A 56,079-nucleotide genomic window follows, 5' to 3' on the forward strand; every position below is an offset into this window, starting at 1 on the left:
CGCAGGCGCGGCCACCGCGGACGTTTCCGTCGCGGGGGTGCCGGCTTCGGCCGGGGCGGCGGTGTGTTCGGTCTCGGCCGCGCGCGGGGCGGTCGCGTCGCTATGATCGCTCAACGTGCTTGGTTCTCTGCATGCCTCGGACCTGCCCGCCACCTGCGCACATCCCATCAGGACGCGTACTCGGCGGGGGCGCCCCACAGGCGCGATGACAGGCGCTTGGCGGGGCCGGGCGGGATGCAGCGCATATGCGCCGCAATGGCCGGGAAATCAAGGCAAGACGCCGCCCCGGCCGCATTTGGCGGACCAGCCGGATACACGCCGCGTCGCGGCGGTGCCTCCGGCGTGACCCGCCAGGTGCCCGTCACACCACCTGGTTGACCAGCGTCTGCCCCGCCCGCAGCCGGGGCAGGTTGGCTTCCAGCAGGTCCAGCACATTGCCCTCATAGGCCCGCGTCTCGCCGCCGGTATGCGGCGTGATGAACACGTTCGGCATGGCCCAGAGCGGGCTGGCGCCGGCCAGCGGCTCCTCCGTCGTCACATCCAGCGCCGCCTGGCCGACCTGGCCGGAGGACAGCGCGGCGATCAGCGCGGCCTCGTCGCACACCGCGCCGCGCGCCACATTCACCAGGGTCGCGCCCGGCTTCATGGCGGCGAAGGAGGCCGCATTCATCAGGCCGCGGGTTTCCGGCGTCAGCGCGCAGGTCAGCGCCACGATATCCGCACGGCCGAGCTGCGCGTGCAGCGCATCCATGCCGTGGATTTCATCGGCGCCCTCGCTGCCCTTGGACGGGTCCTGCCGCAGCCCCACCACCTTCATGTCGAAGGCCTTGGCCAGCCGCGCCAGCCGGCCGCCGATGCGGCCGATGCCGACCACCAGCAGCGTCTTGCCGCCGAGTTCATCCTCGCGCTGGGTCAGGTCGCCGATCATGCCGCGCCAATGCTGCTTCACCTGGTTGTCGCGCGCCTGCGGCAGCAGCCGGGCCTGCGCCAGGATCAACGACATGGCGTGTTCGGACACCGCATTGGCATTGGCACCCTGCGCCGAGGCGAGCCGGATGCCGGCCCCCGCCAGCACCGCCTTGTCGTACTGGTCGACGCCGGCGCTGATGGATTGGATGAATTTCAGGCGCGGCGCCTTGGCCGCCAGATGGTTGCGCCACATGCCGGAGACCAGCAGCACATCGGCCTCCGGCAGCCGCGCCTCCAGCTCCTCCAGGCTGCGCACCTCGAAGTGCTTCAGCTTGCCGCCGCGCTGGGCGTAGCGTTCGCCGAAGCGGTAGGCGACATGGGCGAAGCAGAGGGTGAGCTGGTCATCCGGTGGCAGCATGGCGCGTTTCTCCTGGCGATTCAGGCGCACCAAACCCGCTGCCAGCTTGTCAGGCAACCCCGGTGGGCGCCTCGCGGGCCAGCAATGCGCGGGCGAGGCGGTCGAATTCCGCGATGGTCAGCGTCTCCGCCCGCCTTTGCCCGTCGATCCCGGCGGTCTCCAGCAGCGCCTCCGCCTGGCCGAGCTGCTTCAGCGACCCGCGCAGCATCTTGCGGCGCTGGCCGAAGGCGGCGGCGGTGGTGCGTTCCATGGCGGCGAACAGCGCCGGGCCGGGGTCTTCCGCATGCGGGGTCAGCCCGACCACGGCGGAGAACACCTTGGGCGGCGGCGTGAAGGCGCCGGGCGGCAGGCTGAGCAGGAACTGCGCGCGGCAGCGCCACTGCGCCAGCACGCCGAGCCGCCCATAGGCATCGGTGTCCGGCGCGGCGCAGATGCGCTCCGCCACTTCCTGCTGGAACATCAGCGTCATGCCCTCGATGTCCGAGGCATGCCGCAGCCAGCCGACCAGCAGGGGGGTGGCGACATTGTAGGGCAGGTTGGCGATGATCCGGCGCGGCGCGGGCAGTTCGGCCAGCGGGTCGGTATCCAGCGCATCCGCCTCCTGCACCGTGAGGCGGCCGGGGTAATGCGCGGCGAGCGTGGTCAGCGCCGCGATGGCGCGCCGATCCAGCTCCACCGCCAGCACATGCGCGGCCGGCGTCGCCAGCAGCGCCCGCGTCAGCCCGCCCGGGCCGGGGCCAACCTCCAGCACATGCCGCCCGGTCAGGTCGCCTGCCAGCGCGGCGATACGGGCGCAGATCGCCGGGTCCAGCAGGAAGTGCTGCCCGAGCGATTTGCGCGCATCCAGCCCGTATTCGCGGACCGTGTCGCGCAGGCTCGGAAGTTCGGAAAGCTCAGACATTCTGGACCGCGCCCGTTACCCGTACTTGCAGGATCATGATCGCACGGCACGCCATGCGGCGCCCGGCGCCGCCAATGCGGCGAGCCAAGCCGCCGGAGGCGGCGCCCGGCGCCTGAGGGCAAGACAACAGCAGTTGAGGCGATAGCCTCAACTGCGCATCTCGATCTGCGCGCGGCGGCGCAGGTCGCGTTGCACCTGGCGGGAGAGCAGTTCGGCGCGGTCGCGCAGCAGCTGGGCGCGGGCGGCATCCGGCGTCAGCTCCGCCTGGTTCCGCGTCTCCCGCGTGCAGACCATGATGACGGCGACCCCATCGGGTGCGATCACCGGCTGGCTGGCCCGGCCCGGCTGAAGCCCGCCGATCAACTGGCGCAGCGCCGGCGGCTGCACGGCTTCCAGACGCACCTCGCCCGGGTCCGGGTCCCGCCCGCCGCCCGCGGCGCGGGCGGCTGCGTCCACCGCCTCGCAGCTGCGCGCGGAGTTGGACAGGGCGCGGGCGCGTTCCACCGTCTGGATCTGCTGCTGCGTCGGGTTGTTGGGGTCGAGCGCGCCGGAGAACGGGAAGAAGGCCTGGCGCAGGGTCAGGATGGTGGCCATGTCGCGGCCCACTTCCCGCCGCTGGCGCAGCGCCACGATCTGGAAACCGCCGGGCACGCGGATCGGATTGGCGATGGCGCCGGGCGGCATCTGGCGCACCACCTCGGCCACCTCCTGGTCCAGCGCCTCCGCCCCCACCCAGCCGAGGTCGCCGCCCTGCAACGCCGTCTGCGCCTGGCTGAACTGCGTCGCCGCCACGGGGAAGGGCACGCCGCGGCGCAGCTGGCTCACCACCTCATCGACGAAGGCCCGCACTTCCGGCTCCTCGGCCGGATCGTCCACCGGGACGAAGATCTCGCTGACCAGGAATTCCGGCTGCCCGGTCCGGGCGCGCTGGGAGGCGATCAGCTCCGCCACCGCGGCCTCCGAGGGTTCCGCCTGCGGGCCGAGCAGCTGGCGCACCAGCCGCGCCCAGCCGATCTGCACGCGAAGCTGGTCGTACAGCACGCGGGGTTCCACCCCGGCGCGGCGCAGCTGTGCCACGAGGGCGCCGGCGGGCAGGCCGTTGCGGCGTTCCAGCTCGCCCACGGCGCCGGCGAGGTCGGCATCCGTCACCGGAATGCGGCGGCGCTGCACTTCCTGCACCCGCAGGCGTTCATCGACCAGCAGGCGGGTGACCTGCGGCGTCAGGCGTTCCAGCACCTGGGGCGTCATGTTCAGCCCGGCATTCAGCGCGAACAGCCGCCGCCGGCCCTCGACATCCGCCTGGGTGACAATGTCCCCATTGATGACGGCGACGATTCGATTGACCTGCTGCCCTGCCACCTGGGCCGGCTGGGCGGCTGGCCTTTGGGCCAGGGCTGTGGCGGGAAGGGTCAGGATGGGCGCGCTGGCCAGGGTGGACAGCAGCAGCAGGGCTCGGGCGGTGGGGCGCATGGCGCGTTCCTAAAGCATTTTCAGATCAGGCGTAATCGCCTTGCGGTCCGGGTTCGGCTGCCCGGCCAGATGCATCATCCGGCGCCGCATCCGGCGCATCACAGGGCCCGTAGCCCGAAGTCGCCAACCGTCTTCAGCCCGATCCGGAACAGCAGCAAGGTACCGCCGGCATAATCGGCCTGGGTCGTCGGGTCCTGCGCCCAGCTACGGACGAAGCGGGTCTCGAAGATGAAGCACTCATCCTCATAGGTGGCGGAGGCCTGGGCGGCAACGGGCCGGTCGAGCCCGATATCGTAGCGCCCGAACAGCCCGACCCGCCAATTCTCGTTCACCCGGATGGTGCCGCCGAGGGAAATCTCCTCCCGCTTGCGGGTGGTGACGTTGGGCGCGGGGTTGGTCAACAGATAGCCGCCCGAGACGCTGAAGGGTCCGCCGAAGACGGTGGCGGTGGCATCCCACAACCGGCCCTCGCCGGTCTCCTTGTCCAGCCGCCCGCGGCCGAGCAGTTCCAGCCAGGTCACCGGCGCCAGCCGCAGCCGCCCGACCCAGTCGGACGACCGGTTCTCCAGCCCCGATCCATCGGCGAAGGTCTCATCGGTGGCCAGCCGGACGGAGCGCCCGGCGAGGCCCTCCAGCTGCCCGCCATTGGGGAACAGCCAGGCGCCGCGCAGCGCCGCATCGGCCCGGGTGCCACCCTCGAAGCGGTCGCGGCCCTGGAAGCGGTTCAGGCTGAACAGGTTCGCGTCGGTGAATTCGAAATCGAGGCTGTCCTCATTCGGGAAGCGCAGCTGCGCGCCGGTCGCCGGGCCGGTCACCAGCTGCACCCGCGGCTCGATGATCTGGGACCCGTATTCCCCGGCGCTGCGCAGGAAGGGCATGCGCCAATCCACCGCCGTGCGGATATGGCCGCGGCCATAGAAGCCATCGCCCCCGGCATTGCCGAAGGTCGGCGCCAGCGCCAGCCCATCCACCCAGCCGCCGACCACATCGGCATGGGTGCGGAAGGTCCAGATATCGCCCATCTCGCCGACCAGCGGCAATTCGTAGCTGGTGCGGGTGGCGATGCGCTGGGTGTCGGTGCCGCCCGCCCGGAAGATGCTGTAGGCGGAGGCATCCACCGTGAAGCGCCCGCCGAGGTTGTCGGTCGGGAAGACATAGTCGGCATAGCCGCGCGGCAGCACGAAGGGCGTCAGATCCGTCGAATTGGCGGCGTCCAGCCCCTGGTACAGCATCGTGTCGATGCGGGCGTAGCCTTCCGGCCCCCAGAAACCCTCCGCATAGGCCGTCGTGGTCAGCACCCGCGGCGCGCCGTAGCGCCAGGCCTGGAGATACTCGCGGGAGGAGGCGCGGTTCACCGCGAAGCCGGTGCGCCAATTCTCATTCAGCGTGAAGCGCCCCTGGGCGAAGATGTGCCCGCCGAAGCCATCCGCATCCGTCCCCTCCAGCGTGCCGACCGAGCCTTCCAGCGTCACCTCGCCGTTGTTGAAGCGGCGGCGATAGGCACCCCCCACATTCGGGATCTGGTTGGTGGAGGTGGTGAGGCTGATGGTCGCGTCGGAATGGTCGTCGATCGCCCAGTAATAGGGCAGCTCGGCGAAGGCGCCGAGAAAGCGGGTCTGCCCGAAGGTCGGCGAAAGGAAGCCCGAGGCGCGCGGCGCATCCGGCGTCGCATGGCTGAAATAGGGCGTATAAAGCAGCGGCACGCCGCCGAACTGCACCGCGGCATCGCGGTAGCGCACCCGCTGGTCCACGCTGTCCACCGTCGCGATCCGGGCGCGCAACTGCCACAGCGGCGGCCGCGTCGGGTCTTCCGGGCACAGGTCGCAGGAGGAATAGACCACGCGTGCCAGGTCGGTGACGGTGCCGCCGGTGCGCCGCGCGCCGGCGGCGGCGATGCGGGCATTGGCGGCCAGCAGGCCGCGGATGCCCTCGATGGCGGCATCGCGCATGCCATCGGTCAGCTCCACCCGGTCGGCGAACAGGGTCTGCCCATCCGGCTCGATCAGCGCGACGTTGCCGGTGGCGGTCGCCAGGCCGGTGTCGCGGGCATAGGTGAATTCATCGGCGCGCAGCACGCGGTCGCCCTGCCAGGCTTCCACCTTGCCGCGGGCGGTGACGGTGTTGGTGGTCTGGTCGTATTCGACCTCATCCGCCGTGAAGGTGACGGGGCCTTCGCCGACGGCACGGTTGCCCAGCCCCATCATGCCCTGCTGGGCGCCCGGCCCGGTCGGATACAGGACCAGCCCGAGGGCGGTCAGCGCCGCCAGCCCGGCCAGGCGCCACCGCCCGCCACGGGCGGGGCCGCAACCGGTGAAAGGTTCGGGCGGTGCGGACCGGGGCGCGGGCTGGCCCGGCGGCCGGATCGGCGGCGGCAGCTTGCGGGATGGCCGGGTGGTCGGCGGCATCAGCCATCCTCCAGGTGCAGCAACAAAGCCAAGGCCAGCAGCAGCCCGGCGAGCGCCGGCGCCCAGGCCGCCAGGATCACGGGCAGGGAACCCGCTTCGCCCATTTCATTGCTCACCTTGTCCAGCACGAACAGGGCGAATCCCGCGGCGACGCCGCCGCCGATCATCTGCGCCACCCCGCCGCGCCGGGTCTGGCGCATCGAGAAGCCGGCCGCCAGCAGCGCCATGCCCAGCGCCAGCACCGGCAGGGCGAGCAGCGACTGGAACTGGATGCGGTGGCGCACGGCGGAGAAGCCGGCCTCCTCCAGCACCGCGATGAAGCCCGGCAGCGCCCAGAAATCCAGCGTTTCGGGGGAGGCGAAGCTGTCCTGGATGCGGTCGGGGGTCAGTTCGGTGGGCAGGCTGACCTGGGTCGGCGGGCTGGCGATGCGGTCCGCACCGAAGCTCACCGCCTGGTCGAACACCCAGGCGCCGTCGGTCAGCCGGGCGCGTGGCGCCTCCAGCCGTGCCAGCGGCCGGTCATCGGCGGAAAGCCGCCAGACCGTGACCTCCTGCAATTCGAAGCGTGGCCCGCGCGGCAGCGGGTCCCCGGCCTCCCGCAGCGGCGCATCGCGCATCGCAACCGGGCGGCCGGAGATGATGGCGACCCCCTGCGGGTCCAGCGCCCGGTCCGCCTGGCGCAGCCACAACCGCCCCCCGGCGAGCGAGGACAGGCCGCCCCCGGTGCGCAGGAAGGACATATCCATCCGCTCCGCCCGCGCCAGCAGGGCGGAGGAGACGGGGGAGATCCCGAAGGTCCCCAGCATGCCGAGCAGGAGCGCCACCACCAGCGGCCCGGTCAGGAACCCCCAGGCGGAAATGCCGGCCGCCCGCGCCACGATCAGCTCGGAAGACCGCGTGAGCCGCCAGAAGGCGATGATGCCACCCAGCAGGATGGCAAACGGCAGGATCTGCAGGGCGACGAAGGGCAGCCGCATCGCCGCGATCTGCAAGGGGATGGTGTAGCCCACATCCGGCCGCGTCGCCGCCCGGCGCAGCAATTCGATGAAGTCGAACAGCGCCACCAGGCCGATCAGCGCCGCCATCACCAGCAGCGTCGCGAACAGGAAGCCGCGCGCCACATAGCCGGTCAGGGTGGGGGTGAAGACCATGCGGGGCTCAGCCGGCCGATAGCGAGGCAGGGGGTATCGAAGCGGGGGGCATCGGGGTCGGGCGGAAGCGCGGCAGGCCGGGCGCGCCGAGCAGCCACCAGGTGGCGATCACCCCGGGCAGGGTGGCATGCGCCCAGATCAGCCAGACGAAGCTGTTGTCGCGCGTCGCCAGGTTGCCGATGGTCAGCCCCGCCGCCAGCAGCCCCACCACCAGCCCGACGCCGAGCGCCAGCCGCAGCCCACCACCATGCCGGCGGAACTGGCCGGTCAGCGCCACCGCCATGCCGACCAGGGCGAAGGTCAGTGCCGTCAGCGGCGCGGAAAGCCGCTGATGCGCCTCGCCCACGAAGCGGGCCAGGTCGCGTGGGCGAAGCTCCTCCGCCGGGTCGGGGTGCAGCAATTCCGCGATGCCGCGTTCGCGCGAATCGCGGAAGCGCACTTCCTCCTGCCGCGTGGCGCGGGCGAGATCGACGCTGTTTTCCTGGAAGCTGAGCACCGAGAGCCGCATGGTGGCGGGCGTGCCCGGCGGCGCATTGGCCGGCGGCGCCACCCGTTCCATCTGCTGCCGCACGCCGTTCTGCAAGGTCACGCGGGGGCCGAGCGGGCCGCTCGAGATGCGGCCCGATTCGGCCAGGATGGTCGCCGGCGCGCCCGCTTCCCGCGCATCATGCACCAGGATGCCGCGCAGCGTGCCGTCGCGGTCGCGCAGCCGGGCATAGACCGTGAGGTCGCCGCCGACGGAGGAGAACACGCCTTCCTGCACCAGGATCGCCGCCATCTCGTTGCGAATCTCGTATTGCCAGATGCGGAAGGCGGTGTGCGACATCGGCACCAGCCACAGGTTCAGCGCGTATCCCATGCCGACGGAGGCCAGCGCCAGCAGCATGGCCGGCCGGGCGAGGCGGAGCTGGGACAGGCCGGCTGCGCGCATCACCACCAGTTCGCGGTCGCTGTTCATCCGCACATAGATGAACAGCACCACGACGAAGGTGGTGATCGGCAGGATCACCGCGACGAAGCCCGGCAGCATGAGGCCCGTAAGCTGCACGAAGACCGACATCGAAAGCCCGCGGTCCAGCACCAGCTCCATGAAGCGCAGCGACTGGGTCAGCCAGACCAGCGCCGCCAACCCGCAGGTCACGGCGAGCAGGCCGCCGACAAGCTGGCGCAGGATATAGCGGTCGATCCGTGTCATCCGGCCCCTTCTACCAGCCGCAGGGGGCGGGCTGCAAAGGCGCCACGCGTGCCGTATCCACGCCCATCACGGTGCGGTGACCCGGGCTGCAACCGGGGCGGTAACCGGGGCAGTAGCCGGGGCCGTGACCGGGGCGATGCCGGCCAGGAAGCCGGCCACCACCGCCGCCGGCACCAACCGGGTTCGCGGCAGCGCCGGCTGGCCAGCCGCGGGCTCGTCCCGATGGCTGACCAGCCCGGCCAGGCAGCCCGATTCCGCCTCGAACACCGCGCCGCCGGATTCGCCCTGCGCCAGGGTCTCGGGGATTTCGAGATAGGCGCCGAAGCGCGGATCAGCCTCCGCCACCAGACCCAGCAGCCGGGTGCGCTGCGCCCGGCGCGGCGTCACCAGCAGGGCCGGCGTGCCCGCCACCGGCGGCGCGGCGCAGAGCGTGGCGGTGCCGAGACTGGGCAAGGGCCGCAGCGGCACCACCAGCGCCACATCCTGCCCGCCCAGATACCGCTGGCCGATGCCGGGCTCGATGCGGTCCTGCCCGGTGCCCAGCAGCCGCGCCGGGGCCGGGCTGCCGGCCACCGACAGCACCAGCGGCGCAGCGCCCGCCGGGCAGCCCCCGCGCAGACGCTGGGCGGAGCCATCCACCACATGCGCCGCCGTCACGAAGCGGCCCTGGCCGAGATGGATCGCCGCCCCCGTCGCCCGGCAGCGCGCCGGCTCGCCGGAGGAAAGCTGCACGACGGCGGTGGCCGCGCGCAGCGCCGGGTCCGGCGCGCGCGCCGGCGGCGCGGCGCAGCCGGCCAATGCCAGCGCCAGCAGCAGCCAGGGTTTCAGGGGAAGACCTTGCCCGGATTCATCAGGCCCCAGGGGTCGAGCGCGGCCTTGATGCGGCGCATCGTGTCGAGCTCAGCCCCGCCGCGCCAGGCGGGCATCATATCCGTCTTCAGCCGGCCGATGCCGTGTTCGGCGCTGAACGACCCGTCCATCTCGCGCACGATCTCGTTCACGCAATCCATGATGTCGTGGCTGCGCGCCAGGAAGGCGGCGGGGTCCATGCCTTCCGGCTGTTCCAGGTTCATGTGGATGTTGCCGTCGCCGATATGGCCGAAGGGCACCGGCCGGCTGCCGGGGATCAGCGCCTGAAGCGCCGCCGAGCAGCGCCGGATCATCTCCGGCACGCGGGAGACGGGGACGGAGACATCGGATTTCACCGAGGCGCCCTCGCGCTTCTGCGCCTCCGGATGTTCCTCACGGATCTTCCACAGCTTCTGGGCCTGGGCCTCCGATTCGGCCAGCACGGCGTCGAGCACCTCGCCCGCCTCCATCGCCTCGCCCAGCAGCGACTCGGCCATGTCGCGCAGCCCGGCATCGGGGCGGGGGGAGGCGAGGTCCACCAGCACGTAGTGGTCCGCGCGGGTCTCCACCGGCAGGGTCAGCCCCTCGATATGCTTCAGACAAAAATCGACGCCGGCGCCGGACATGTACTCGAAGGCGCGCACCGCGCTCTCGTCGCGGTCGCGGAAGCGGCGGAACAGGGCCAGCGCCGCATCCTCATCCGCCACCGCGCAGAAGGCGAGCGCGGTGTCGCGCGGGCGGGGATACATCCGCAGCACCGCGGCGGTGATGAAGCCCAGCGTGCCCTCCGCCCCCGTGAACAGATGCCGCAGCGCGTAGCCGGTATTGTCCTTGCGCAGCCGGCGGAGGCCATCCCAGATCTGCCCGTCGGGCAGCACCACCTCCAGCCCCAGCATCAATTCGCGGGCATTGCCGTAGCGCACCGTGGTGTTGCCGCCGGCATTGGTGGACAGCACGCCGCCGATTGTGGCCGTGCCCTCCGCCCCCAGGCTCAGCGGGAACAGGCAGCCGGCATTGGTCGCGGCATCCTGCGCCAGCTTCAGCACCACCCCGGCCTCCGCCGTCATGGTCATGTCCACCGGGTCGATGGCGCGGATGCGGTTCAGCCGGGCCAGGCTGACCACCACCTGCCGCCCCGACTCATCCGGCGTGGCGCCGCCGACCATGGAGGTATTGCCACCCTGCGGCACCATCGCCGCCCCGGCCGCGGCACACAGCTTCACCGCCGCGGCGAGTTCCGCCGTATCCGCCGGGCGCACCACGCAGGGCGTGGCGCCGCGATACAGCGCCCGCCAATCGGCCAGATGCGGCGCCAGATCCTCCGGCGCCGTCAGCAGCCCGCGCGGGCCGAGCAGCTCGGCCAGCGCATGGAGCAGGCCAGCCGGTGCAAAGGGGGGCGAGGGGGGGGAGGCGGTTGTGTCGGGCATGGTCGGGCCTCCCTACAGGATCGGCGACTAGAGGAAAACCGCGCCCAGCAGGGCGCCGGCGCCGAGCACCCAGAGCGGTGAGAATTCGGTGCGCCAGACGAACAAGGTGGAGCCGATCGTCATCACCAGCGCCGTCCAATGCACCGCCGCCGCCTGGGTCAGGATGATGCCGGAGGAGAAGATGAGGCCGACCGCGATCGGCACCAGCCCCATCTCCAGCGTCCGCAGCCAGCGCGCCCCGGCCAGGCGAGTCCGCACCCGCGCAAAGCCGAAGGCCAGCAGCCCGGCCGGGACGGTCATGGCCAGGGTGGCCACCAGCATCCCGGCGAGGCCGGCGACATGCCAGCCGATCAGCCCCACCACCAGCACATTCGGCCCCGGCGCGGCCTGCGCCAGGGCGAACAACTGGGCGAAGCGCGCATTGTCCATCCAGCCATGCACATCGACGGCGAGCCGGTTCATCTCCGGCACCACCGCGATGCCGCCGCCCACCGCGATCAGGGAGATCGCCAGGAAGCCGATGGCAAGCTGGCCGAGCACATCCTCGCCATCGCTCATGCCCGGCCTCGCATCGTCCACCAGGCGGCGAGGATGCCGAAGGGCGCGAGGCCCAGCACGATCCAGGGCAGCGGCAGCCGCAGCACCGAACCGGCCAGCAGCGCCGCGCAGCCCACCGCCAGGATCGGCCAGGCGGGCCGCAGGTTGGTGGTGATCTTGGCCGCGGTGCCGAGGATCATCCCGGCCGCCGCCGCCGCCGTGCCGGCCAGCACCGCGCGCACCATCGGCAGGTCGCCATAGGTGTCATGCAGCATCGCGAGCCCCAGCAGCACCAGCATCGGCCCGCCGAACAACCCGACGCTCGCCGCCAGCGCCCCCGGCCCGCCGCGAAACCGTTCGCCGAGATGGATCGCCACATTCAGCGCATTCGGGCCGGGCAGCACCTGGCCGAGGCCCAGGACCTCGGCATATTCCTGCTCGGTCACCCAGCGGCGTTCCTCCACCAGCACCCGGCGCGCCCAGGCATTGACGCCTCCGAAACCGACCAGGCCGATCTTCAGATAGGTCAGGAACAGGGCGGGGACGGTGGGCCGGGGACGGCCGGTGGTATCTGACATGCCGGCAAAGGACCGCGCGCGGCGTTCCGGATCAAGTCCCGTCCACGGCATTGCAGCGCTGCGGTGCGGTGGATGCCATGGCGTCGCTTCGGCATGGGCGGGTCCGGCCCGCCATGTTTCACTGCGGCCGCCGGCGCGTGCCGGTGATCGGGGAGAGAAACATGCACAAGACCATCCTCGCCATGGCGCTCGCCGCCGTGGTGGCCGGACCGTCGCTACCCGCCGGTGCGCAGCAGGCCACAAGCAACCAGCCGCCCGTCAGCCTGCAAAGCTGGGGCAGCTTCCATGTCGGGGGGCGGGAGGTGGTGATCTCCGGCCAGCCGGTGCGGGAGGTACTGTTCACCCCCGGCGGCGTGCCCGCCCGGGTCGATCCGAACGGCACCTACCTGATGGGCGGCATGTACGCGCAATACATGATCCCGCATGTCCCCTCTGGGCCCCGCGGCCAGGTTCCGCTGCTGCTGTGGCATGGCGGCGGGCTGACGGGCGTGACCTGGGAAACCACGCCGGATGGCCGCGAGGGCTGGCAGAATTTCTTCCTGCGCCGCGGCTGGCCCACCTATGTCTCGGATGCGGTGGAGCGTGGCCGCGCCGGCTGGTCCATGATCCCGGAGCAGACCGGCGGCCAGCCCGTGCTGCTGACCGTGGACAACCCCTTCGAGCGTTTCCGCATCGGCGCCGGCCAGGGCAGCTTCCAGCGGGGCGAGGTGCTTCCGGGCAACCAGTTCCCGGCCGACCGCGACAGCTACATGAACTTCATGCGCCAGATCGTCCCGCGCTTCACCACCACGGACGGGCTGACGCTGGAGGCCTACCTCGCCTTGCTCGACCGCGTCGGGCCCTCCGTCGTGGTCGCGCACAGCCAGGCCGGCCTGTTCGGCTGGCGCGCGGCGCAGGAACGGCCGGACAAGGTGCGCGCTTTGGTGCTGATCGAGCCCGCCGCGATCGGCGACATCGCCAAGGTGGCCGCGCTGCGCAACATCCCGGTGCTGATGGTCTATGGCGACTACATCGCCCAGGACAGCCGCTGGCCCACCATCCGCGGCAATGGCGTGCGCTTCGCCGAGGCCGTGCGCGCGGCCGGCGGCAGCGTCGATGTGGTGGACCTGCCGGAGCGTGGCATCCAGGGCAACAGCCACATGATCATGATGGACCGCAACAGCGACCAGGTGGCGCAGCTGGTGCAGGACTGGCTGGTCGCGAAGGGGCTGCATCGGTAACGGCACGCCGCTTGATCCGCCCTGCCGCCCCGCCGGCATCCCGCCGGCGGGTGCGAGGAGGCTCCATGATGGAGATTTCAGGCTCGGGCGGCGCTGGCAACGCCGCCCTGCTGCATCAATGGCGGGAAAGGCTGTTCGCCCGCACGGAAAAGGAGGCCAGCGACAATCTGACACGCGAGGCAGACTCTGCCGCGCCCCCGGCAGACACCGCCGTGGCGCCGGCAAATCCTGCCGAGGCGCCTGCGACAGGCCCAGGCGATCCCGAAGCCGGGCCCGAAGCCCCGCCAGGCCAGACCCGTTCACTGAGCGACCAGATGCTCGGCGTGCTGTTCGGCGCGCAGGGGGCGGGTGGCGGCGAGACGGAGGTGGCGGCCCGCCTGGCCGCCATGCTCGAACGCGCGCTGAAGGCCTACCAGCCGGACCAGGCCACATCGCGCCCCGGTAGCGCCTGACCTTCGTCCACCCGGCCTGCCGGGTTGGCGACAGCCCTTCGCCCCCAAAACGGGGGAGGGGCCATGCAGCGTGCTTCACCCCCGCGGTGCGGCGGCCCGCGCCAGACGGTCGGCAATCGCCTCCCCCAGCCCCTCCGCAGGCACGGCCATGGCGGCGATGCCGCGCAGCCCCAGCCGCTGCCCCTCCGCATCCAGCCAGCGCAGCCCGGCGAACAGCCGCGCAGCCGCCTCTGCCACATCGCCACCGGGCGAGAGATTCCACAGCGCCCCGGCGCCGGGCAGCGGGCGCGGCCCGAAGGCCAGCAGCGCCTCGCTTGCCTCCACTGCCGTCGCATCCAGTCGCAGCGGCAAGGCGGGCGCGTAGTGGGACAGCAGCATCCCCGGGCTGCGCAGGCTGCGCGTGGCATCCGCCGCCGCCAGGGGCAGGGGCCGCCCGATCCGGCCGATCACCGCCTCGATCGCCGCCGCCGGCACGCCGCCAGGCCGCAGCATCACCGCACCCGGCCCGGTCAAATCGAGCACCGTGCTCTCCACCCCCACCGCGCAGTCACCGCCCTCCAGTACCGCGGCGATGCGCCCGGCAAGCCCGGCCAGCACATGTGCGGAGGTGGTCGGGCTGACCTGGCCGGAGCGGTTGGCCGATGGGCCCGCGATCGGCCGCCCGGCGGCGCGCAGCATCGCTAGGGTCGTGGGATGCGCCGGCACCCGCACCGCCAGCGTATCCAGCCCGGCGCCGGCCAGCAGATCCACCCGGCAACTGGGCCGGCGCGGCAGCACCAGGGTCAGCGGGCCGGGCCAGAAGGCGGCGGCCAGCGCCCGGGCGCGGTCATCCGCCACCACCTCGGCGAAGGCGGATTCGGCATCGGCGAAATGGCAGATCAACGGGTTGAAATGCGGCCGGCCCTTGGCCTCGAACACCGCAGCGACGGCGCGGCCATTCCAGGCATCGGCGCCCAGGCCGTAGACCGTCTCGCTCGGGAAGGCGACCAGCGCGCCGTCGCGCAGCAGCGCCGCGGCCTCGGCCGGGTCGGCCAGCAGGCGGGTCATGCGCGCCCCTCGGCGAGGAAGCCCGGATTGCGCCAGCCCGGCTTGCCGTAGCGCAGCACCGCGCCGTCCCATCCGGCCATGCGGCCCCCGGCGGCCAGCAGCACCGCCTCCGGCGCCGCCGTGTCCCATTCCATGGTCGGGCCACGGCGCGGATAGAGATCCGCCGCCCCTTCCGCTAGCCGCACCAGCTTGGCGGCGGACCCCATGGGAACCAGCCGCGCGCCGCGTTCGCGCACGAAGGCGATGATGCGCGGATCACGTTCATGGTCCCGGCTGGCCACCGCGATGCCGCCGCTGGCGGGCACCGGCCGCACCGCGATGGGCCGCCGGCCGGCCGCATCCAGCTTCCAGGCGCCGCGCCCGACAATGCCCGAGAACACTTCCCCGAAGGCCGGCAGGGCCACGGCGCCGAGCACCGGCCGGCCCTGGTCCACCAGCCCGATATTCACCGCGAAGGTATCGAGGTTCGCGGCGAAGTCGCGCGTGCCATCCAGCGGGTCCACCAGCCAGAAGCGCCCCTCCGGCACCGCCAGCGCGCTGGCCTCATGCGCTTCCTCCGCCACCACCGGAATGCCCGGCGCCGCGTCCCGCAGCCCTTCGACGATCAGCGCCTCCGCGATCCGGTCGGCGGCGGTGACGGGGGAATGGTCGCGCTTGCGTTCCACCACGAAGCCGGCCGCGCGCACCGCGGTGATCGCCGCCGCCGCCGCCCCGGCCAGGCGCACCGCGAGTGCCAGCAGGTCATCTTCATCCATGCCACCGGGATTACCCTCCGCCCGGCCGCCGCGCGAGTGGTGCTGTCGCCGTGACAATGGGATGCTAGGCTGGAACTGAAAAAACAGCGGAACGGAACCCCATGCCCGATATCGCCTTCGCGAAGCCCGCACTGCCGCGCTCCGGCACCCTGGTCCTGCCGCTTCACGAAGCCGATACCCCGCCAATCGCTTGGACCGGCCTTGCGGCGGAGGCCGATGCCGCGGCCGGCGGCGCCCTGTCCCGCGCGCTGGAGGCCGCGGGCTTCAAGGGCCGCAAGGGCCAGTCCACCACGCTCTGGATGCCCGGCGGCGGGCTGGCCAAGGTGGTCGCCATCGGCCTCGGCAAGGCCGCCGACCTCACCCCGCACGCCGCCGAGGCCGCCGGCGGCGCCATGATTCCGGCGCTGGCCAAGGACCGGGAAGCCACCATCGCCGCCGATGCGCTGCCGCCCGCCATCGCCGCCTCGCTCGCCATGGGCGCCCTGCTGCGCGCCTGGCGCTTCGATCGCTACCGGACCAAGGAGAAGGAGGAGGACAAGCCGAAGCTCGAACGCCTTGCCTTCGCCACCGCCGATACCACCGCCGCCAAGCAGGCCTTCGCGCCGCTGCGCGCCGTGGCCGATGGCGTGTTCCTGACCCGCGAGCTGGTCAGCGAGCCGCCCAACGTGCTGCACCCCGTCGAATTCGCCGATCGCTGCAAGGCGCTGGAGAAGCTGGGGGTGGAGGTCGAGATCCTCGGCCCGAAGGAGATGAAGCGCCTCGGCTTCGGCGCGCTGCTCGGCGTTTCCATGGGCAGCGCGGTCGAACCCCGCATGGTGGTGATGCAGTGGAAGGGCGCGCCGAAGGCTCGCCGCGGCAAGCCCTTCGCCTTCATCGGCAAGGGCGTCACCTTCGACACCGGCGGCATCTCCATCAAGCCCGCCGGCGGGATGGAGGACATGAAGTGGGATATGGCCGGCGCCGGCACCGTGGTCGGGCTGATGGCCGCACTTGCCGGCCGCAAGGCGAAGGCCGATGTGGTCGGCATCGTCGGCCTGGTGGAGAACATGCCGTCGGGCACCGCGCAGCGCCCGGGCGATGTGGTGAAATCCTATTCCGGCCAGACCATCGAGGTGATCAACACCGACGCCGAGGGCCGCCTCGTCCTCGCCGATCTGCTCTGGTACTGCCAGGAACGCTTCGCGCCGCGCTGCATGATCGATTTGGCGACGCTGACCGGGGCAATCATCGTGGCACTCGGCCATGAACATGCCGGGCTGTTCGCCAATGACGACGACCTGGCGCAGCGTATCCTGGCGGCGGCGAAGCTGACCGGGGAGGGTGCCTGGCGCATGCCGCTGGGCGAGGCGTATGACAAGGCGCTGCGCTCCGAGATCGCGGATATGAAGAATGTCGGCGGGCGTCCGGGCGGGGCGGTGACGGCGGCGCAGTTCATCCAGCGCTTCGTCAACACCAAGGATGGCCCGATGCCCTGGGCGCATCTGGACATCGCCGGCACCGCCTGGACCAGCAAGGACCACCCCACCATCCCGAAGGGCGCCACCGCCTATGGCGTGCGGCTGCTGGACCGGCTGGTGGCGGATTGGGACGAGGCTTGATCCCCGCCATCCCATGCTGAAGCTTTGCTTCCGGCGCGGCGATCCCACCCCCGGCCTGCCCGTGATCTGGCCGTCCGGCCAGGACTGGCCGGCGGAGATCACCGCCCTGGCCCAGGCCGCCGGTTTCGGCGCCGAGGCCGGCCGCGTGCTGGATGCGCCCGGCCTGCCGCGCCGCGTGCTGGTCGGCCTGCCGGCATCCCCGCTTCGGCTGGATTGGGAAAAGGCCGGCGCCGCCGCCGCGGCGGTGCTCGCCGAAGCGCCCCTCGCCATGGTCGCCGCGCCGGGCCTGGCGCCGGATTCGGTGGCCGCCTTCGCCGCCGGTATGGCGCTGCGCGCCTGGCGCTTCGACCGTCACCGCACCCGCGACCGCAAGCCGGCGCTCGCCCGCGTCACCTGCTTGGTGGCCGACCCCGCCGCCTGCCGCGCCGCATGGGAAGCGGCGGCACCGGCCATCCGCGGTTGCCTGTTCGCCCGCGACCTGGTCTCGGAACCCGCCAACCACCTGACCACGCGCCGCTTCGCCGCAAGGCTGGAGGACCTCGCCGAATTCGGCATCCAGGTCGATATCTGGGGCCGCAAGCGGCTGGAAAAGGCCGGCTTCGGCGCCCTGCTGGCGGTCGGCCGCGGCGCGGCGGAACCACCGCGGCTGGCCGTGCTGCGCTGGCCTGGCCGCTTCGACGCCCCGCCCATCGCCCTGGTGGGCAAGGGCCTGGTCTTCGACACCGGCGGCATCTCCATCAAGGGCGCGCAGGGGATGGAGGCGATGCGCGCCGACATGGCCGGCGCGGCCGCCTGTGCCGGCGCCATACTGGCCCTCGCGCTGCGAAACTGCCCCGCCCCGGTGGTGGCCGTGCTGGCGATCGCGGAGAATGCCACGGGCGCGGACAGCTACCGCCCCGGCGACGTGCTGCGCACCGCCTCCGGCCGCACCGTGGAGGTGGTGGATACCGACGCAGAAGGCCGCCTGGTGCTGGCGGACGCGCTGCATCACGCGACGGCCACGCTGGGCGCGCGGGTTGTGGTGGATCTGGCGACGCTGACGGGGGCCATCGTCACCGCCCTCGGCCCGCACCGCGCCGGGCTGTTCGGCAATGATGCCGCGCTGCTGGCGGCGCTGGCCGCTTCCGGGGAGGAAACCGGGGAGCATCTGTGGCCGATGCCGATCGGCGCCCGGCACCGCACCGATTTGCACAGCGACATCGCCGATATCCGCCAATGCATGCCCGCCGGCGCCGGCCGCCTGCAGCCCGATGCCAGCCACGCCGCCGCCTTCCTGGCCGAATTCGCCGGCCCCACGCCCTGGGCGCATCTGGACATTGCGGGGGTGGACACGCAGGACAAGCCGCATGACCTCGGCCCCGCAGGCGCCACCGGCTTCGGCGTGCGGCTGCTGGATCGGCTGCTTTCGGCACAGTATGAGGAGCCGCCGGAACCTGCGGGAGGCCGCCCCTGATGGCCGATTACGGCTTCTACCATTTGACCCGGACGCCGCTGGAACAGGCGTTGCCGAAACTGCTCGGCCGCGTGCTGTCGGGTGGTGGCCGCGCCATGGTGCGGCTGGCGGAACCGCAGCGGCTGGAGGCGCTGGATGCCGCGCTCTGGACCTGCACGGACCCGGATTGGCTGCCGCATGGCTCGCCCCGCAGCGGCCACCCGCATCTGCAACCGATCTGGCTGACCACGGAGGATGCGGGGCCGGAGGGTGCGCCGAATGGCGCGCGCTTCCTGTTCCTGCTGGAAGCCACGCAATCCGAACGCCTGGACGCCTTCGACCGCGTGCTGGACCTGTTCGATGGCGGCGATGCGGAAGCCGTGGCCGCCGCCCGCAGCCGCTGGCGCACCGCCAAGGCCGGCGGCCACGCGCTGACATACTGGCAACAGGGCGCGCGCGGCTGGGAGAAGAAGGCCTGAAGGTTCTGATTGCAACCGGCGAATGAAAAAGGATAGTGTTCCTAACCCAGCCGTAGGGGAACACGCCGATGCACATCGAGAACCACCGCCTCAAAGACGTGCCCTTCGACGCCACGCCGCATATGGGCCGCGAGATCACGCCGCGCTTCCTGGTGATGCACTACACCGCCGGCGGCTCCGCCCTGAACTCCGTCCGCGCCATCCGCAACCGCGGCCTGTCGGCGCATTTCTTCGTCGATCGCGACGGGGCCATCATCCAGACCGTACCCTGCAACCGGCTGGCGCATCATGCCGGACCGTCGCAATGGCGCGGGCATGACGGGCTGAACAACTGCTCCATCGGTATCGAGATCGCCAATCTCGGCTGGTTCGACCGCAAGGAGGCGGCGGGCTGGACCCGCAGCGACCTTGGCGGCCGTTGCCTGCCGGAGCCGGAGGTGCTGATCGCCCGCCACCGCAATGGCGGCCCCAGCATGGGATGGGAAGCCTATCCCGAGGCGCAGCTCAAGGCCCTCGCCGCGCTGACCGAGGCGATCCGCGCCGCCTATCCCAGCATCCAGGAGGTGGTGGGCCATGACGACATCTCCCCCGGCCGCAAGCTGGACCCCGGCCCGGCCTTCCCGCTGGCGCGCTTCCAGCATCTGGGCGGCGCCGCCGGGTCCGGCACGCTGGCGGAGAACGACCTGGGCGCCTTCGAGGTCTCGTCGCGCGACAATCTGAACCTGCGCGGCGGCCCGGGCACCGGCTTCACCGTGCTCGGCAAGCTGGCGCCGGGTACCAGGTTGCGCGTGTTGCGGGAGGAGGGCGATTGGCGCCTGGTGGATCTGCAGGGCGATGCCGTGCCGGACGGTTTTGTTCATGGCGCCTTCCTCCGCCGCATTGGCGGCTGAAGGGCGTCAGCGCACCGCCGTTGTCCTGACCACCGGCAGCGCCGTGGTCAGCGCCCAGCAGGCCAGCAGCATCAGCGCCGACCCGGCGAGGCAGGCCGCCAGCCCGCCCATGCCATACAGCAGGCCCGAGAGCAGCGTGCCGCCGAAGCGCCCGGCGGCATTGGCGGCGTAGTAGAAGCCGACATCCTCCGCCGCCTTCTCCGACCCCGCATAGGCCAGCACCAGGTAGGAATGGACCGAGGAATTCACCGCGAAGACGAAGCCGAACAACCCCAGCCCCACAACCACCACCAGATCCGGCCGCGGCACATCCGCCATCAGCGCGGCGGCCAGCGCGATCGGCAGCAGCGCCAGCAGCAGCGACCACAGCCGCGCCGCCGGCACTTCGGAAGACAGCCCATCCGCGCTGCGCCGCACCACCGCCGGTGCGGCAGCCTGCACCACGCCATAGCCGATGGTCCACAGCGCCAGGAAGCCGCCGACCATCGGGAAGCTCCAGCCCGAGGCGTAGAGAAACACCGGGAGCCCGACGACGAACCACACATCCCGCGCGCCGAACAGAAACACCCGCGCCGCCGCCAGCAGGTTCACGCCACGGCTCTTGCCGAGAAACTCCCGCGCATTCCGCGACGGCTTGGCCCGGCCCATCAGCGGCGGCAGCGACAGCAGCACCGCGACCAGGATCACCGCGAGCCCTGCCGCCATGACCCAGAGCGCGCCGCGGAACCCCACCACCTCCAGCAGCACGCCGCCGAGGAAAAAGCCTACCCCCTTCATCGCGTTCTTGCTGCCGGTGAAGAAGGCGACCCAACGGAACAGTTGGCCGGAAGCCTCCCCCGCCGTCAGCTTGATCGCCGATTTGCTGGCCGTCTTGGTGAGGTCCTTGGCCACGCCGCAGACGCCCTGCGCCATCACCACCCAGATCACGGAGGTCACCGCCGCCCAATCCGGCGACATCGCCGACAACATGAGAAAGCCCGCGATCTGCGTCGCCAGCCCCACCGCCAGCATCCGCGCAATGCCGAAGCGCACCGCCAGCCAGCCGCCGATCAGATTGGCGCCGACGCCCGCCGCCTCATACAGCAGGAACAGGAAGGCCAGCGTGAAGGGCGAATAGCCGAGGCGGAAGAAATGCAGCAGCACCAGCATCCGCAACGCGCCATCGGTCAGCGTGAAGCCCCAATAGGCCGCGGTGACGATGGCGTAGTTGCGCGTACCCGCGCTGCTGCCGACGGCGGTGCTCATCCTCTTTCAAGCCCCTCAAGCGCCGGGCGCCGCGCATCCGCGCGGCTTGGCTTCGCCGCATTTGCGGCGGGCGCCATTCGGCGCCTCGGCCCTGCGGGCCGCAGGTTGGGGATCACTGAGCCTGGTGTCACAGCCCGACCTTTTCCATATGGCAGGCGAGGTCCACCATGCGGCAGGCATAGCCCATCTCATTGTCGTACCAGGCATAGACCTTCAGCAGCGTGCCATCCGTCACCAGCGTGCTCGGCGCATCGATGATGGCGCTGCGCGTGTCCCGCGCATAATCGATGGACACCAGCGGCCGCGCCTCATAGCCCAGGATGCCCGCGAGTGGCCCTTCAGCGGCGGCGCGGAACAGGTCATTCACCTCCGCCACGCTGGTCTCCCGCTTCATCTCGAAGACGCAGTCGGTCAGCGATGCATTCAGCACCGGCGCGCGCACCGCATGGCCATCCAGCTTGCCCTTCAGCTCCGGATAGATCAGCGCGATCGCCGTGGCGCTGCCCGTCGTCGTCGGCTGCAAGGACAGCATGGCGGACCGCGCCCGGCGCAGATCCTTGTGCGGCGCATCGACCACGACATTCGTGTTGGTCGGATCATGAATGGTGGTGATCTGGCCGTGCCGGATGCCAATCGACTCATGCACCACCTTCACGACCGGGGCGAGGCAGTTGGTGGTGCAGGACGCCGCGGTGACGATCGGGTGTTTTGCAGGGTCGTACAAGTGCTCGTTCACGCCGACGACCACGTTCAGCACGCTGTCGAACTTCACCGGCGCCGCGACGATCACCCGCTTCGCGCCGCGGTCGAGATGGCCTTGCAGAACCTCCGGCGTCAGGAACTTGCCAGTGCATTCCAGCACCACATCCACGCCCATATCGCCCCAGGGAATGTCGCCGGGCCTGGCATGTTCGGAAAAGGACAAGCGCCTGTCGCCGATGCGAATGGCGTCCTTGCCCTCCGCCGCGATGCCGCCGCGCCAGCGGCCCTGCACGCTGTCGAATTCCAGCAGATGCGCGCAGGCGGCCGCCCCGCCCTTGATCTCGTTCAGATGCACCAGGTCCAGCCGGTTGCCGGCGCGCGGATCCTCCGCCTGGCGATCCGCCGCGCCCAGCGCCGCGCGCAACGCCAGCCGCCCGATGCGGCCCATGCCGCTGATCCCGACCCTCATACGCGCGCCATCCCTTGTGGAGTTGCCAATTCATCCAGCCGCGCCTTCAGCGCCATGCGGTCCAGCGTGCCGAAGGGCAGGCTGGTGAAGATGCCGAGGCGCCGTTGCAGCGCGGCATACAGCTCATTCAGCAGCGTCGCGCGTTCCACGGCGCTGCCGGAGAACTTCGCCGGGTCCGGCAGCGGCCAGGCGGCGGTCAGCGCGGTGGCGCCGAAATCCGGGCAGGCCTGGCCGGCCAGCGTGTCACACAGTGCGATCACGAAATCCATGCGCGGCGCGTCCGGCCCGGTGAAGACATCCCAGGATTTTGAATGCTGCGCGGACACGTCATGGCCGAGCGCCTTGAGCTGGTTCAGCACCTCCGGCAGCGGCCCCTCGGCCGCCGGTTCGGACCCGGCCGAGAAGGCACGAAAGCGGCCCTCGCCGATCCGGTTCAGGATGGCCTCCGCCATGATCGACCGGGCGGAATTGCGCGTGCACAGGAACAGCACGTTGAAACGTGGCGCTTCCATTCGGGGGGTCTCCCTCTCGGTGTCGAACAGGCGGTGCAGGTCGCCGCAGCGCGCCGGCTCCCCGCCGCAGCAGGCCTCCGCCAGGAAGGCGACCAGCCCGCGCAGGCGTACGATCTGCGCGGCATAGACCAGGCTGCGACCATGCCGCGTCGCCGCGACCAGCCCCGCCTGTTCCAGCGCCCGCAGGTGGAAGGACAAGGTGGAGGCCGGCACGCCGAGCCGCGCGCCGATCTCGCCCGCCGGCAGCCCGGAAGGCCCCGCCGCCAGCAGCGCGCGCATCAACTCCAGCCTGGTGCCCTGGCCGAGGGCGGTGAAGCCTAGGGCCGCCTGTTCGCTGTCCATGCTTCCAGTAATATCGAAAGATCAGGCCGCGCGGCGTGACGCTTCGATGAAAGCTGGCAGCTTGCCTTGACGCATTTTCCGGGTCGCCTTGCGAAGCTGCAAGGCTCGAAAATGCTCTACGCCAAGGCCCGCACCACGCCCTGCACCGCCTCCCGCGCCGCACGCGTCACCCCGGCCAGGGTGGCCGAGGCCATGCCGGTCCAGTCGCCATAGCCGAGCAGCCACAAGCGCGGCTCCGCCACCGCCCGGCCATCCGGCCCCACCGCCACCTGCCCCTCCGCATCCAGCACCCCGAGCGGCGCCAGATGGCCGAGCGCCGGCCGGAAGCCGGTGCACCACAAAATGGCATCCGCCGGAATGCGCGTGCCATCCGCCCAGACCGCCGCATCCGCCTCCAGCCGCGCGAAGCCGCGCAGGCTGCGGTCGAAGACGCCCCGGGCGCGGGCTTCCCGCACCGGCGGCACGGCGACGATATTGCCGAGGCCGCCGAGTGCCTCCGGCGGCGGCCTGCCCTCCCGCTGCGCCTGCCAGCGGGCGGTGGCGCGCTCGAACAGCACGCGGCCATCGACGTCATCCGGCAGGAAGACCGGCGGCCGTTCCGTCACCCAGGTGACCTCCGCGGCGTGGCGGGACAATTCGGCCAGGATCTGCGCGCCGGAATTGCCGCCGCCCACCACCAGCACCCGCTGCCCGGCGAAATCCTCCGGCCGGCGATACTGCGCCGAATGGCACTGCACGCCGCGGAACTGGTCGCGGCCGGGAATGTCCGGGATGAAGGGGTGGCTCCAGGTGCCGGTGGCGCTGATCACCGCGCGGGCGGTGAGGTCCGCACCCTCCAGCCGCAGCCCCTCGGCGGCCCGGTGCACCGCCGCCACCCGCACAGGCCGGCGCACCGGCAGGGCGTAGCGCGCCTCATAGGCCGCGAGATAGGCCAGCACATCCCGCCGCGGCGGGTAGCCCCCATCGGCCGGCGGCGTCATGGCCCAGCCGGGCAGGGACGACCATTGCGCCGGGGAGAACAGCGTCAGCGACTCCCAGGCATGACCCCAGGCGCCACCCGGCGCCGTGCCGTCATCCAGGATGGCGAAGGTCAGGCCGGTACGGCGCAGGAAATACCCCGCCGCCAGCCCTGCCTGGCCGCCGCCGATGATGGCGACGTCCAGCGTCACGGGTCTCAGCCGTCCAGCTTCACGCCCGTCAGCTCCACCAGCTCCGCCCAGCGCGCCACCTCGGCCCGCTGGAAAGCGGCGAAGGCGGCGGGTGCCAGCGGGTCCAGCGTGAAGGCGGCGGCCACCAGGCGGCGCTTCACCTCGGCATCCTCCAGCGCGCCGAGGAAGGCCTGCGCCAGCCGTTCCGCCGCTGCCGCCGGCACGCCGGCCGGGGCGAACAGGCCGAACCAGGCATCCACCGCCATATAGGGCACGCCGGCCTCCACCGAGGTCGGCACATCGGGGAATTCCGCCAGCCGCGCCGGCGCGCCGATCTGCAAGGCGCGCAGCCGGCCATCCTTCACCAGCCCCGCCACGGTCGGGAAGGTCGAGGTGTAGAAATTCACCACCCCCGCCACCGTATCCGTCGCCGCCGGCGCCGCGCCCCGATAGGGCACATGCGTGGCATTCAGCCCCGACCGCCGCACGAAGCTCTCCGAGATCACATGGCTGGCCGACCCGGCGCCCGAGGAAGCATAGCTCACCGCGCCGGTCAGCTTCGCCAGATCCGCCATGCTCCGCGCCGGCGAATTGGCCGGCACCACCGTCGCATGATGCACCGTCGCCAGCTTCGCCACGGGGGTGAAGCTGTCCACCACATGATAGGGCAGGCGCGCCATCATCGCCTGGTTCGAGGCATGGGTCTGGTTGTGGCCGAGGATCAGCGTCAGCCCATCCGGTGCCGCCCGCGTCGCGGCCTCCGCGCCGATCACGCCACCGGCGCCTGCGCGATTATCCACCACCACCGGCTGGCCGAGCGTCGCCGCGGCATGTTCGGCGGTGACACGGGCCAGGATATCGGTCGGCCCGCCGGGCGGCGCCGGCACGATCAGGCGGATTGGTCCCGCCCCCTGCGCCCTGGCGCCCGGGATGATGGCAGGCGCGGCCAGAAGCGGCAGGGCCAGAAGGCTGCGGCGGCGGAGCATGATGCGGTTTCCCCCAGGACTTGCCTTGCGTTTGGCAACCTCCGCCCCGGCCCGTCAAGTGCCCTCGTTCACGCCTGCGGCACCCTGCACGCCAAGGTTGCAAGCGGCCTCAACCCTGGCGCAGGCTGCCCAGGCACAAGACCGGGAGGAATGAGGCCAATGAGAGCCGATCCGCCGACCCTGGAGCGCAGCCCCGCCGAGCCCGCCACCGCGCGCGCCCTGTGGCCCACCTTCCTGCGCCGCACCCTGGCCGAGGAACTGGTGCAGCCCGCGCCGCTCAGGCCGCGTCCAACTGCTCCGACAGCTTCAGCCACTCCTCCTCCAGAGTCGCGGTCTGGCGGGAAATGACGATGCGGCGGGTATTGGCCCAGGTGATGTCCTCGGGCTTGCGCTTGGCGTAGGTCGCGGGGTCGGACAGGCGCTTCTCGATCAGCCTGGCTTCCAGCGCCAGCTTCTCCATCTCCCGCTCGATCTCCTTCAGCCGGGTCCGCATGGGCGCGAGCGCGGCGCGGGAGGAGGCTGATTTCTTCCGCTCCAGCGAGCCCTTGCCGCCGCCCTCGGCCTCCTGCGGCCGGCCGCCGCTCCGGGCGCGATCCGCCAGCAGGGTGCGGTATTCATCCATGTCGCCGTCGAAATTCTTCACCTGGCCATCGGCCACCAGCCACAGCCGGTCCGCGATCAGCTCCACCAGATGCGGATCATGGGTGATCAGCAGCACCGCGCCGCCGAAATCCGCCAGCGCGCGCACCAGCGCCTCCCGCGCATCGATGTCGAGGTGGTTGGTCGGCTCGTCGAGGATCAGCAATTGCGGCGCATCCCGCGTGCACAGCGCCAGCAGCAGCCGCGCCTTCTCCCCGCCCGAGCAATTCGCGATCTTGGTCTCGGCACGCTCCACCGTCAGGCCGAAGCGGGCGAGCTGGCTGCGACATTGCGCGACAGTGGCGTTGGGCAGGGCGGCCTGCATATGCGTCAGCGGCGTTCCGCTGGCGTCCAGATCCTCCGATTGATGCTGCGCGAAGAAGCCCACGCGCAGCCGAGGCGCCCGCTTCACCGTGCCCTTGGACGGCCCGAGCCGCCCGGCCAGCAGCTTTGCCAGTGTCGACTTGCCGTTGCCATTGGCGCCGAGCAGCGCGATCCGGTCATCCTGGTCGATCCGCAGGTCGAGGCCCCGCAGGATCGGCGCGCCGCCATAGCCGACCTCGACGTGTTCGAGCGCGAGCACGGGCGGCGCCAGCTCCTCCGGCTCCGGGAAGGCGAAGGTGGTGGAGGCGTCCTCGATCACCGCATCCAGCACGGGCAGCTTTTCCAGCGCCTTGATGCGCGACTGCGCCTGCTTGGCCTTGGACGCCTTGGCGCGGAAGCGATCGACGAAGGCCTGCATATGGGCACGTTGCGCCGCGATCTTGCCGCGCTGCGCCTCCACCTGCGCCGCGCGTTCCGTCCGCACCCGGACGAAGCGTTCGTAGTTGCCGGGGTAGTACAGGATCTTGCCGCGATCGAGATGCGCGATGCCGCCCACCGCCCGGTCCAGCAGCCCGCGATCATGGCTGACGATGATGGCGGCACCGGAGAACCGGTTCAGCCAGCCCTCCAGCCAGAGCGTCGCCTCAAGGTCGAGGTGGTTGGTCGGCTCGTCCAGCAGCAGCAGGTCCGGCTCCAGGAACAGCGCGCGGGCCAGGGCCACGCGCATCCGCCAGCCGCCCGAAAAACTGTCCAGCGGCCGCGCCTGCGCCTCCGCATCGAAGCCGAGGCCGGCCAGCACCGTCGCGGCGCGGGCCGGCGCGGCATCGGCCTGGATCGCCATCAGGCGCTCATGGATTTCCGCCGCCCGGTTCGCCTGGTCGGGGCGTTCCAGCGCCGCCAGCAGCTCGGCGCGTTCGGTATCGGCCTCCAGCACCGCCTCCAGCAGGCTGCCCGGCCCACCCGGCGCTTCCTGCGAGACCACGCCCATGCGGGCGCGGGCGGCCAGGCGGATCTCCCCGCCATCCGGGATCAGCTCCTTCGTGATGGCCTTGAGCAGCGTGGACTTCCCCGCGCCATTGCGCCCGACCAGGCCGAGCTTGTGCCCGGTATCGAGCGTCAGCTCAGCCCCATTGAGCAATTCCCGCCCGCCAAAGCGGATGGTGAGGTCGCGGATGATGAGAACGGTCATGCGCCGCTTCATAGCGGGCCTTTCCCGCCAGGCGTAGGGGCTTCAAGCTGGGCGTCCCTTCACACAGCGAGGCGTCCGCCATGGACCAGACCGACGAGACCTTCATGCGCCGCGCCATCGCGCTGTCGCAGCAGGCCGCATCCACCCCCGGCGCGCAGCCCTTCGGCGCGGTGGTGGTGAAGGATGGCGTGGTGGTGGGGGAGGGGTTCAACCAGGCGATCGGCAAGCTCGACATCACCTCGCATGGGGAGACGGAGGCGATGCGCGATGCCTGCCAGCGCCTCGGCACGCTGGACCTGACCGGCTGCACCGTCTTCACCTCCTGCGAGCCCTGTGCGCTGTGTGTGGCGACCATGCAGATGGCGAAGGTCGATGCCGTTGTCTTCGCCGCCGCCCTGTCCGACAGCGCCCGCGCGCTGGCCGGCGTCGGCCCGGCGCGGCGCTTCCGCACGGATATCACCGCGGTGCGGGCGGAAGCCTCTGGCCCCATCGGCCAGGGCCGCATGAAGGCGCGCCGGGCGCTGGTGGCGGAGGCGGTGGGGGTGCTGGAGGCCTGGGCGGCGCAGCCCTGAATGGGGGCCTCCGGGCCGGGCCTGAATTGGGCCTCCGGCCCGGGCCGGAACGGTCCTGGGAGCCAGCCGTAACCGGCCCGACCCTTGCGCCCGCGCCAAACCCCGCCTATCCGGCGCGCCACCAACCAAGGATCATCCCATGGCCATCGAGCGCACCTTCAGCATCCTCAAGCCCGACGCCACGCGGCGCAACCTGACCGGCAAGATCAATGCCGTGTTCGAGGAAGCGGGCCTGCGCATCGTCGCCCAGAAGCGCATCCACATGACGCGCGCCCAGGCCGAGGCCTTCTACGGCGTGCACCGTGAGCGCGGCTTCTTCAACGACCTGGTGACCTTCATGATCTCCGGCCCGGTCGTCGTGCAGGTGCTGGAAGGCGAGAATGCGGTTGCCAAGCATCGCGACGTGATGGGCGCCACCAACCCGGCGAACGCCGCCGAGGGCACCGTGCGCAAGCTGTTCGCCGAGAGCATCGAGGCCAATAGCGTGCACGGCTCCGACAGCCTCGAGAACGCCGCGATCGAGATCGCCTACTTCTTCGCCGGCACCGAAATCGTCGGCTGATTGGCAAAACGCCCCTCTCTCCCGCGGAGAGAGGGGCTCGGGCGTCGCCACGTCCCTCTAGACCCCTGGCGGCAGCAGCCGATCCAGGATCGCCTCGACGGTCAGCGCGGTAATCCGCGCCGCCTCGGCATCCTCCAGCCGGCACACATCCTTCAGGGCCAGCCAGGCCTCCAGCCCCGTCGCGCCCGACAGCGCGTGCACCAGCACGGCAAGATCCCCCGCCGGCATCCGCGCGCGGAGCGGCGCCAGCGCCAGTTCGTACATCGCCAGCCGCCGCCCCCCGCGCAGTTGCGGCGCCGAACCGGGCCCGGCCTGGGCCGAGGCTTCCAGCGACTTGGCCAGGTACAGCCGGAAGCCACGTTCCTGCGCCCGCGCGGCATCGGACAGGTAGCGATGCACGCGCCGCACCCGGTCCCGCACCTCCGTCGCATCCCCCACGACCTCCGCCGGGCTGGCGAAGGCGCCGTCCAGCGCGGCCTCCATGGTCAGGGTCTCGGGCGTGGTGAAGTAGCGATAGGCACTGGCCTTGGAGATGCCGGCCTCGGCCGCGGCGGCCGTCACCGTCACCGGCACGCCACGCGCCATCAAGGCCCGGGCGGCGGCCAGCAAAGCCTGGCGGGTGCGGAGCTTCTGGGCGCTGCGGCCCGATTCAAGCGAGGTGGACAGGGCAGGCTCCATATAAGACACTTGTCTCTTAAAGAGACTGATGTCTAATGTGGGCGCCGTTCCACCCTTTCGCAAGGAGATCCGTCGTGGCGGAATCCGAGAGCTACCACCTGTTCGGCAATGTCCTGACCTTTCGCACCCGGCCCTCCCGCGGCGCGCCGTTCCTGTTGAGCGAATGCCGTTCGGCCCCCGGTGCCGGCGCGCCGCCCAACCGGCACCCGGAGGATGAGGAGGCGTTCCGGATCCTGTCCGGGACCTACGAATTCCGGGTCGATGGCGTGGTTCGCGTGGTGGGCCCGGGCGACTGGGTGCCGATCCCGACCGGCGCGCCGCATGATTTCCGCAACATCGGCGCGGAGGAGGCGAGCATGCTCATCCTCAACTGGCCGGGCCGGCAGCATGAGGAGTTCTTCAGCACGCTGGGGGAGAAGGTGGCGGCCGACGCGCCGGCCAGAACCCCGTCCGGCCCGCCGCCGGAGGCGGTGCTGGCCGATCTGCGCCGCCTGTCGGCGGCCTGCGGGGTGGAATTGCTGGTCTGAACCCGGGTGCCGGTGGGCCGGCAGCATCCGGGGATGGGCGGTTGTCAGGGCGCCGCGGCGCCCCGGCGCCTCAGACCAGGAAGATCCACATCAGTACCAGGATGGCGACCGTCACGCCGATGCTCCAGGTGGTGGCGCGCAGGAAGCCGCCATAGAGGCCCTGGCGCTCCGCCATCAGATCCTCGGCCTTCACTTCGACCATCTCGTACGTCGTTGCCTCTTCGGCCATGACCACCCTCATCCGGATACGCGTCAGTCCCAGGTTGTAGGTAGCGCGGCGGGGGCCGGCAAGGGGTTTGCCAGCGCACCTTGCGCGCCCGGCGCGGTCACCACCGCCAAGTCTCCCTGCATCCGCACCTGGCCCGAGGCCAGCCAGGCGAGCGCCGCCGGATACAGAAGATGTTCCTGTTCCAGCACCCGCGCCGCCAGCGCCGCCTCGTCATCCTCCGGCAGCACCGGCACAGCCGCCTGGGCCAGGATCGGCCCCTCATCCACGCCGGATCGTACCAGATGCACCGTGCAGCCATGCAACTTCACCCCGGCCGCCAGCGCCCGGGCATGGGTGTCCAGCCCCTTGAAGCTCGGCAGCAGGGAGGGGTGGATGTTCACCATCCGGTCGCGCCAGCGTTCGACGAAGCCCTCCGTCAGCACCCGCATGAAGCCGGCGAGTGCCACCAGCTCAATCCCGTGCCGGGCAAATTCCGCCTCCATCGCCCGTTCGAAGCCGTCGCGGTCCGTCTTGAAGGGCCGGCTTTCCACCACCGCGGTGAGCACGCCCGCCGCCTGCGCCACGGCGAGCCCCGCCGCATCGGCCCGGTTCGACAGCACCAGCGCGATGGTGGCCGGGTAGCCCGGTGCGGCGGCGGCGCGCAGCAGCGCGGCCATGTTGCTGCCGCGGCCGGATATCAGGATGGCGACGCGCATGGTCAGGCGGGCCAGCCGGCCCCCAGATGGTCGATGCGCACCGCGGCGGCCCCTTCGCCGGCCTCCAGCACGCCGATCCGGAACACGGTCTCGCCCGCCGCCTCAAGCTGCGCCTTGGCGGCCTCGGCCTCGGCCTCACCCACCACGAGCACCATGCCGAGGCCGCAATTGAACACCCGCAGCATCTCCTCCGCCGCCACATTGCCCTGGCGCGCCAGCCAGCCGAAGACCGGCGGCAGCGACCAGGCCCGGGCATCGAGGGCTGCGACCACCCCGGTGGGCAGCACGCGCGGCAGGTTGCCCGGCAGCCCGCCGCCGGTGATGTGGGCAGCGGCCTTCAGCAGCCCCGCCTTGTGCAGCGCCAGCACCGGCTTCACGTAGATCCGGGTCGGCACCAGCAGCGCCTCTGCCACCGTCTTCCCGCTCGCGAAGGGGGCGGGGGCTTCCAAGGTCAGATTGGTGCCTTCCAGAATCCGCCGCACCAGCGAGAAGCCATTGGAATGCACGCCGGAACTGGCCAGCCCCAGCAGCACATCGCCCGGCCCGATATCCGGCCTGGGCAGCAGCGCGTCACGCTCCGCCGCGCCAACGGTGAAGCCGGCCAGATCGTAGTCGCCGCCCTTGTAGAGGCCCGGCATTTCCGCGGTCTCGCCACCCACCAGGGCGCAGCCGGCAATCCGGCAGCCTTCCGCGATGCCACCCACCACGGCGGCAGCCTGCGCAACCTCCAGCTTCCCGGTGGCGAAATAGTCCAGGAAGAACAGCGGCTCCGCCCCCTGCACCACCAAATCGTTGACGCACATCGCCACCAGGTCCTGGCCGACGAAGCCATGGATGCCGGAATCGATGGCGAGCTTCAGCTTGGTGCCCACCCCATCGGTGGAGGAAACCAGCACCGGGTCGCGGAAGCCGGCCGCCTTCAGATCGAACAGGGCGCCGAAACCGCCAAGCCCGCCCATCGTTCCAGGCCTGTCGGTGCTGCGGGCGAGGGGCTTGATCACCTCCACCAGCGCGTCGCCGGCTTCGATATCCACCCCCGCGTCACGGTAGGTCAGGCTGGTCATGGCGGCCCCCGATCGGGTATGCGTGAGAGACGGAAAAGGATTGCGAGATGCCGGTTACAAGCATGCCGGGCGACCTGCGGCCGGCCCAGCGGGGCGGAAACAACCACGCGCGCGTGACCTCCGCAATCCGTATGCTCGGCCTGGCCTTGCTGCTGCTGTGCGGCGTGGCCCTGGCGCCGGCCGTGGCGCAGGAGGACCCGCTGGTGCAGCGCGGCGTTCCCGCCACGGCCACGGCGGAAACCGCGGTGCTGGCGCGGGAGCAGGCGCTGAACGCCGGCCAGCGCCTGGCCTATGAGCGGATGGCCGCCAGCCTCGGCCTCAACCCCAACGCCTCCACCCAGCAGATCGAGTCCATGGTGCGGTCGCTGGTCATCGAATCGGAGCGGATCACGGCGCGGACCTACACCGCCCGCATCACGGTGAACTTCAACCCCCAGCGCGTGGCCGCCGCCGGTGGCCGCATCCCCGCCAGCCCGGATTCTGCGGCGCCCACCGAGGGCACGCAGCCCTCGGAGGCCCCGGCGCCCGCCATGGCCAGCGGCCCGGCGGTGACCACGGTGGACGCGATGGCCAGCTATCGCAGCTTCGCGGAATGGGTCGAGATCACCCGCCGCCTGGAATCCGCCCCGCCCGTGGCCCGGGTGCAGGTCGTTTCCGTGGCCGGGGACCAGGCACGTTTGCGGCTCGGGCTGCGGAGCCAGGCGCCGGAGGCCGCGTTGGCGCTGGCCTCGGCGGGTCTGGCCCTGGCCCCCGCGACGCCTGCGCCCTTCGACCCCCGCAGCGGCGCGGCTTCCACTGGCGAGGGATGGCGCCTGAGCCTTGCCGGGTTCCGCTGACACGCCCGGGCCTGAAGCGCCCCGGCCTGAAGCGCCCCGGCCTGAAACCGATGCCGGGCCGTTCACGCTGCCCAACGCCATCACCTTCGCCCGGCTCTGCGCGGTGCCCGCCGCCATCTGGCTGATGCTGCACAACCGGCTGGACATGGCGTTCTGGGTTTTCGTCGCGGCCGGCATCTCGGATGGTCTGGATGGCTGGCTGGCGCGGGTTCGCAACAGCCGCTCCGCCCTGGGCGCCATGATGGACCCGGTGGCGGACAAGGCGCTGCTGGTCTCGGTCTATGTCACGCTGGCGGTGCTCGGCGTGCTGCCGGACTGGCTGGCGATCCTGGTGGTGTTCCGCGATCTGCTGATCGTCGGCGGCGTTGTCGTGCTGTATATGCTGGGGCAGCCGCCGCTGATCAAACCGCTGTGGATATCCAAGCTGAACACCGTATTGCAGATCGGCCTCGCGGCCTTCGCCCTGCTGATGGCCGGATACGGGCTGGGAACCCGTGCGCTGCTCGATGCGGCGATCTGGCTGGTGACCGCGACCACCTTCGCCTCCGGCGCCGCCTATGTGGTTCAGGCGGCCCGTTCCGGTAAATGAACCGTCCGCCGCCCCAGTTGCCGCCACCCAGCCTGCCACCGGCGGTGAAGATGCCGGCCGGCGAATTGCCGAAGCCGCGCCCCGGCCCGGCACCGCTGCCGCCGCCGGTACAGCCGGGCCGGCTGGCGACGCGGGGCGAACGCTGGGCCATGGTGATCGGCACGCTGGCGGCGCTGCTGCTGGCGACGTGGATGTTCTCGGCCATCCTGACGCCCTTCGTCCTGGCCGGTTGCATCGCCTATTTCCTCGACCCGCCGACCACCCGTCTGGCCCGCATCGGCGTGCCGCGGCCGGTGGCGGCCTTCCTGCTGGTGCTGGGGCTGACGGCGCTGGCTCTGCTGGCGCTGCTGCTGCTGTATCCGCTGCTGGTGGCGCAGATCGGCGTGCTGGTGCTGCGCATGCCCGCCTATGTCGCCGGGATCGGCCAGGCGGTGCGCCAGGCGCTGGAGGCCGCGCAGAACGCCCTGGGGCCGGAGGTGGTGGACGCGCAGCTGCGGGACCTGGTGATCGGCCAGGCCGGGCAGATCGTCACCTTCCTCGGCTCTGCCGTGGCGCGGCTGATCGGCGGCGGCGTGGCGCTGTTCAACGTGTTCGCGCTGCTGGTGGTGACGCCCGTCGTGGGCTTCTACCTGCTGCGCGACTGGCAGCGCATGATGAGCCGCATCGAGAGCTGGCTGCCGCGCAAATCCGCCCAGACGTTGCGCCAGCTGGCGCGGGATACGGACCGCGTGCTGTCCGCCTGGCTGCGCGGCCAGCTTCTGTGCTGCGGCATCCTGGCCGCCTACTACGCGGCCGCCCTGTCGGCGCTGGGGCTGGAGTTGGGGCTCACGGTGGGGCTGCTGGCGGGGCTGCTGTCCTTCATCCCCTATGTCGGGTCGCTGACCGGCTTTGTCATGGCGGTGGTGCTGGCGGTGGCGCAGTTCGGCACCTGGAACGAGGTGCTGCTGGTGGTCGGCGTCTTCCTCGTCGGTCATATCGTCGAGGGCTACATCATCTATCCCCGGCTGCTGGGCGACCGGGTGGAGCTGCACGCGGTCTGGGTGATCTTCGCCCTGTTCGCCGGCGGCGTGGCCTTCGGCTTCCTCGGCGTATTGCTGGCGGTGCCGATGGCGGCGGCGATCGGCGTGATCGCGCGCTACTGGCTGCGCCGCTACCTGGAAAGCCCGCTGTATCTGGACCCGCCGCGCACCGGCAGCGGCTGAAGGCGGCCAGGCCAACCCTCCCCCCAGGGAATTACGTGTTGGGGCATGATCGTTGCGTTTACCGGACGGTAATCAGGCAGCGGCTAGGAGGCATCAGGCAGAAAATCCTGCCGGCCTTCGTGGAAAGACTCCGCCGCATGAAATCCCGACGCTCCCGCAAGGCCCGTCCGGCCGCGCCGCGCGCCATCCTCATCGTTCCGGTCATCATCCTGGCTGGCATGGCGATGCCCGCCAGCGCAGGGGAGATCCTGACCACCGATCGCACCCTGTCCGGCACCGTGGATGGCGCGCTGGGCAGCGGCTACCTCGTGCAGGGCGGCACGCTGACCATCAACAACGCCACCGTCTTCAACTTCATCACTCAGGGCGGCGCGGGTTCGGGCGGCGGCGCGGGCCTCGGCGGTGCGATCTTCATCGATTCCGGTGCGGCGGCGGTCCTGAACAGCGTCACCATGTCCGGCAACGCGGCCATCGGTGGCACCGGCGGCAACGGCACCACGGGCGGCGTGCTGAACGGGCTGATGGTGCCCTCGGCCAATGGTGCCACGGGTGCTGCCGGCAGCGTGTTCCAGGACAATGTCATCCTGTTCGGCGATGGCAGCGGCAATGGCGTGGCCGGCACCAACGGCCTGGTCGGCGGCAGCGCCAGCAACGGCTTCGGCGGCACTGGCGGACGCGGCGGCGATGGCAGCGAGGGCTGGAGCAGCAATCCGCGCCTCTACGCGGAGGAAGCCCTGGCGATCATCGCGGAGGGTCTCGCCATCGCCGACCTCTCGGCGGCAAGCTCCGCGATCCCGCCGAATCCCGCGGACGTCATCGCCAAAACCGCCGCCCTGGTGGCGGCAACCGCGCAGCTGGCGATCGCGACCGCCGACCTGATCCAGTGGGAACTGGACAACAGCAACGGCAATATCGGCTTCGGCGGTGATGGCGGCACAGGCGGTGCCGGTGGCGATGGCAGCTTCGGCTTCGGCGGTGGCCGCGGTGGCGCCGGTGGCAACGGGGCCGATGGCGGCGGCGGTGCGCGGGATGGCTTCGGTGGTGACGGCGGCACCGGCGGGCAGGGCGGCTTCGGCGGCGGTGGCGGGCGTGGCGGCGCGGGCGGCATCGGCACCATCGCCGGCAGCGCGGGCGAGGGCGGCGCGAGCGGCTTCGGCGGCGGCAGCGGCAGCAGCGGTGCGGGCGACGGCGGCGGCGGCGGCTCCGGCCTCGGTGGCGCGATCTTCGTGCGCGATGGCGGCAGCCTGACCGTCACCGGCAATTCCACCTTCGGGCGCAACAACATCCAGGCCGGCGGCAGCCTGAATGGCGGCGCGGCCGGCGAGGTCGCGGGCAGCGACATCTTCATCATGCGCGGCGCCACGGTGAATTTCGCCGCCGGCACCGGCAACACCATCACCGTCAATGGTGGTATCGCCGATGACAGCTCCGCCAATATCAGCTTCGGCGGCGTGCCGAACGGGCAGGGCGCCGATGTCACCATCAGCAGCGGCCTCACGGTGTTCAATGCGGCCAACAGCTATACCGGCCAGACCATCATCACCGGCGGCGCGCTGCGGGCGCAGGATGGCGTCGGCCTGACCGCCAACAGCAACCTGAACCTGGCCGGCGGCGTGCTGGAAGCGAGCGGTGAATTCGACCGCTTCACCGGCACCTTCGCCGATCGCGTGCAATGGACCGGCTCGGGCGGCTTCGCCGGCGTGGGGGATGGGCTGGTCGTCCGCCTCAATGCCGGCACCACCCTGACCTGGGGCCAGGGCAGTTTCGTCAGCGGCAGCAACGCGCTGATCTTCGGCTCCGCCACCGGCACCGCCGATGTGGATTTCCAGAACGGCATCAACCTGGCCGGCGCGGCGCGGAACATCCATCTCGGGCACGGTACGGGTGTGACAACGACCATGTCCGGCGTGCTGTCCAATGGCGGGCTGACCCTGACCGCGGGCAACAACGCGGCGCAGCTCATCCTGACCGCCGCCAACACCTATGCCGGCGCCACCACCATCGATGCCGGCGTGCTGGTGTTGCAGGGGGCGGGCAGCATCGCGCAGTCCAGCGGCGTCACCATCGGCAGCCATGGCACGATCGACATCAGCGGCACCGATGCCGGGGCCAGCTTCGTGACGCTGGCAGGCGATGGCGGCGTGGCGCTCGGCGCGCAGACCGCGACCGTGACCAATGGCAGCACCAGCTTCGGCGGCGTCATTTCCGGCACCGGCGGCCTCACCGTGGCAGGTGGCACGCAGACGCTGGGCGGTGTGAACAGCTTCACCGGCGCCGCCACCATCGACAGCGGCGCGACCCTGGCGCTGACCGGCACCGGCAGCATCGCCGCGGCCTCGGGTGTCGAGGCCAATGGCCAGTTCAGCATCGCCGGCACCAGCGCGGGGGCGAGCATCGCCACCCTGTCGGGCAACGGCACGGTGGCGCTGGGCGCGCAGACGCTGAGCATCGCCGAGGGCGCCACCAGCTTCGCGGGCAACATCAGCGGCACGGGTGGGCTGACGGTGGCCGGTGGCACCCAGACCCTGACCGGTGCCAACGGCCTGACCGGCGTGGTGCAGGTCGATGACGGCGCGACCCTGGCGCTGGATGGCGGAAGCGCCGGCATCGCCACGGCCAGCCAGGTGCAGATTGCCGGCACGCTGGATGTCTCGGGCAATACCAGCACCGACATCACCACCCTGTCCGGCAGCGGCGATGTCGCGCTCGGTGCGGCGGCGCTGCGGATCACCCAGGGCAGCACCAGCTTCGCGGGCGACATCCAGGGTAGCGCCGGCAGCGCGCTGACCATTGGCGGCGGCACGCAGACCCTCAGCGGCGCCAGCACCCTGGCGGGTGCCGTCACCATCGACCACGGCGCGGTGCTGGCGCTGACCGGCACCGGCGGCATCGCCGCGGCTTCCGGCGTCGCGGCGAATGGCAACCTGGACATCGCGGCCACCAGCGCGGGCGCCAGCATCACCACCCTGTCGGGCAATGGCAGCGTGGCACTGGGCGCGCAGACCCTGACCGCCACCCATGGCAGCACCAGCTTCGCGGGCGGGATCGGCGGCAGCGGCGGGCTGACCGTCTCCGGCGGCACGCAGATGCTGAGCGGCACGAACGGCTTCACCGGCGTGGCCAGCATCGCCGATGGCGCGACGCTGGCGCTGACCGGCAGCGGCCGCATCGCCGATGCAGCCAGGGTTCAGGCCGATGGCACCCTTGATATCTCTGCCACCAGCGCGGGCGCCGAGATCCGCACCCTGGCGGGCGCGGGCCATGTCGCCCTCGGCGCGCAGCGCCTGACGGTGACGGCCGGCAGCACGGAATTCGCGGGCGACATCGCCGGCACCGCCAGCCCGCCGCCCAGCAGTGACATGCTGCCGCTGGGCAGCCCCAATAGCGCCCCCAGCAGCAGTGGCGGCCTGACGATCCATGGCGGCACGCAGACGCTGAGCGGCCAGAACAGCTTCACCGGCAGCGCGATCGTGGACAGCGGCGCGACGCTGGCGCTGACCGGCACCGGCAGCATCGCGGCGGCGGAGCGGGTGCAGGCGGATGGCGAATTCAACATCGCCGGCACCAGCGCCGGCACCGCCATCCGCAGCCTGACCGGCACCGGCTCCACGGTGCTCGGCGCGCAGACGCTGACGGTCACGGCCGGTGCGGATAATTTCGCCGGCACCATCTCGGGCAGCGGCGGCCTGACGGTCAGCGGCGGCACGCAGGCGCTGTCCGGCAGCAATGCGCTGACCGGCGCGGTGGTGGTGGAAAGCGGCGCGCGGCTGGACATGCTGGGCGCCGGCAGCATCGCCGCCGCCAGCCAGGTGCAGGCCGATGGCCGCTTCGACATCGCCAGCGCCTCCGGCCAGGTGGCGATCCGCACCCTGGCGGGGGCGGGCGATGTGACGCTCGGCGCGCGCACGCTGCGCGTCACCGCCGGCAGCACCGAATTCGCTGGCAATGTCGCCGGCACCGGCACGCTGGCGATCGGTGCCGGCACGCAGCGCCTGTCCGGGGCCAACAGCCTGACCGGGATGGTGCAGGTGGACTCTGGTGCCACCTTGCAGATGGTCGGCAGCGGCAGCATCGCCTCGGCGTCGGAGGTGCGCGCGGATGGCGTGCTTTCGCTGATCAACACCACCAATGGCGCCGCCATCACCACGCTCTCCGGCGGCGGCGTGGTGCTGCTGGGCGCGCGGGACCTGACGGTGACGGCGGGCAGCACCAGCTTCGCGGGCGGCATCGCCGGCAGTGGCGGCGTCACCATCACTGGTGGCACGCAGCGGTTCAGCGGCCAGAACGTGTTCCAGGGTCCGCTGACCATCGGCGCCAATGGCACGCTGGACCTGCTCGGCACCGGCAGCGTGGCGGAAGCCTCGCGCGTCGATCTCGCCGGGCGGCTGGATATCTCCGGCACCAGCGCGGGGGCTTCCGTCACCACCCTGGCCGGCTCGGGCACCGTGGCGCTCGGCGCGCGCACGCTGAATGTGACGAACGGCTCCACCGATTTCGCCGGCACCATTGGCGGCACCGGCGGCTTCGCGGTCAGCGGCGGCACCCAGACACTCAGCGGCCTCAACACCTATTTCGGCGGCACCCGCGTCAGCAACGGCGGCACGCTGGCCATCGCGAGCGATGCGGCGCTCGGCGCCGCCTCCGGCGGTGTCACGCTGGATAACGGGCGGCTGCGCTTCCTGGCGGACACGGCCTCCGCCCGCGCCTTCACCATGGGTGGCCAGGGCACGGTCGATACCAACAGCCAGGCGATCACCCTGTCCGGCACCATCGGCGGCAGTGGCGGGCTGGTCGCGGATGGCGGCGGCGTGCTGACGCTGACCGCGGACAACAGCTATGCCGGCGGCACGCTGGTGATCGGCGGCACCACACTGGCGGTTGCCAAGGATGCGGCGCTGGGTGCGCCGGATGGCATCGTCATCATCGACAACGGCAAGCTGCTGGCGCTGGCGGATTTCGCCTCCACCCGCCCGATCCAGGTGAACACCCTGGGCGAGATCGACGCCAATGGCTTCGTCCTGAGCCTCAGCGGCCCGATCAATCTCCAGCAGGAAAATGCGCCGGACCTGGTGCTGTTCAACGGCGATGCGACGGTGCAGGGCCCCATCACGGTGGATGCCAGCGGCCTGACCGTCCTGTCCAACGCCATCCTGCGCGGCACCGGTGAGGTCTTCACCCCAACGACGATCCAGGGCGTGCTGGCCCCCGGCGCCAGCCCGGGCACGCTCACCTTCCTGGCGCCGCTGGTGATCTCCCCCAGCGGCACGCTGCGGCTCGATATCGATATCGATGGCACCGGCACCGGCAGCGGCGCCGGCAATTACAGCCGCGTGGTGCTGGTGGGCAGCGGCAGCAGCTTCACCGCCCAGGGCGGCAGCCTGGTGCCGCTGCTGCGCGGCATCAGCGGCAGTGCGACCAACAGCTACACCCCGCCGGTCGGCCAGGGCTTCACCGTGGTGCAGGCCGAGGGCGGCGTCTTCGGCAGCTTCGCCGGCATGACGCAGCCGGAAGGGCTGCTGCCCGGCAGCCGGATGGATGCGCTGTATCGGGCCCAGGCGCTGACGCTGCACGCCACGCCCGCCAGCTACACCAGCCTGAACCCCTTCGGCGTCGGGCTGACGCCGAACCAGGCGCAGGTCGGCCTGGGGCTGGATGCGCTGCGCCCGGCACCGGGCCTGCGCACCAGCGCGGCGGCAACCGATGTGCTGGCCACGCTGTTCAGCCAGGTTCCGGCCGCCCTGCCGCCGATCATGACGCGGCTGGCCGGCACCCTCTATGGCGACGCGCTGATGGTCGGCCTCGACCGCAGCCGCGGCTTCGGCGAGGCGATCGCGGACCAGACGGCCGCACGGCGCGGCCTGACCGGCCAGGCGGCGACCAGCGGCGATGGACGGCGCACCGCCTGGGCCACCGGCTTCGGCGGCAATGCCCGCTTCGGTGCCACGGGTGATACCGGCTACCGCAACACCACCACCGGCATGGCGGCGGGTGCCGATATCCGCCTCGATGCCGGCCTGCTGGTCGGCATGGCGCTCGGCGGCAGTAGCGGCCGGATCACCGCCTCCGACGCCGATGCGCGCGTCACCGGCACGATGGTGCATGGCGGGTTGTATGGCGGCTGGACCGGCGGTCCCTTCTATGTCGATGGCCAGCTCGGCCTGAGCCATGCGGAGGTGAATGCCCGCCGCAACCTGGGCGTGAACGGCCTGACGGCGCGCGGTTCCGGCAGCGGCCTGGGCGGCAGCGCCGCCATCGAGGCCGGCACCCGGCACCAGCTTGGCGGCTGGCAGGTCCAGCCCGGCATCGGCCTGCGCTACGACACGCTGCGCCGCGGCAGGCTGACCGAGGATGGCGCCAGCGTGCTGTCGCTCGCGGTGGAGGACAGCCAGGCCAGCAGTCTGCGCGCCACCGCCGGAATCCGGCTGGAAACCACGCTGAACCTCGGCGAGGGCTACCAGCTTCGCCCGCATCTCCGCCTGCATGTGGCGCAGGAGATGGGCGATACGGATACCAGCACGACCGCCGCCTTCACCGGTGCGCCAGGTGCGGCGATGGTGGCGCGCACCGCCAGCCGCGGCGGCACCGCCGGCCTCGGCGGGCTGGGGCTGGAGCTGACGCTGCCGAACGGCGTGGCGCTGTTCGCCGGCTATGGCGGCACGGTGCAGCAGCATGTCTCGCAACATGCCGGCACCATCGGCCTGCGGTACCAGTGGTGAGCGGCAGGGCAGGGAGAGAAGGCATGCGCCTGCATCGCGTGTTGCTGGATCGGCGCCCTGCGCTTCTGGCGACCGGCCTCGCCGGTCTGCTGGGCGCTGTCTTCCTCTGGCCCTCGGCCGGGCTGGTGGCCCAGCCGGCGGCCCGCGGCCCGGCGCCCGCCGCCGCCACCCCCACAGCCGCCCCCACAATCACCCCGGCGGCGGAGGGGCCGGAGCGGACCAGCGCGCAATTCGGCGACTGGTCGGTGAACTGCACCGGCCGGCCCCCGGCACGCGGCTGTGAGATGGTGATGGCGGTGCGCGACCCGGCGCGGCAATTGGGCGCCGCGCTGGCCATCGGACGTGCCGCGCCGCAGGCCGCGCTGCGACTGGTGGCGCAGCTTCCGGTGAATATCCGCGTCGCCGAGCCGCTGCGCCTGGTGATGGAGGGGGAGGCGCCGTTGGCGCTGCCCTTCCAGACCTGCAACCGGCTGGGCTGCTTCGCCGAGCTTGAGATGCGGGAGGATGCGCTGCGCCGCCTGCGCGCCCGCCCGGCCGACCAGCCAGGCCGCATCGAATGGCGTGACGCGACGGGGCAGGAGGTGGCGCTACCCATCTCCTTCCGTGGCTTCACCCCCGCCTCCGAGGCGCTGGCCGTGGCGCTGCGCTGAGGCGCGGTGGGCGGCGAAGGGCGGCGCTATCCCATTGGCGCCGCCGCGCCCACCATCTCCTGCGCCGCGGCCAGATCGCCCGGCCGGCCGAGCAGGTAGCCCTGGCCCCTGGAGACGCCCAGCGCCTCCAGCGCCGCGAATTCCGCCTCCGTCTCGATGCCTTCCGCGACGATCTGGCAGTCGGTTTCGCGGGCGAAGAAGCACAGGGCCGCGGCCAAGGCGCGCTTCGCCGGGTCGCGGTCCACATCGCGCACCAGGCCCATATCCAGCTTGATGATGTCCGGCTGCAATTGCAGGATGTGTTGCAGGCTGGAATAGCCGGCGCCCGCATCATCTATGGCGAGCTTCACGCCGGCCGAGCGCAGCGGTGCGAGCGCCGCGCGCAACGCCTCGTAATCCGCCACCTGGCTGTGTTCCGTCACCTCCAGCACCAGGCGTTCGGTCGGCAGCCCGGCGAGCAGTGCTGTCAGCCGCCGGCTGAGGATGGTGGCCGGCGACGCGTTGAAGGACAGGAAGGCCGGCGCTTTCAGCCGGCGTACCGCCTGCACCGCGCGCCGCAGCACCGCCAGTTCCAGCTCCACCCCGCGGCCCGCCGCATGCGCCGCGGCGAACCACAGATCCGGCGTGCGATAGGGTTCCGGGCCGAAGCGGCACAGCGCCTCGAACCCCACCACCTGGAAGGGTTGCAGCGTCAGGATGGGCTGGAAGCGGAAGGTGAACAGCCGCCCCTCCATCACCGCCTCCAGCTCCGCCAGCCGGGCCTCGCTGGCCTCCTCCTCGGCCATTTCCCGCGCGATCTCATGCGCGGCGACCTCGGCAAAGACGCGCATCACCTGCAGGTCGCGGGCGTTCAGGCTTGGGTTGGGGTGCGGGCTGAGGCAGCAGAACATGCCGTAGGCGCGGCCATCGGGCAGCTGGATCGGCACCGAGACATGCGCGCCGATCGGCACCGCGCGGGTGATCGGCAGGCTTGCCGCCAGCGGCAGGGCGCCGGTGTCCGGGATCAGCTCCGGCAGGCGCCCGGCCAGGATGTGCGGGCAGTACACCTCGTGCAGCGGGCGCGAATCGCCGGGCCTGATCAGCCCTTCAAGCCCCGGGGCATCGACCTCCCGGAACACCGTCCGGCCGCCCTCGAAGCGGGAGACATAGGCGACTTCCATGCCGAGATGGCGGCGCACCGCCTCCAGGCCGCGCTGGATGGTGCTGTGCCCGGCGCTGGCGGGCTTCATCAATCCGTCGAACATGCCGCGTCCTTTTCGCCCGCCGGTTTTCACTGGCCGGGCAGGCGGTTGCAGGGGGGGGTTGCGGCATTCCTTGCGGCAGGGGCAGGCTTTGCCCCGCGCCACTTTGGCTGGGCGTGGGTGAAGGATGGGTTGATGCGGCCGGTCACGTCCTGCGCTAAAGCCCCGGCGATGCTGTCCCCCCTGCACGCTGCCCTGTTCTGCGTCGGCGCGTTGCTGGCCGCGCCCGGCCCGGCGGCGGGCGAGACCCTGCTGCACGCGCCAGGGCCGCAGGGCCGGCTGGAGGGCGCCTTCACCCCAGGCGCACCGGATGGCCCAGTGGGTGGTCCGGTGGATGGTCCGGTGGATCGTCCGGTGCTGCTGCTGGTCCCCGGCTCCGGCCCCACGGACCGCGATGGCAATGGCCTGCCCGGCCTGCGCCCTGGCACCTATCGCCTGCTGGCGGAGGGGCTGGCGGCGCGCGGCATCGCCACGCTGCGAATCGACAAGCGCGGCCTGCATGGCAGCCACGCCGCCGTGCGGGATGCCGAGGCGGTGACCATCGAGGATTACGCCGCCGATCTCGGCACCTGGGTCGCCACGCTGCGGCAGGAAACCGGGGCGCGCTGCATCTGGCTGGCAGGGCACAGCGAGGGCGGGCTGGTGGTGCTGCTGGCCGCGCAGACCGTGCCGGATCTGTGCGGCCTGGTGCTGATTGCGACGCCTGGGCGCCCGCTGGGCGCGCTGCTGCGCGAACAGCTCCACGCCGCCCTGCCGGAAGGCCCGCTGCGCGCGGAAGCCATGGCGATCATCGCGCGGCTGGAGGCCGGGCAGGGGCTGCCGGAGACCATCAGCCCGGGGCTCCGTCCGCTGTTCCGGCCGCAGATCGCGGGCTTCCTGGCCAGCGTGTTCGCGCTGGACCCGGCCCGGCTGGCGGCCGGCGCCCGCCTGCCCATGCTGGTCCTGCAAGGTCTGCGGGACCTCCAGGTGGGGCGCGCCGATGCCGAGGCGCTGGCCGGCGCCAACCCGGCGGCGCGGCTGGTGCTGCTGCCGGAGGCCAACCATGTGCTGAAGGCCGTGACCGACCGCGCCGACAACCTCGCCGCCTATGGCGACCCGGACCGCCCGCTGGCGCCGGGCGTGGTCGAGGCCATCGCCGGTTTTCTCGCGGCGCCACCGGGGTGAGCGGCCAATTGCCGCTGCCGCTGCCGGAGGTTGCCTCCTCCGCCGCCTCCGACCTGATCCCGGATGCCAGCAATGCGGAGGCGCTGGCCTGGCTGGAGGCGCCGGAGAACTGGCCGCTGCGCCGCCTGGCCCTGCATGGGCCGGAGGGGGTGGGCAAGTCGCACATGCTGCACGCCGCGGCGGCGGAGCGTGGCTGGCGGCTTCTGGAAGGGCCGGGCCTGACCATGGATGCGGCGCTGGCCGATGTGGCGGGCACCGCGCTGGACCGCGCCGATGCGGCACCGGAACAGGCGCTGTTCCACCTGATCAACCATGCGGCGGAGGCCGGCGCGCCGCTGCTGCTGGCCGCCCGCGCCCCGCCCGCGCGCTGGGGCACCATCCTGCCGGACCTCGCCAGCCGGCTGCGCGCCACCCAGGCGGTGGGCCTGCAGACCCCCTCCGAATCCCTGCTGGCGGCGCTGCTGGCCAAGCATCTGGCGGACCGGCAATTGCGGGTGGAACCGGGCGTGCAGGCCTTCCTGCTGTCGCGCCTGCCGCGCCATGCGGCCGCCATCGCTCGCGCCGTGGCGGCGCTCGATGCGGCGGCACTCGCCGGGGCCACGCCGATCACCCGGCCGCTGGCACGCCAGGTGCTGGCGCTGGATGACCGTTCCGAGACGTCCGCGTAATCAGCCTCCCCCAGTGACCGGCCGCTGGGCTAGTCTCACCGGCATGGACACGATGCCGACGCCCGCAGGCCCGACTGCGACCCACCCCGCCACGCCCAAGCCCGGCGCGCCAATCGGTGCCGTGCGGCCGCCGGCGATTGCGGCGGACAGCCCGGCGCGCTTCATCAACCGCGAATTATCCTGGCTCGCCTTCAACACCCGGGTGCTGGAGGAAGCCGCCAATCCGCGCCACCCGCTGCTGGAACGGCTGCGCTTCGTGGCCATCTCCGCCTCCAACCTCGATGAATTCTACTCCGTCCGCGTCGCCGGGCTGATCGGCCAGGACCGCGCCGGCATCTCCACGCCCTCCCCCGATGGGCTGACCCCGGCGCAGCAGCTTTCCGCCGTGAACGCCGCCGCGCAGTCCCTGATCGAGGGCCAGCAGGAGGCCTGGCGCGAACTGCGCGGGCTGCTCCATGCCGCCGGCGTCTCCGTCTGCAAACCTTCCGAGCTGACGGAGGCGGATCGCGCCTGGCTGGAGGGCTGGTTCATGGACCGCGTCTTCGCGGTGCTGACGCCGCTCGCCGTGGACCCTGCGCACCCCTTCCCCTTCATCGCCAACCTGGCGCTGTGCATGGTGCTGAAGCTGGTGCGGGAGGAGGATGGCGGCACCATGCGCGCCCTGCTGCCGCTGCCGCCGCAGATCGAGCGCTTCATCCGCCTGCCGCCGGAGCCGGACTCCAAGCGCATCCGCTTCGTGATGCTGGAGGATCTGATCGTCCTGTTCCTCCGCCGCCTGTTCCCCGGCTTCATCGCCGCCGAGCATGGCCTGTTCCGCCTGATCCGCGACACCGATGTGGAGTTCGAGGAGGAGGCGGAGGACCTCGTCCGTTCCTACGAAACCGCGCTGAAGCGCCGCCGCCGCGGCCAGGCCATCCTGTTGTCCGTGGACAGCCGCATGGCCGCCGACATGGTGCAGCTGGTGGCGGAGGAGATGGAATCGGACCGCGCCGGGCTGGTGAAGGTGGACGGGCTGCTCGGCATCGCCGACATCAAGCAACTGATCGTCGATGACCGGCCGGACCTGCTGTTCACCCCCTACACGCCGCGCTTCCCCGAACGCATCCTGGATTTCGGCGGCGACTGCTTCGCGGCCATCGCGGCGAAGGACATCGTCGTCCACCACCCCTACGAATCCTTCGACGTGGTGGTGCAGTTCCTGCGCCAGGCCGCGCGCGACCCCAATGTGGTTGCCATCAAGCAGACGCTGTACCGCACATCCCGCGACAGCCCGATCGCCCGCGCGCTGATCGAGGCGGCGGAGGCCGGCAAATCCGTCACCGGCATCGTCGAGATCAAGGCCCGCTTCGATGAGGAGCGCAACATCGCGCTGGCCCGCGAATTGGAAGCCGCCGGCGTGCAGGTGGTGTTCGGCTTCGTCGAGCTGAAAACCCACGCCAAGGTGTCCCTGGTGGTGCGCCGCGAGCGCGAGATTCTCCGCAGCTACGCCCATTTCGGCACCGGCAACTACCACCCGATCACCGCGCGCATCTACACCGACCTGTCCTTCTTCACCGCAGACCCGGCGCTGACGCGGGATGCCGCGAAGCTGTTCAACTACATGACCGGTTATGCCCGCCCGGAGACCATGGAAGGCCTGGCCTTCGCCCCGCTCACCATCCGCCCGGCCCTGCTCGGCCTGATCGAGCGCGAGATCGCCTTCGCGGGGGAAGGCAAGCCCGCAGGCATCTGGCTGAAGTTGAACTCGCTGGTCGATGAACAGGTGATCGACGCGCTGTACCGCGCCAGCCAGGCCGGCGTGAAGGTTGAGTGCGTCGTCCGCGGCATCTGCTGCCTGCGCCCCGGCGTGCCGGGCCTGTCTGAGAATATCCGCGTCAAATCCATCGTCGGCCGCTTCCTGGAACACAGCCGCGTCTATGTCTTCGGCAATGGCCACCGCCTGCCATCCCGCCGCGCCCGCGTCTTCATCAGCAGCGCGGATTTGATGGCCCGCAACATGGACTGGCGGGTGGAGACGATGGTGCCGATCGAGAATCCCACCGTGCACACCCAGATCCTGGACCAGGTGATGGTGGTGAACATGCAGGATTCGATGCAGTCCTGGCAGTTGCGCGCCGACGGCACCTATCGCCGCGTGCCGCCCGGGCCGAAGCCGGTTTCCGCGCATGAGTATTTCATGACCAACCCCTCCCTCTCGGGCCGCGGCAGCGCCCTGCAACGCCCGGCAGGCCCCGTGCGCCGCCGCCAGGACCGCGTGTTGCAGGACTGACCAGCGGGGCGGCGTGCGACCGGGCGGCTGCGTGAGGCGTTGACGCGCCGCCCGGTTTTCGCCACGCACCACCAATCCCGTCTGGACGCTGCACTGCACCATGACCCGTAACCGTATCGACGGCCCGCCGCCCCGCCTGGCGGTGGTGGACCTCGGCTCCAACTCCGTCCGCCTGGTGGTGTTCGAGGGGCTGTCCCGAAATCCGCTGACCATCTTCAACGAGAAGGCGGTGCTCGGCCTCGGCCGCGGCCTGCAGAATACCGGCCTGCTGAACGAGGAGGCGATCGGCCCGGCCCTGACCGTAATGGGCCGCTACGCCGCCGTGGCCCGCGCCATGGGCGCCGAGACGATGGAAGTGGTGGCCACCGCCGCGGCGCGCGATGCCGGCAACGGCCCGCAATTCATCCAGGCCCTGCGGGACCGCCTGCCCGACCTGCAGGTGCGGATCCTGACCGGGGAGGAGGAGGCCAATCTCTCCGCCGATGGCGTGCTGCTCGGCTTCCCCGAGGCGGATGGCATCCTGGGCGACATTGGCGGCGGATCGCTGGAGGTGGTGGACCTCGACCAGGGCCGCGTCACCAACGCCGCCAGCCTGCCGGTCGGCGCCATCCGCCTGGCGGACCGCGCCGGCGGCGATATCGCCAAGGCCCGCGGCCTGGTGGAAGCGGACCTCGCCCGCGTGCCCTGGCTGAAGCGCGGGGAGGGGCGGGATCTGTACCTGGTGGGCGGCGCCTGGCGCGCTTTGGCGCGGATGCACATCGCCCAGACCAGCTACCCGCTCTCCATCGTCCACCACTACGTGCTGCGGCGGGAGGAAGCGCGGGACCTGGCCGGCGTGGTCGCCAAGGCGGACCGCAAGATGCTGGCCAGCATGCCCGGCGCACCCGCCAAGCGCCTGGGCGACATGCCCTTTGCCGCCGTGGTGCTGCGCCGCCTGCTGCGCGCCACCGGGGCGAGCCGCGTGGTCTTCTCCGCCAACGGGCTGCGGGAGGGCTGGTATTCGCGGCTGCTGCCCGATGCCGTGCGGCAGGAAGACCCGATGCTGGCCGCCGGCCACGACCTGGCGCAGCGCTGGGGCCGCGACCCCGACCTGCCCCCGGCGCTGTTCGCCTGGACCGAGGCGCTGTTCGAGGCGGATACGCCGGATGAGGCGGTGCTGCGCGAGGCGAGCTGCTGGATCGCCGATATCGGCAGCCACGACCACCCGGACTACCGCGCCGAACAGGCCTTTTTTCGAGTCCTGCGCCAGCCCGGCGTCGGCCTGGACCACCATCAGCGCGCCTTTTTGGCGATGGTCGTGGCGCTGCGCTACGAGGCCGACGCCACCGCCCCCTTCCTGGCCACCGCAAGGCTGCTGCTGGACCCGGCCGCGGTGAAGCGCGCGGAAACCCTCGGCGCCGCGCTGCGCCTGGCCTTCACCCTGTCCGGCGGCACCCCCGTTCTGCTGGCCGGCACAGCACTGCGGCGGCGCGGCGAGGAGTTGGTGCTGCGGCTGGTGGAGGGGAGCGGCGTGTTCGCAGGGGAGAGCGTGCAGCGGCGGCTGGATGCGCTGGCGGGGGCGCTGGGGCTGGTGGCGAGTGTGGAGGTGGCGGCGATTTGAGGGTTGGTTTCCGGATCAGGGCCGAATGGCTGCGATAGGCGGAAACCCGACCTTTGAGGTTTGCCAAGGCGCGAGGGCCTGTCCGTCCGGCGGTCACTCCCCGCGCGGCGTTATGATCAGGTCGAGCTCCCGGACGCGGTACGGCGGAGTTAAAAGGTAGACGTAGTCACCAGCCTGGAATTTGCCGGCCACCGCAGCCGTCGTCACATGCCCGTCACGCACGACCAGCACCGCCTCCGTCCACTCCGGCAGGGTACGGCTTCCGAGAAGAAGGGGGCTGTCCTTGCTCAAGGGATAGCCGACCAACTCGCGCTCGAGCTGGCCGGGCAAATCGAGCTCCACGCGGCGGGGGCGGAGTATCATGCCCTGCAACCCGATCCGCAAACGCCGCGCGAGCGGGGCGATGGTCCAGCCCTGCACGACCAGGGAGGCAAGGACCACGAAGAAGCCGACGTTGAAGTAGAGCTGCGCGTTCGGCAGCCCGGCGAGCACCGGCAGTGAAGCCAGGAAGATGCCCACCGCGCCGCGTAGCCCGACCCAGGCGATGAAGGCGACCGCCCGGGGCGGGAAGCCGAAGGGCAGCAGGCACAGCCACACCGCGAGCGGCCGGGCGACGAACATCAGGAAGGCCGCGATCGCAAGCCCGGGCACCGCAAAGTTCACCAGGTCGCTCGGCGTGGCGAGCAGGCCGAGCAAGACGAACATCGCGATCTGGCAGAACCAGGTGCCCGCGGCCATGACGGCCGTGACCGTTGGGAAGGCGCGGATCGGCGTGTTCCCGACCACCAGCCCGGCCAGATAGACCGCGAGGAAGCCGCTGCCGCCAAGCACAGCCGCGCCGCCGAAGGCGGTGACCGCGCCGGCGGCGACCAGCAAGGGATGCAGGCCGCTCGGCAGGGTCACCCGGTTCAGCACCCGGACTATCGCCCAGCCGCCCAGCAACCCAGCCCCGGCGCCGACGACGCCCTGTTGCACAAGGGTGAGGAGGATGCCCCAGCCAGGTGCGTCCGCGCCGGACAAGATGATCTCCACGAGCGCGATGGTGAGGAACACCGCCATCGGGTCGTTGGTGCCGGACTCGATCTCGAGCGTCGATCCGACGCGTCGCTGCAGCAGCAGTCCGCCCGTGCCGAGCAGGAAGAACACCGCCGCGGCGTCGGTCGAGGAGACGGTGGCGCCGAGCAGCAACGCCTCCGTCCAGCCGAGGCCTAGAAACCACTTGGCGAAGACGGCAGTGAGAGCAGTCGTGAGCACGACGCCGACCGTCGCCAGCATCACCGCCGGTGCCCATGCACCGTGAAACCGAGATCGCCTCGTGTGCAGTCCACCCTCGAAGAGGATGAGCGCGAGGGCGAGGGAGCCGACGAGATAGGTGGCCGCGTAGTTGTCGAAGGCGATGCCGCCCGGCCCATCCACGCCGGCGAGCATGCCGACGACAAGGAAGACCAGCAGCAAGGGTGCGCCGAAGCGATTCGCGACGAGGCCTGAGAATACGCCGGCCAGGACCAGGGCAGCCCCAAGCAGCAGGAGGAGGTTGATGGCGCCGACGCTTTCCATCGCCGAGGCCTAACTCTCGTCGCCGCTGCCGGGAGAGGCGAGCAGGATCTCGCCGCCGACGGCGGGCATGGCGACCAGAATGACGCCGGCCGCAATCGCGCCGCCCTGCACCGAGACGAGGCTGCGCATTGCCAGCCCTGCCTCGCCCCAGAACCATCGCGCCTCCCTCACCGGGCGTCCCCTGCGTCGTCTTGCCCCTGGGAGCCGGATGGGCGCGCGTCCGACCCCACGGCCGGCGAGGCCAGGCGGACGCCGGGGCCTCCTCCTCCCTCAGCGTCGAGGAACGCCACCCCGCCCACCTCGAGAGCAGCACGGATCTCGGCTGCGGAGGACTTCCGGAGCTCGTGGTGGCCGGCCTCGAAGCCACGCACGGTGCCGCGGCTGACGCCCGCACGGTCGGCGAGTTCGTCCTGGGTCCAGTCAAGAAGGCCGCGGGCGGCGCGGCACTGCGCCGGAGCGAGGGGCATGGATTGGCGATAATGAAATTGATCAATTTGGTCAACTCAAGAATCATGCGCTTGGCAGGAGGAACGCCGGCCATCCGAAGCCTGATCGAGCACTGAAGCAGCCGCCCCGCAGATGAGGCGCTGTTGAGCCGGCGGGCCTGCTTCCGTCGCGCAGAGTCTGCTTCAAGTAGAGAGCCGCCGCGACTCCGAGAGCGAAGCAGGGCGTCAGAACCCCTTGCGAGTCGCTAAAATTCCTATAGGAAGATTTCCCGATAAATCCCCGCCGGGAGCGCCCCCATGAAGCTCCACTTCCCCCTCCGCCCGACCACCCCGCACCCCTGGTTTCCCCTGACGGACCGCGAATGGGCGGCGCTGTGCGACTACCTCCCAACCGGCCGCGGCAGACCGCCCAGGGACCGGCGGAAAATCTGGAATGCCATTTTTTGGGTGGCCTGTAGCGAGGACCCCTGGACCGCTCTGCCCAGATCCGTTTGCGACCACGGCACCGCCCACAGCGCCCTGATCTACCAGGCGCGCGCCGGCACGCTGGACAGGCTGCTGCTCGCCGTCTCCCGCCACCCCTTCTCCCGGCCGGATATGGAGAGCCTGGAATGGCGCATCTGCCGCGCCTTCCGCCGCGCCGCGCGGCAGCTCAGCCCCTATAGCCTGCTGCTGGCGCGGAACCTCGGCATGGAATCTGCGCTGCCCTGCCCGGCGGACCAGCTTCCACAGCCGCCGGTGCCGCAGCCGGGCAGGCCGGAGGTGGCCTTCGATGCGCGCCACATGCCGCGCCTGCAAACCCGCATGCTGCGCGGCCTGCCGCCCAAGCCGGTCGCCACGCCATCCCTGCCGCCGCTGGTGGACAAGGCCCCCCGCCGCCCCCGCCACTTGGTGCTGCGCGCCGTCCGCCGCGTGTAGGCCCCAAAGTCGAAAAGCCCTCGCCCCAGTGGGGCGAGCCCCAGCGGGGAGAGGGTTGGGTGAGGGGAGACCCAACCTCCCCAGGAAATCAGCTCGGGTTGAACGGCGTAATCTTCGTCCCGTTCACCGCCAGCGCCGCCATCAGCCCCTGCTGGTTGAAGCTGATCGCATAGACCGGCTCGGTCAGGGTCGTGCTGGTCATGTTGGCCTGCAGCCCGCGGTCGAGCGCCACCACGGATGGGCCGGTGCCAATCTCCCAGCCATCCGCGGCCTGCAGCGCCCGCAGCGCCTCATCCGTCATGAAGAACATGGCCAGCCCCGCCACCTGGGCGCCCGCCTGGAAGCCGAAGCTGGCGCCCACGATGCGGTAGAAGCCCTGGCGTTCGGTGCCGCGATACAGGATGCCCTCGCCATACTGGCCACCGACGATCAGCCCGCCGCTGACGATGCGCGGGAAGATCAGCACGGCCTGGGCGCGTTCGAACAGCACCGCAGTGTTGGGCTGGGCGCGCAGCCGGGCCATGGCGGCGCTGGTCTCGGCCTGGATTTCCGCCCGCGAGGCGGCATGGGATGGGCGCGGCAGGGTGGACAGCAGGCTGCCACCGGTCAGGCTCAGCAGGGCGTGGCGGCTCAGGGTGCGGCGATCGATCGGCATGATGTTGGCTCCGGCTTCAGATGCCGGGAGAAACGTCGCCGACCCGATCCGGTTGCAGCGGTGGCGCGGATATTCAGGCCTGGATCAGCCGCACCTTCCGCCCATCCACGCCCAGCGCCACGCGGCCGGCGCGCAGATCCAGCGCCGCTTCGCCGAACACCTCCCGCCGCCAGCCTTGCAGTGCGGCCAGCTCCGTCTCCCCGGCCGCCAGGCGTTCCAGCTCCTCGGAATTGGCCAGCAGGCGGGGGGCCACCTGGTGTTCCTCGCTTTTCGCCGCCAGCAGCACCTTCAGCAGCGCGACGAGGGCGGGGGAGGGGTTGGCACCATTGGCGCGTTCCTTCGGCGCCTCCGGCAGCGCCGATTCCGGCAGCGCCTTCGCCTCCTGGATCGCGGCGAGCAGGGAGGCGCCGGATTTGCCCTTGGCGAAGCCTTCCGAAATGCCCCGGGCGCGGGACAGGTCGCCGACGCTCTCCGGCGCCGTGGCCGCGATCTCGAGCAGCGTCTCGTCCTTCACCAGCCGGCCGCGCGGAATGTTGACGCGCTGCGCCTCCCGCTCCCGCCAGGCCGTGGCGGCGCGCAGCAGGCCGAGGAAGCGGCGATTGGTGGTGCGCGGGCGCAGCTTCTCCCACGCCGTGTCGGGGTCCTGGCGATAGGTGGCGGGCTCGGCGAGCGCCGCCATCTCCTCCGCCACCCAGGCGGTGCGGCCCTCGCGCTCCAGCTTGGTGGTCAGGCCGGTATAGATGCGGCGGAGATGGGTGACGTCCGCCGCGGCATAGGCGATCTGGGCGGGGGACAGCGGCCGCGCGGCCCAGTCGCTGAAGCGATGCGCCTTGTCGATCTGGGCATTGGCGAGCGACCGGGCGAGCTGGTCATAGCTCACCTGGTCGCCGAAGCCGGCAACCGTGGCGGCGATCTGCGTATCGAAGATCGGGGTGGGGACGGCGCCGTAGCGCAGCAGGAAGATTTCCACATCCTGCCTGGCGGCGTGGAACACCTTCATCACCGCCTCATCGGCCAGCAATTCGCCGAGGCTGGTCAGGTCGATCCCCGGCGCCAGGGCATCCACCACCGCCACTTCGTTGTCGCCCGCCAGCTGGACGACGCAGAGCTCGGGCCAGTAGGTCCGCTCCCGCATGAATTCCGTGTCCACGGTCACGAAGCGCTCGGCGCGCAATCGGGTGCACAGGGCGACCAGCGCCTCGGTATCGGTGATCAGGTAGGGCGCCGCTTCGGCGCCTGCGTTCCGGCGGCTCATGCCGTGTCTGTAGCGCCAGCGGGGCGCTTGCGGAAGGCGGCGCCCTTGACATCGCGGGCCCGGTCGGGCGGTTTGCCGCCTCAGCACATCACCGCCAGGCCAATACCCCCATGCACGCCTACCGCACCCACCATTGCGGCGCGCTCCGCGCCGCGGATTCCGGCAAGACCGTTCGCCTCTCGGGTTGGGTTCACCGCAAGCGCGACCATGGCGGGCTGCTGTTCGTCGATCTGCGCGACCATCACGGCCTGACCCAATGCGTGGTCGCCCAGGGCAGCGAGGGTTTTGCCACGCTCGACGGCGCCCGGCCGGAATCCGTGGTGACCGTGACCGGGGAGGTGGTGCCGCGTGAGGGTGCGACCATCAACGCCAAGCTGCCGACCGGCGAGATCGAGCTGCGCGTGCGCGACGTGACAGTGCAATCCGCCGCAGAAATCCTTCCGATTCAAGTAGCTGGCGAGCAGGAGTTCCCTGAGGACCTGCGCCTGCGCTACCGCTTCATCGACCTGCGCCGCGAACGCCAGCACCGCAACCTGATGCTGCGCAGCGCCGTCATCGCCAGCATCCGGCGCCGCATGATCGACCAGGGATTCACCGAATTCCAGACCCCGATCCTGACAGCGAGCAGCCCCGAGGGGGCGCGGGACTTCCTGGTGCCGGCGCGCAACCATCCGGGCAAGTTCTACGCGCTGCCCCAGGCGCCGCAGCAGTTCAAGCAGTTGGCGATGGTGGCCGGTTTCGACCGTTACTTCCAGATCGCCCCCTGCTTCCGGGACGAAGCCTCCCGCGCCGACCGGTCCCCGGGCGAATTCTACCAGCTCGACTTCGAGATGAGTTTTGTTACTCAGGAAGACGTCTTTGCAGCGATCGAGCCGGTTCTTTCGGGCGTTTTCGAGGAGTTCTCGGATTTCTCCGGTACCAAGCGGTCCGTGACGCCCGCGCCCTTCCCGCGCATCCCCTTCGACCAGGCAATGCTGGAATTCGGCTCGGACAAGCCCGACCTGCGCAACCCGATCCGCATCGCCGATGTGACCGAGCATTTTGCCGGCGGCGGCTTTGGCCTGTTCGCGCGGGCGATCGAGAAGGGCGCGGTGGTCCGCGCCATCCCGGCCCCGGGCGCGGCGGGCAACCCACGCAGCTTCTTCGACAAGATGAATGAATGGGCCCGCGAGCAGGGCGCCGGCGGACTCGGCTACATCACCTTTGCCAACGGGGAAGCCGGCGGCCCGATCGCCAAGAACCTGCAGCCGGAACGCGTCGCCGCCATCAAGGCCGCCTGCGGCCTGGCGGATGGCGATGCGGTGTTCTTCGCGGCCGACAAGGTGGATGTCGCCGCCAAACTGGCAGGCCAGGCCCGCACCCGGCTGGGCAATGAACTCGGCCTGATCGAAAAGGATTCCTACCGGTTCTGCTGGGTCACCGATTTTCCCATGTACGAATTGAACGAAGAAACCGGCAAGGTGGACTTCAGCCACAACCCCTTCAGCATGCCCCAGGGCGAGCTGGAGGCGCTGAACACCATGGACCCGCTGAAGATCAAGGCCTATCAGTACGATATCGTCTGCAACGGCATCGAGCTTTCGTCTGGCGCCATCCGCAATCACCGCCCCGACATCATGATCCGCGCCTTCGAGATCGCCGGCTATACTGCCCAGACGGTCGAGGATCGCTTCGGCGGCATGCTGAATGCTTTCCGCTACGGCGCCCCGCCGCATGGTGGCTCTGCCCCGGGCATCGACCGCATTGTGATGCTGTTGGCCGATGAGCCGAATATTCGCGAAGTCATTCTGTTCCCGATGAATCAACAGGCGGAAGACTTGATGATGGGCGCGCCGGCGCCGGTGGATGCGGCGCGGTTGAAGGAGCTTTCCATCAAGCTCGACCTGCCGCCGCCGAAGGGTGGTGCGGCGGCGCCCAAGGCTTCCTAGATGCACCGCAGCACGCTTCGAGGAAACACCATGCCGTCCACCCGCCGAATGAGCCTCCTCGCCGCGTTCTGCTGCCTTGCCGTGCCCGCCCTGGCCCAGCCGCAGCCGGTCACCACCGGCCCGCGCGCGCCGGGCGTGACGACGGAGGCGCTGGCGGCCGGCGTCGCCCGCATGGCGCCGCATCGCGCCGCCTACCGGCTGGACCTGGGCGAGGGTCGGAATTCCGGCATCGCCGGGGTGCGCGGCGCCATGGTGTTCGACGTGGCCGATGCCTGCGAGGGCTGGGCGACGCGCCAGCGCATGACCATGACGGTGGTCGATCGCGATGGGCGGGAGATCGAGACCGTCTCCGACTACGCGACCTATGAGGCGAAGGACAATTCCAGCCTGCGCTTCTCGCTGACCCAGACGACCGAAGGCGCCGTCAGCCAGCGTGTCTCCGGTGAGGCCGAGCTGCGCCCCGATGGCAGCGGCACGGTACGCTTCAGCGAACCGGCGGGGCTGGAGGAAACGCTGCCCCCCGGCACGCTGCTGCCGATGCGCCATACGGTGCTGGCGGTGGAAGCCGGCCGCGCCGGCCAGCGGCTGTTCGCCGCGCCGCTGTTCGACGGCACGACGAATGAGGGTGCGCAGGACACCACCACCATCATCCCGAGCTGGGTGCCCGCCTCCGGCGAGCCGCGCTTCCCGCTGCTGGCGAACCAGGCCTCCGGCCATATGCGGATCGCGTTCTTCGAGCGCGGTGCCAGCGGTGGTGGCGGCGCCTCGCAGCCCGAATACGAGGTCGGG

49 protein-coding genes (1 of these 49 only partly in view) are annotated in these 56,079 nt (G+C 71.2%); 21 read left to right on the forward strand and 28 right to left on the reverse strand.

What is annotated here, in order from left to right; all coding sequences use genetic code 11:
* Nucleotides 1–361: 361 nt before the first annotated feature.
* From Q8S40_RS05325 to Q8S40_RS05370, 10 genes are all read right to left on the reverse strand, one after another.
* Nucleotides 362–1,327, reverse strand: coding sequence for a D-2-hydroxyacid dehydrogenase (locus tag Q8S40_RS05325; protein ID WP_305669565.1), 966 nt, complete (start codon nt 1,325–1,327; stop codon nt 362–364).
* A 49-nt stretch (nt 1,328–1,376) separates the two neighbouring features.
* Nucleotides 1,377–2,228 carry a 16S rRNA (adenine(1518)-N(6)/adenine(1519)-N(6))-dimethyltransferase RsmA gene (gene rsmA / locus Q8S40_RS05330; protein ID WP_304813807.1) on the reverse strand — a complete coding sequence of 284 codons (852 nt, stop codon included), beginning with the start codon at nt 2,226–2,228 and terminating at the stop codon, nt 1,377–1,379.
* 147 nt (nt 2,229–2,375) lie between these two features.
* Entirely contained in the window at nt 2,376–3,698 is a 1,323-nt protein-coding gene (locus Q8S40_RS05335) for a peptidylprolyl isomerase (RefSeq protein ID WP_304813805.1), read from the reverse strand.
* Between the two features lie 98 nt (nt 3,699–3,796).
* Entirely contained in the window at nt 3,797–6,103 is a 2,307-nt protein-coding gene (locus Q8S40_RS05340) for an LPS-assembly protein LptD (RefSeq protein ID WP_305669566.1), read from the reverse strand.
* On the reverse strand, nt 6,103–7,254 hold the full coding sequence (gene lptG / locus Q8S40_RS05345; RefSeq protein ID WP_304813802.1) for an LPS export ABC transporter permease LptG: 1,152 nt from the start codon (nt 7,252–7,254) through the stop codon (nt 6,103–6,105). The genes Q8S40_RS05340 and lptG overlap by 1 nt, the downstream gene beginning before the upstream one ends.
* A 7-nt stretch (nt 7,255–7,261) precedes the next feature.
* Nucleotides 7,262–8,449, reverse strand: a complete 1,188-nt coding sequence (locus Q8S40_RS05350; RefSeq protein ID WP_305669567.1) for an LptF/LptG family permease — start codon at nt 8,447–8,449, stop codon at nt 7,262–7,264.
* 66 nt (nt 8,450–8,515) lie between these two features.
* A complete protein-coding gene (locus Q8S40_RS05355; RefSeq protein ID WP_305669568.1) occupies nt 8,516–9,247 on the reverse strand; it encodes a trypsin-like peptidase domain-containing protein in 732 nt (243 codons plus the stop codon).
* 26 nt (nt 9,248–9,273) lie between these two features.
* Nucleotides 9,274–10,725, reverse strand: coding sequence for an FAD-binding oxidoreductase (locus tag Q8S40_RS05360; RefSeq protein ID WP_305669569.1), 1,452 nt, complete (start codon nt 10,723–10,725; stop codon nt 9,274–9,276).
* 27 nt (nt 10,726–10,752) lie between these two features.
* On the reverse strand, nt 10,753–11,283 hold the full coding sequence (locus Q8S40_RS05365) for a chromate transporter (protein WP_305669570.1): 531 nt from the start codon (nt 11,281–11,283) through the stop codon (nt 10,753–10,755).
* Nucleotides 11,280–11,840: a chromate transporter gene (locus Q8S40_RS05370; protein ID WP_305669571.1), complete on the reverse strand. Its 561-nt coding sequence runs from the start codon at nt 11,838–11,840 to the stop codon at nt 11,280–11,282. Before Q8S40_RS05370 ends, Q8S40_RS05365 begins: the two co-directional genes overlap by 4 nt.
* 161 nt (nt 11,841–12,001) lie before the next feature.
* Between Q8S40_RS05370 and Q8S40_RS05375 the strand changes: the two genes are divergently transcribed.
* Both Q8S40_RS05375 and Q8S40_RS05380 read left to right on the forward strand, forming a co-directional pair.
* Nucleotides 12,002–13,060 carry an esterase gene (locus Q8S40_RS05375; RefSeq protein ID WP_305669572.1) on the forward strand — a complete coding sequence of 353 codons (1,059 nt, stop codon included), beginning with the start codon at nt 12,002–12,004 and terminating at the stop codon, nt 13,058–13,060.
* A 65-nt stretch (nt 13,061–13,125) separates the two neighbouring features.
* Nucleotides 13,126–13,512 carry a hypothetical protein gene (locus Q8S40_RS05380; RefSeq protein ID WP_305669573.1) on the forward strand — a complete coding sequence of 129 codons (387 nt, stop codon included), beginning with the start codon at nt 13,126–13,128 and terminating at the stop codon, nt 13,510–13,512.
* 75 nt (nt 13,513–13,587) lie between these two features.
* Here Q8S40_RS05380 and Q8S40_RS05385 read toward each other — a convergent pair whose 3' ends face one another.
* Entirely contained in the window at nt 13,588–14,559 is a 972-nt protein-coding gene (locus Q8S40_RS05385) for an L-threonylcarbamoyladenylate synthase (protein WP_305669574.1), read from the reverse strand.
* Nucleotides 14,556–15,314: a 3'(2'),5'-bisphosphate nucleotidase CysQ gene (locus Q8S40_RS05390; RefSeq protein ID WP_305669575.1), complete on the reverse strand. Its 759-nt coding sequence runs from the start codon at nt 15,312–15,314 to the stop codon at nt 14,556–14,558. Before Q8S40_RS05390 ends, Q8S40_RS05385 begins: the two co-directional genes overlap by 4 nt.
* A gap of 101 nt (nt 15,315–15,415) precedes the next feature.
* Between Q8S40_RS05390 and Q8S40_RS05395 the strand changes: the two genes are divergently transcribed.
* From Q8S40_RS05395 to Q8S40_RS05410, 4 genes are all read left to right on the forward strand, one after another.
* The gene (locus tag Q8S40_RS05395; RefSeq protein WP_305669576.1) at nt 15,416–16,912 is read left to right on the forward strand and encodes a leucyl aminopeptidase; all 1,497 of its coding nucleotides are present in this window, start codon (nt 15,416–15,418) and stop codon (nt 16,910–16,912) included.
* Between the two features lie 13 nt (nt 16,913–16,925).
* Complete coding sequence (locus Q8S40_RS05400) at nt 16,926–18,365, forward strand: M17 family metallopeptidase (protein WP_305669577.1); 1,440 nt, start codon at nt 16,926–16,928, stop codon at nt 18,363–18,365.
* Nucleotides 18,365–18,823, forward strand: coding sequence for a DNA polymerase III subunit chi (locus Q8S40_RS05405; RefSeq protein WP_304810769.1), 459 nt, complete (start codon nt 18,365–18,367; stop codon nt 18,821–18,823). Before Q8S40_RS05400 ends, Q8S40_RS05405 begins: the two co-directional genes overlap by 1 nt.
* Nucleotides 18,824–18,891: 68 nt before the next feature.
* On the forward strand, nt 18,892–19,713 hold the full coding sequence (locus tag Q8S40_RS05410) for an N-acetylmuramoyl-L-alanine amidase (RefSeq protein ID WP_305669578.1): 822 nt from the start codon (nt 18,892–18,894) through the stop codon (nt 19,711–19,713).
* Between the two features lie 6 nt (nt 19,714–19,719).
* Here the strand turns inward: Q8S40_RS05410 and arsJ are convergent, their stop codons facing one another.
* The 6 genes from arsJ to Q8S40_RS05440 form a co-directional block, all read right to left on the reverse strand.
* Nucleotides 19,720–20,958, reverse strand: coding sequence for an organoarsenical effux MFS transporter ArsJ (gene arsJ / locus Q8S40_RS05415; protein ID WP_305669579.1), 1,239 nt, complete (start codon nt 20,956–20,958; stop codon nt 19,720–19,722).
* Between the two features lie 127 nt (nt 20,959–21,085).
* A complete protein-coding gene (locus Q8S40_RS05420; protein WP_305669580.1) occupies nt 21,086–22,129 on the reverse strand; it encodes an ArsJ-associated glyceraldehyde-3-phosphate dehydrogenase in 1,044 nt (347 codons plus the stop codon).
* Entirely contained in the window at nt 22,126–22,983 is an 858-nt protein-coding gene (locus Q8S40_RS05425) for a metalloregulator ArsR/SmtB family transcription factor (protein ID WP_305669581.1), read from the reverse strand. Before Q8S40_RS05425 ends, Q8S40_RS05420 begins: the two co-directional genes overlap by 4 nt.
* Nucleotides 22,984–23,099: 116 nt before the next feature.
* Entirely contained in the window at nt 23,100–24,152 is a 1,053-nt protein-coding gene (locus tag Q8S40_RS05430) for an ArsO family NAD(P)H-dependent flavin-containing monooxygenase (RefSeq protein WP_305669582.1), read from the reverse strand.
* A gap of 5 nt (nt 24,153–24,157) precedes the next feature.
* Nucleotides 24,158–25,117 (reverse strand): tripartite tricarboxylate transporter substrate binding protein, encoded by a 960-nt coding sequence (locus Q8S40_RS05435; protein WP_305669583.1) that lies wholly within the window; start codon nt 25,115–25,117, stop codon nt 24,158–24,160.
* A 277-nt stretch (nt 25,118–25,394) separates the two neighbouring features.
* Complete coding sequence (locus Q8S40_RS05440) at nt 25,395–27,269, reverse strand: ABC-F family ATP-binding cassette domain-containing protein (protein WP_305669584.1); 1,875 nt, start codon at nt 27,267–27,269, stop codon at nt 25,395–25,397.
* 80 nt (nt 27,270–27,349) lie between these two features.
* Here Q8S40_RS05440 and Q8S40_RS05445 point away from each other — a divergent pair, with 80 nt between their 5' ends.
* Both Q8S40_RS05445 and ndk read left to right on the forward strand, forming a co-directional pair.
* Nucleotides 27,350–27,841, forward strand: a complete 492-nt coding sequence (locus tag Q8S40_RS05445; protein ID WP_305669585.1) for a deaminase — start codon at nt 27,350–27,352, stop codon at nt 27,839–27,841.
* Between the two features lie 139 nt (nt 27,842–27,980).
* Nucleotides 27,981–28,403: a nucleoside-diphosphate kinase gene (gene ndk / locus Q8S40_RS05450; RefSeq protein ID WP_304810753.1), complete on the forward strand. Its 423-nt coding sequence runs from the start codon at nt 27,981–27,983 to the stop codon at nt 28,401–28,403.
* Between the two features lie 57 nt (nt 28,404–28,460).
* Here the strand turns inward: ndk and Q8S40_RS05455 are convergent, their stop codons facing one another.
* The gene (locus Q8S40_RS05455) at nt 28,461–29,081 is read right to left on the reverse strand and encodes a TetR family transcriptional regulator (RefSeq protein WP_305669586.1); all 621 of its coding nucleotides are present in this window, start codon (nt 29,079–29,081) and stop codon (nt 28,461–28,463) included.
* 74 nt (nt 29,082–29,155) lie between these two features.
* Between Q8S40_RS05455 and Q8S40_RS05460 the strand changes: the two genes are divergently transcribed.
* Nucleotides 29,156–29,608, forward strand: a complete 453-nt coding sequence (locus Q8S40_RS05460; RefSeq protein WP_305669587.1) for a cupin domain-containing protein — start codon at nt 29,156–29,158, stop codon at nt 29,606–29,608.
* Between the two features lie 70 nt (nt 29,609–29,678).
* Here Q8S40_RS05460 and Q8S40_RS05465 read toward each other — a convergent pair whose 3' ends face one another.
* The 3 genes from Q8S40_RS05465 to purM are packed head-to-tail and all read right to left on the reverse strand — an operon-like array spanning nt 29,679 to nt 31,596.
* The gene (locus Q8S40_RS05465) at nt 29,679–29,837 is read right to left on the reverse strand and encodes an aa3-type cytochrome c oxidase subunit IV (RefSeq protein WP_304810747.1); all 159 of its coding nucleotides are present in this window, start codon (nt 29,835–29,837) and stop codon (nt 29,679–29,681) included.
* A gap of 23 nt (nt 29,838–29,860) precedes the next feature.
* Nucleotides 29,861–30,532: a phosphoribosylglycinamide formyltransferase gene (gene purN / locus Q8S40_RS05470; protein WP_305669588.1), complete on the reverse strand. Its 672-nt coding sequence runs from the start codon at nt 30,530–30,532 to the stop codon at nt 29,861–29,863.
* Between the two features lie 2 nt (nt 30,533–30,534).
* Nucleotides 30,535–31,596, reverse strand: a complete 1,062-nt coding sequence (gene purM, locus Q8S40_RS05475) for a phosphoribosylformylglycinamidine cyclo-ligase (protein WP_305669589.1) — start codon at nt 31,594–31,596, stop codon at nt 30,535–30,537.
* A gap of 113 nt (nt 31,597–31,709) precedes the next feature.
* Between purM and Q8S40_RS05480 the strand changes: the two genes are divergently transcribed.
* The 5 genes from Q8S40_RS05480 (at nt 31,710) to Q8S40_RS05500 (ending at nt 41,589) form a co-directional block, all read left to right on the forward strand.
* Nucleotides 31,710–32,432 carry a hypothetical protein gene (locus Q8S40_RS05480; protein ID WP_305669590.1) on the forward strand — a complete coding sequence of 241 codons (723 nt, stop codon included), beginning with the start codon at nt 31,710–31,712 and terminating at the stop codon, nt 32,430–32,432.
* Nucleotides 32,416–33,021 (forward strand): CDP-alcohol phosphatidyltransferase family protein, encoded by a 606-nt coding sequence (locus tag Q8S40_RS05485; protein WP_371136807.1) that lies wholly within the window; start codon nt 32,416–32,418, stop codon nt 33,019–33,021. The genes Q8S40_RS05480 and Q8S40_RS05485 overlap by 17 nt, the downstream gene beginning before the upstream one ends.
* Nucleotides 33,018–34,223 (forward strand): AI-2E family transporter, encoded by a 1,206-nt coding sequence (locus Q8S40_RS05490; protein ID WP_305669591.1) that lies wholly within the window; start codon nt 33,018–33,020, stop codon nt 34,221–34,223. The genes Q8S40_RS05485 and Q8S40_RS05490 overlap by 4 nt, the downstream gene beginning before the upstream one ends.
* Before the next feature lie 137 nt (nt 34,224–34,360).
* A complete protein-coding gene (locus Q8S40_RS05495; protein WP_305669592.1) occupies nt 34,361–40,939 on the forward strand; it encodes an autotransporter-associated beta strand repeat-containing protein in 6,579 nt (2,192 codons plus the stop codon).
* A 23-nt stretch (nt 40,940–40,962) separates the two neighbouring features.
* Entirely contained in the window at nt 40,963–41,589 is a 627-nt protein-coding gene (locus Q8S40_RS05500) for an invasion associated locus B family protein (protein ID WP_305669593.1), read from the forward strand.
* Between the two features lie 26 nt (nt 41,590–41,615).
* On the opposite strand, the gene Q8S40_RS05505 is transcribed toward Q8S40_RS05500, so the two are convergent.
* Nucleotides 41,616–42,833 (reverse strand): EAL domain-containing protein, encoded by a 1,218-nt coding sequence (locus tag Q8S40_RS05505; RefSeq protein ID WP_305669594.1) that lies wholly within the window; start codon nt 42,831–42,833, stop codon nt 41,616–41,618.
* A 168-nt stretch (nt 42,834–43,001) separates the two neighbouring features.
* On the opposite strand from Q8S40_RS05505, the gene Q8S40_RS05510 reads away from it, so the two are divergent.
* The 4 genes from Q8S40_RS05510 (at nt 43,002) to Q8S40_RS05525 (ending at nt 48,531) form a co-directional block, all read left to right on the forward strand.
* Complete coding sequence (locus tag Q8S40_RS05510) at nt 43,002–43,994, forward strand: alpha/beta hydrolase (RefSeq protein ID WP_305669595.1); 993 nt, start codon at nt 43,002–43,004, stop codon at nt 43,992–43,994.
* Entirely contained in the window at nt 43,991–44,662 is a 672-nt protein-coding gene (locus Q8S40_RS05515) for an HdaA/DnaA family protein (protein ID WP_305669596.1), read from the forward strand. Before Q8S40_RS05510 ends, Q8S40_RS05515 begins: the two co-directional genes overlap by 4 nt.
* Before the next feature lie 43 nt (nt 44,663–44,705).
* Nucleotides 44,706–46,931 carry an RNA degradosome polyphosphate kinase gene (locus Q8S40_RS05520; protein ID WP_304809174.1) on the forward strand — a complete coding sequence of 742 codons (2,226 nt, stop codon included), beginning with the start codon at nt 44,706–44,708 and terminating at the stop codon, nt 46,929–46,931.
* Nucleotides 46,932–47,031: 100 nt separating this feature from the next.
* A complete protein-coding gene (locus tag Q8S40_RS05525; RefSeq protein WP_305669597.1) occupies nt 47,032–48,531 on the forward strand; it encodes a Ppx/GppA family phosphatase in 1,500 nt (499 codons plus the stop codon).
* A 93-nt stretch (nt 48,532–48,624) separates the two neighbouring features.
* On the opposite strand, the gene Q8S40_RS05530 is transcribed toward Q8S40_RS05525, so the two are convergent.
* Genes Q8S40_RS05530 through Q8S40_RS05540 form a run of 3 tightly spaced genes read right to left on the reverse strand, consistent with a single transcriptional unit; the run spans nt 48,625 to nt 50,555 of the window.
* Nucleotides 48,625–50,088 (reverse strand): potassium/proton antiporter, encoded by a 1,464-nt coding sequence (locus tag Q8S40_RS05530; RefSeq protein ID WP_305669598.1) that lies wholly within the window; start codon nt 50,086–50,088, stop codon nt 48,625–48,627.
* Nucleotides 50,089–50,097: 9 nt separating this feature from the next.
* Nucleotides 50,098–50,259 (reverse strand): hypothetical protein, encoded by a 162-nt coding sequence (locus tag Q8S40_RS05535; protein ID WP_305669599.1) that lies wholly within the window; start codon nt 50,257–50,259, stop codon nt 50,098–50,100.
* Nucleotides 50,256–50,555 carry a helix-turn-helix transcriptional regulator gene (locus Q8S40_RS05540; protein ID WP_305669600.1) on the reverse strand — a complete coding sequence of 100 codons (300 nt, stop codon included), beginning with the start codon at nt 50,553–50,555 and terminating at the stop codon, nt 50,256–50,258. The genes Q8S40_RS05535 and Q8S40_RS05540 overlap by 4 nt, the downstream gene beginning before the upstream one ends.
* A gap of 276 nt (nt 50,556–50,831) precedes the next feature.
* On the opposite strand from Q8S40_RS05540, the gene Q8S40_RS05545 reads away from it, so the two are divergent.
* The gene (locus Q8S40_RS05545; RefSeq protein WP_305669601.1) at nt 50,832–51,452 is read left to right on the forward strand and encodes a transposase; all 621 of its coding nucleotides are present in this window, start codon (nt 50,832–50,834) and stop codon (nt 51,450–51,452) included.
* Nucleotides 51,453–51,540: 88 nt separating this feature from the next.
* Here Q8S40_RS05545 and Q8S40_RS05550 read toward each other — a convergent pair whose 3' ends face one another.
* Nucleotides 51,541–52,107, reverse strand: a complete 567-nt coding sequence (locus Q8S40_RS05550) for a lipid-binding SYLF domain-containing protein (protein WP_304809164.1) — start codon at nt 52,105–52,107, stop codon at nt 51,541–51,543.
* A 73-nt stretch (nt 52,108–52,180) separates the two neighbouring features.
* Nucleotides 52,181–53,362, reverse strand: a complete 1,182-nt coding sequence (rnd, locus tag Q8S40_RS05555) for a ribonuclease D (protein WP_304809162.1) — start codon at nt 53,360–53,362, stop codon at nt 52,181–52,183.
* Nucleotides 53,363–53,472: 110 nt separating this feature from the next.
* Here rnd and aspS point away from each other — a divergent pair, with 110 nt between their 5' ends.
* Together aspS and Q8S40_RS05565 are read left to right on the forward strand one after the other, a co-directional pair.
* The gene (aspS, locus tag Q8S40_RS05560) at nt 53,473–55,290 is read left to right on the forward strand and encodes an aspartate--tRNA ligase (protein ID WP_305669602.1); all 1,818 of its coding nucleotides are present in this window, start codon (nt 53,473–53,475) and stop codon (nt 55,288–55,290) included.
* A gap of 48 nt (nt 55,291–55,338) precedes the next feature.
* Nucleotides 55,339–56,079: the 5' portion of an EipB family protein gene (locus Q8S40_RS05565; RefSeq protein WP_305669603.1), read on the forward strand. It continues 108 nt past the right edge of the window; the window shows 741 of its 849 coding nt (coding positions 1–741); its start codon is at nt 55,339–55,341; its stop codon lies off the right edge, out of view.

It is taken from the genome of Falsiroseomonas sp., from assembly GCF_030695085.1.
Lineage (GTDB): Bacteria > Pseudomonadota > Alphaproteobacteria > Acetobacterales > Acetobacteraceae > Falsiroseomonas.

Bases quoted from the DNA above. Each gene is read 5' to 3' on its own strand.
- Q8S40_RS05325 (WP_305669565.1), bottom strand. From the start codon at position 1,327: ATGCTGCCACCGGATGACCAGCTCACCCTCTGCTTCGCCCATGTCGCC.
- rsmA (WP_304813807.1), bottom strand. From the start codon at position 2,228: ATGTCTGAGCTTTCCGAACTTCCGAGCCTGCGCGACACGGTCCGCGAA.
- Q8S40_RS05335 (WP_304813805.1), bottom strand. From the start codon at position 3,698: ATGCGCCCCACCGCCCGAGCCCTGCTGCTGCTGTCCACCCTGGCCAGC.
- Q8S40_RS05340 (WP_305669566.1), bottom strand. From the start codon at position 6,103: ATGCCGCCGACCACCCGGCCATCCCGCAAGCTGCCGCCGCCGATCCGG.
- lptG (WP_304813802.1), bottom strand. From the start codon at position 7,254: ATGGTCTTCACCCCCACCCTGACCGGCTATGTGGCGCGCGGCTTCCTG.
- Q8S40_RS05350 (WP_305669567.1), bottom strand. From the start codon at position 8,449: ATGACACGGATCGACCGCTATATCCTGCGCCAGCTTGTCGGCGGCCTG.
- Q8S40_RS05360 (WP_305669569.1), bottom strand. From the start codon at position 10,725: ATGCCCGACACAACCGCCTCCCCCCCCTCGCCCCCCTTTGCACCGGCT.
- Q8S40_RS05365 (WP_305669570.1), bottom strand. From the start codon at position 11,283: ATGAGCGATGGCGAGGATGTGCTCGGCCAGCTTGCCATCGGCTTCCTG.
- Q8S40_RS05370 (WP_305669571.1), bottom strand. From the start codon at position 11,840: ATGTCAGATACCACCGGCCGTCCCCGGCCCACCGTCCCCGCCCTGTTC.
- Q8S40_RS05375 (WP_305669572.1), top strand. From the start codon at position 12,002: ATGCACAAGACCATCCTCGCCATGGCGCTCGCCGCCGTGGTGGCCGGA.
- Q8S40_RS05380 (WP_305669573.1), top strand. From the start codon at position 13,126: ATGATGGAGATTTCAGGCTCGGGCGGCGCTGGCAACGCCGCCCTGCTG.
- Q8S40_RS05385 (WP_305669574.1), bottom strand. From the start codon at position 14,559: ATGACCCGCCTGCTGGCCGACCCGGCCGAGGCCGCGGCGCTGCTGCGC.
- Q8S40_RS05390 (WP_305669575.1), bottom strand. From the start codon at position 15,314: ATGGATGAAGATGACCTGCTGGCACTCGCGGTGCGCCTGGCCGGGGCG.
- Q8S40_RS05395 (WP_305669576.1), top strand. From the start codon at position 15,416: ATGCCCGATATCGCCTTCGCGAAGCCCGCACTGCCGCGCTCCGGCACC.
- Q8S40_RS05400 (WP_305669577.1), top strand. From the start codon at position 16,926: ATGCTGAAGCTTTGCTTCCGGCGCGGCGATCCCACCCCCGGCCTGCCC.
- Q8S40_RS05405 (WP_304810769.1), top strand. From the start codon at position 18,365: ATGGCCGATTACGGCTTCTACCATTTGACCCGGACGCCGCTGGAACAG.
- Q8S40_RS05410 (WP_305669578.1), top strand. From the start codon at position 18,892: ATGCACATCGAGAACCACCGCCTCAAAGACGTGCCCTTCGACGCCACG.
- arsJ (WP_305669579.1), bottom strand. From the start codon at position 20,958: ATGAGCACCGCCGTCGGCAGCAGCGCGGGTACGCGCAACTACGCCATC.
- Q8S40_RS05420 (WP_305669580.1), bottom strand. From the start codon at position 22,129: ATGAGGGTCGGGATCAGCGGCATGGGCCGCATCGGGCGGCTGGCGTTG.
- Q8S40_RS05425 (WP_305669581.1), bottom strand. From the start codon at position 22,983: ATGGACAGCGAACAGGCGGCCCTAGGCTTCACCGCCCTCGGCCAGGGC.
- Q8S40_RS05435 (WP_305669583.1), bottom strand. From the start codon at position 25,117: ATGCTCCGCCGCCGCAGCCTTCTGGCCCTGCCGCTTCTGGCCGCGCCT.
- Q8S40_RS05440 (WP_305669584.1), bottom strand. From the start codon at position 27,269: ATGACCGTTCTCATCATCCGCGACCTCACCATCCGCTTTGGCGGGCGG.
- Q8S40_RS05445 (WP_305669585.1), top strand. From the start codon at position 27,350: ATGGACCAGACCGACGAGACCTTCATGCGCCGCGCCATCGCGCTGTCG.
- ndk (WP_304810753.1), top strand. From the start codon at position 27,981: ATGGCCATCGAGCGCACCTTCAGCATCCTCAAGCCCGACGCCACGCGG.
- Q8S40_RS05455 (WP_305669586.1), bottom strand. From the start codon at position 29,081: ATGGAGCCTGCCCTGTCCACCTCGCTTGAATCGGGCCGCAGCGCCCAG.
- Q8S40_RS05465 (WP_304810747.1), bottom strand. From the start codon at position 29,837: ATGGCCGAAGAGGCAACGACGTACGAGATGGTCGAAGTGAAGGCCGAG.
- purN (WP_305669588.1), bottom strand. From the start codon at position 30,532: ATGCGCGTCGCCATCCTGATATCCGGCCGCGGCAGCAACATGGCCGCG.
- purM (WP_305669589.1), bottom strand. From the start codon at position 31,596: ATGACCAGCCTGACCTACCGTGACGCGGGGGTGGATATCGAAGCCGGC.
- Q8S40_RS05490 (WP_305669591.1), top strand. From the start codon at position 33,018: ATGAACCGTCCGCCGCCCCAGTTGCCGCCACCCAGCCTGCCACCGGCG.
- Q8S40_RS05495 (WP_305669592.1), top strand. From the start codon at position 34,361: ATGAAATCCCGACGCTCCCGCAAGGCCCGTCCGGCCGCGCCGCGCGCC.
- Q8S40_RS05500 (WP_305669593.1), top strand. From the start codon at position 40,963: ATGCGCCTGCATCGCGTGTTGCTGGATCGGCGCCCTGCGCTTCTGGCG.
- Q8S40_RS05505 (WP_305669594.1), bottom strand. From the start codon at position 42,833: ATGTTCGACGGATTGATGAAGCCCGCCAGCGCCGGGCACAGCACCATC.
- Q8S40_RS05510 (WP_305669595.1), top strand. From the start codon at position 43,002: ATGCTGTCCCCCCTGCACGCTGCCCTGTTCTGCGTCGGCGCGTTGCTG.
- Q8S40_RS05520 (WP_304809174.1), top strand. From the start codon at position 44,706: ATGGACACGATGCCGACGCCCGCAGGCCCGACTGCGACCCACCCCGCC.
- Q8S40_RS05525 (WP_305669597.1), top strand. From the start codon at position 47,032: ATGACCCGTAACCGTATCGACGGCCCGCCGCCCCGCCTGGCGGTGGTG.
- Q8S40_RS05530 (WP_305669598.1), bottom strand. From the start codon at position 50,088: ATGGAAAGCGTCGGCGCCATCAACCTCCTCCTGCTGCTTGGGGCTGCC.
- Q8S40_RS05540 (WP_305669600.1), bottom strand. From the start codon at position 50,555: ATGCCCCTCGCTCCGGCGCAGTGCCGCGCCGCCCGCGGCCTTCTTGAC.
- Q8S40_RS05545 (WP_305669601.1), top strand. From the start codon at position 50,832: ATGAAGCTCCACTTCCCCCTCCGCCCGACCACCCCGCACCCCTGGTTT.
- Q8S40_RS05550 (WP_304809164.1), bottom strand. From the start codon at position 52,107: ATGCCGATCGATCGCCGCACCCTGAGCCGCCACGCCCTGCTGAGCCTG.
- rnd (WP_304809162.1), bottom strand. From the start codon at position 53,362: ATGAGCCGCCGGAACGCAGGCGCCGAAGCGGCGCCCTACCTGATCACC.
- aspS (WP_305669602.1), top strand. From the start codon at position 53,473: ATGCACGCCTACCGCACCCACCATTGCGGCGCGCTCCGCGCCGCGGAT.